Annotated in this window: 52 protein-coding genes, 1 tRNA gene and 1 pseudogene (1 of these 54 running past the window's edge); 24 read left to right on the top strand and 30 right to left on the bottom strand. The window is 71.9% G+C overall.

All coding sequences use genetic code 11. The features are described 5' to 3' along the window. On the bottom strand, positions 1–1,117 hold the 5' portion of the coding sequence (locus tag G6R25_RS25955) for an ANTAR domain-containing protein (RefSeq protein ID WP_419469293.1). Its footprint begins 305 nt before the window's first position; 1,117 of the gene's 1,422 nt are visible here — the first part of the coding sequence; its start codon is at positions 1,115–1,117; its stop codon lies off the left edge, out of view. Between the two features lie 188 nt (positions 1,118–1,305). Beyond that, entirely contained in the window at positions 1,306–1,545 is a 240-nt protein-coding gene (locus G6R25_RS02240; RefSeq protein ID WP_163551464.1) for a mycoredoxin, read from the bottom strand. 95 nt (positions 1,546–1,640) lie between these two features. Between G6R25_RS02240 and G6R25_RS02235 the strand changes: the two genes are divergently transcribed. The 3 genes from G6R25_RS02235 to G6R25_RS02225 all read left to right on the top strand — a co-directional run bounded on the left by G6R25_RS02235 (position 1,641) and on the right by G6R25_RS02225 (position 6,407). Then, entirely contained in the window at positions 1,641–3,863 is a 2,223-nt protein-coding gene (locus G6R25_RS02235) for an ATP-dependent DNA helicase UvrD2 (protein ID WP_163551463.1), read from the top strand. A gap of 608 nt (positions 3,864–4,471) precedes the next feature. Further along, positions 4,472–4,759 carry a WhiB family transcriptional regulator gene (locus G6R25_RS02230; protein ID WP_205446788.1) on the top strand — a complete coding sequence of 96 codons (288 nt, stop codon included), beginning with the start codon at positions 4,472–4,474 and terminating at the stop codon, positions 4,757–4,759. Between the two features lie 127 nt (positions 4,760–4,886). Then, positions 4,887–6,407 (top strand): alkaline phosphatase family protein, encoded by a 1,521-nt coding sequence (locus tag G6R25_RS02225; RefSeq protein ID WP_163551461.1) that lies wholly within the window; start codon positions 4,887–4,889, stop codon positions 6,405–6,407. A 175-nt stretch (positions 6,408–6,582) separates the two neighbouring features. On the opposite strand, the gene G6R25_RS02220 is transcribed toward G6R25_RS02225, so the two are convergent. The 3 genes from G6R25_RS02220 to G6R25_RS02210 all read right to left on the bottom strand — a co-directional run bounded on the left by G6R25_RS02220 (position 6,583) and on the right by G6R25_RS02210 (position 11,434). Continuing rightward, positions 6,583–8,472, bottom strand: a complete 1,890-nt coding sequence (locus G6R25_RS02220) for an ABC1 kinase family protein (protein ID WP_163551460.1) — start codon at positions 8,470–8,472, stop codon at positions 6,583–6,585. A gap of 118 nt (positions 8,473–8,590) precedes the next feature. Continuing rightward, complete coding sequence (locus tag G6R25_RS02215) at positions 8,591–9,829, bottom strand: ThiF family adenylyltransferase (RefSeq protein ID WP_163551459.1); 1,239 nt, start codon at positions 9,827–9,829, stop codon at positions 8,591–8,593. Positions 9,830–10,021: 192 nt separating this feature from the next. Then, positions 10,022–11,434 carry a zinc-dependent metalloprotease gene (locus tag G6R25_RS02210; RefSeq protein ID WP_163551458.1) on the bottom strand — a complete coding sequence of 471 codons (1,413 nt, stop codon included), beginning with the start codon at positions 11,432–11,434 and terminating at the stop codon, positions 10,022–10,024. A gap of 265 nt (positions 11,435–11,699) precedes the next feature. Between G6R25_RS02210 and G6R25_RS02205 the strand changes: the two genes are divergently transcribed. The 3 genes from G6R25_RS02205 to G6R25_RS02195 all read left to right on the top strand — a co-directional run bounded on the left by G6R25_RS02205 (position 11,700) and on the right by G6R25_RS02195 (position 13,755). After that, the gene (locus tag G6R25_RS02205; protein ID WP_235947165.1) at positions 11,700–12,155 is read left to right on the top strand and encodes a molybdenum cofactor biosynthesis protein MoaE; all 456 of its coding nucleotides are present in this window, start codon (positions 11,700–11,702) and stop codon (positions 12,153–12,155) included. 72 nt (positions 12,156–12,227) lie between these two features. Further along, complete coding sequence (locus G6R25_RS02200; RefSeq protein ID WP_235947155.1) at positions 12,228–12,605, top strand: hypothetical protein; 378 nt, start codon at positions 12,228–12,230, stop codon at positions 12,603–12,605. Positions 12,606–12,702: 97 nt separating this feature from the next. Next, positions 12,703–13,755 carry a YlbL family protein gene (locus tag G6R25_RS02195; RefSeq protein ID WP_163551456.1) on the top strand — a complete coding sequence of 351 codons (1,053 nt, stop codon included), beginning with the start codon at positions 12,703–12,705 and terminating at the stop codon, positions 13,753–13,755. An 89-nt stretch (positions 13,756–13,844) separates the two neighbouring features. Here the strand turns inward: G6R25_RS02195 and G6R25_RS02190 are convergent, their stop codons facing one another. Next, entirely contained in the window at positions 13,845–14,351 is a 507-nt protein-coding gene (locus tag G6R25_RS02190) for a PPA1309 family protein (protein ID WP_163551455.1), read from the bottom strand. A gap of 157 nt (positions 14,352–14,508) precedes the next feature. Here G6R25_RS02190 and G6R25_RS02185 point away from each other — a divergent pair, with 157 nt between their 5' ends. After that, positions 14,509–17,577 (top strand): UPF0182 family membrane protein, encoded by a 3,069-nt coding sequence (locus tag G6R25_RS02185; RefSeq protein WP_163551454.1) that lies wholly within the window; start codon positions 14,509–14,511, stop codon positions 17,575–17,577. Positions 17,578–17,695: 118 nt separating this feature from the next. Continuing rightward, a tRNA-Met gene (locus G6R25_RS02180) sits at positions 17,696–17,772 on the top strand. Between the two features lie 490 nt (positions 17,773–18,262). Here G6R25_RS02180 and G6R25_RS02175 read toward each other — a convergent pair. Both G6R25_RS02175 and G6R25_RS02170 read right to left on the bottom strand, forming a co-directional pair. Continuing rightward, entirely contained in the window at positions 18,263–18,526 is a 264-nt protein-coding gene (locus G6R25_RS02175) for a hypothetical protein (protein WP_163551467.1), read from the bottom strand. Positions 18,527–18,821: 295 nt separating this feature from the next. Continuing rightward, positions 18,822–19,310 (bottom strand): Lrp/AsnC family transcriptional regulator, encoded by a 489-nt coding sequence (locus G6R25_RS02170; protein ID WP_163551453.1) that lies wholly within the window; start codon positions 19,308–19,310, stop codon positions 18,822–18,824. A gap of 228 nt (positions 19,311–19,538) precedes the next feature. Here G6R25_RS02170 and G6R25_RS02165 point away from each other — a divergent pair, with 228 nt between their 5' ends. Then, positions 19,539–20,942: an aspartate aminotransferase family protein gene (locus tag G6R25_RS02165; protein WP_163551452.1), complete on the top strand. Its 1,404-nt coding sequence runs from the start codon at positions 19,539–19,541 to the stop codon at positions 20,940–20,942. A gap of 270 nt (positions 20,943–21,212) precedes the next feature. On the opposite strand, the pseudogene G6R25_RS02160 reads toward G6R25_RS02165, so the two are convergent. Further along, positions 21,213–22,542: pseudogene (locus tag G6R25_RS02160) on the bottom strand (NAD(P)/FAD-dependent oxidoreductase). 189 nt (positions 22,543–22,731) lie between these two features. On the opposite strand from G6R25_RS02160, the gene G6R25_RS02155 reads away from it, so the two are divergent. The 3 genes from G6R25_RS02155 (at position 22,732) to G6R25_RS02145 (ending at position 25,950) form a co-directional block, all read left to right on the top strand. Next, positions 22,732–24,162: a gamma-aminobutyraldehyde dehydrogenase gene (locus G6R25_RS02155; RefSeq protein ID WP_163551451.1), complete on the top strand. Its 1,431-nt coding sequence runs from the start codon at positions 22,732–22,734 to the stop codon at positions 24,160–24,162. A gap of 12 nt (positions 24,163–24,174) precedes the next feature. Beyond that, positions 24,175–25,227: an alpha/beta fold hydrolase gene (locus tag G6R25_RS02150; protein ID WP_163551450.1), complete on the top strand. Its 1,053-nt coding sequence runs from the start codon at positions 24,175–24,177 to the stop codon at positions 25,225–25,227. Between the two features lie 552 nt (positions 25,228–25,779). Further along, positions 25,780–25,950 carry a hypothetical protein gene (locus G6R25_RS02145; protein WP_235947153.1) on the top strand — a complete coding sequence of 57 codons (171 nt, stop codon included), beginning with the start codon at positions 25,780–25,782 and terminating at the stop codon, positions 25,948–25,950. A gap of 304 nt (positions 25,951–26,254) precedes the next feature. Here G6R25_RS02145 and G6R25_RS02140 read toward each other — a convergent pair whose 3' ends face one another. From G6R25_RS02140 to aroA, 4 genes are all read right to left on the bottom strand, one after another. Beyond that, positions 26,255–26,974: a glycerophosphodiester phosphodiesterase gene (locus G6R25_RS02140; RefSeq protein WP_163551448.1), complete on the bottom strand. Its 720-nt coding sequence runs from the start codon at positions 26,972–26,974 to the stop codon at positions 26,255–26,257. Positions 26,975–27,069: 95 nt separating this feature from the next. After that, positions 27,070–27,909 (bottom strand): histidinol-phosphatase, encoded by an 840-nt coding sequence (gene hisN, locus G6R25_RS02135; RefSeq protein WP_163551447.1) that lies wholly within the window; start codon positions 27,907–27,909, stop codon positions 27,070–27,072. 98 nt (positions 27,910–28,007) lie between these two features. After that, positions 28,008–28,994, bottom strand: a complete 987-nt coding sequence (rsgA, locus tag G6R25_RS02130) for a ribosome small subunit-dependent GTPase A (protein WP_163551446.1) — start codon at positions 28,992–28,994, stop codon at positions 28,008–28,010. Positions 28,995–29,088: 94 nt separating this feature from the next. Next, positions 29,089–30,408 (bottom strand): 3-phosphoshikimate 1-carboxyvinyltransferase, encoded by a 1,320-nt coding sequence (aroA, locus tag G6R25_RS02125; RefSeq protein ID WP_163551445.1) that lies wholly within the window; start codon positions 30,406–30,408, stop codon positions 29,089–29,091. Positions 30,409–30,461: 53 nt separating this feature from the next. Here aroA and G6R25_RS29250 point away from each other — a divergent pair, with 53 nt between their 5' ends. Both G6R25_RS29250 and G6R25_RS29245 read left to right on the top strand, forming a co-directional pair. Further along, complete coding sequence (locus tag G6R25_RS29250; RefSeq protein ID WP_272871439.1) at positions 30,462–31,082, top strand: amidase family protein; 621 nt, start codon at positions 30,462–30,464, stop codon at positions 31,080–31,082. Positions 31,083–31,172: 90 nt separating this feature from the next. Then, on the top strand, positions 31,173–31,868 hold the full coding sequence (locus tag G6R25_RS29245; protein ID WP_272871440.1) for an amidase family protein: 696 nt from the start codon (positions 31,173–31,175) through the stop codon (positions 31,866–31,868). Here the strand turns inward: G6R25_RS29245 and G6R25_RS02115 are convergent. Beyond that, positions 31,865–32,653: a class I SAM-dependent methyltransferase gene (locus G6R25_RS02115; protein WP_163551444.1), complete on the bottom strand. Its 789-nt coding sequence runs from the start codon at positions 32,651–32,653 to the stop codon at positions 31,865–31,867. The genes G6R25_RS29245 and G6R25_RS02115 overlap by 4 nt on opposite strands. 203 nt (positions 32,654–32,856) lie before the next feature. On the opposite strand from G6R25_RS02115, the gene G6R25_RS02110 reads away from it, so the two are divergent. From G6R25_RS02110 to G6R25_RS02095, 4 genes are all read left to right on the top strand, one after another. Next, a complete protein-coding gene (locus G6R25_RS02110; protein ID WP_419469291.1) occupies positions 32,857–33,516 on the top strand; it encodes an alpha/beta hydrolase family protein in 660 nt (219 codons plus the stop codon). 31 nt (positions 33,517–33,547) lie between these two features. After that, positions 33,548–34,357 carry a sigma-70 family RNA polymerase sigma factor gene (locus G6R25_RS02105; protein ID WP_235947151.1) on the top strand — a complete coding sequence of 270 codons (810 nt, stop codon included), beginning with the start codon at positions 33,548–33,550 and terminating at the stop codon, positions 34,355–34,357. After that, the gene (rsrA, locus tag G6R25_RS02100) at positions 34,354–34,638 is read left to right on the top strand and encodes a mycothiol system anti-sigma-R factor (protein WP_136447320.1); all 285 of its coding nucleotides are present in this window, start codon (positions 34,354–34,356) and stop codon (positions 34,636–34,638) included. The genes G6R25_RS02105 and rsrA overlap by 4 nt, the downstream gene beginning before the upstream one ends. A 119-nt stretch (positions 34,639–34,757) precedes the next feature. Beyond that, a complete protein-coding gene (locus G6R25_RS02095) occupies positions 34,758–35,711 on the top strand; it encodes an NAD-dependent epimerase/dehydratase family protein (protein ID WP_163551441.1) in 954 nt (317 codons plus the stop codon). A gap of 45 nt (positions 35,712–35,756) precedes the next feature. Here the strand turns inward: G6R25_RS02095 and G6R25_RS30050 are convergent, their stop codons facing one another. Both G6R25_RS30050 and G6R25_RS02090 read right to left on the bottom strand, forming a co-directional pair. Beyond that, on the bottom strand, positions 35,757–35,831 hold the full coding sequence (locus tag G6R25_RS30050) for a 50S ribosomal protein bL37 (protein WP_369299096.1): 75 nt from the start codon (positions 35,829–35,831) through the stop codon (positions 35,757–35,759). Between the two features lie 32 nt (positions 35,832–35,863). Continuing rightward, positions 35,864–36,751, bottom strand: a complete 888-nt coding sequence (locus G6R25_RS02090) for a DUF5317 domain-containing protein (RefSeq protein ID WP_235947149.1) — start codon at positions 36,749–36,751, stop codon at positions 35,864–35,866. 174 nt (positions 36,752–36,925) lie between these two features. On the opposite strand from G6R25_RS02090, the gene G6R25_RS02085 reads away from it, so the two are divergent. Both G6R25_RS02085 and bsaP read left to right on the top strand, forming a co-directional pair. After that, entirely contained in the window at positions 36,926–37,156 is a 231-nt protein-coding gene (locus G6R25_RS02085) for a biotin/lipoyl-binding carrier protein (RefSeq protein ID WP_163551439.1), read from the top strand. A gap of 78 nt (positions 37,157–37,234) precedes the next feature. Beyond that, complete coding sequence (bsaP, locus tag G6R25_RS30045) at positions 37,235–37,429, top strand: biotin synthase auxiliary protein BsaP (protein WP_368861336.1); 195 nt, start codon at positions 37,235–37,237, stop codon at positions 37,427–37,429. A gap of 67 nt (positions 37,430–37,496) precedes the next feature. Here bsaP and bioB read toward each other — a convergent pair whose 3' ends face one another. From bioB to G6R25_RS02070, 3 genes are all read right to left on the bottom strand, one after another. Beyond that, positions 37,497–38,543, bottom strand: coding sequence for a biotin synthase BioB (bioB, locus tag G6R25_RS02080; protein ID WP_163551438.1), 1,047 nt, complete (start codon positions 38,541–38,543; stop codon positions 37,497–37,499). A gap of 347 nt (positions 38,544–38,890) precedes the next feature. Then, complete coding sequence (gene bioD / locus G6R25_RS02075) at positions 38,891–39,607, bottom strand: dethiobiotin synthase (RefSeq protein WP_163551437.1); 717 nt, start codon at positions 39,605–39,607, stop codon at positions 38,891–38,893. Continuing rightward, entirely contained in the window at positions 39,604–40,878 is a 1,275-nt protein-coding gene (locus G6R25_RS02070) for an 8-amino-7-oxononanoate synthase (RefSeq protein ID WP_235947147.1), read from the bottom strand. The genes bioD and G6R25_RS02070 overlap by 4 nt, the downstream gene beginning before the upstream one ends. A gap of 100 nt (positions 40,879–40,978) precedes the next feature. Here G6R25_RS02070 and G6R25_RS02065 point away from each other — a divergent pair, with 100 nt between their 5' ends. Further along, positions 40,979–42,439: a sensor histidine kinase gene (locus G6R25_RS02065; RefSeq protein ID WP_205446790.1), complete on the top strand. Its 1,461-nt coding sequence runs from the start codon at positions 40,979–40,981 to the stop codon at positions 42,437–42,439. Between the two features lie 358 nt (positions 42,440–42,797). On the opposite strand, the gene G6R25_RS02060 is transcribed toward G6R25_RS02065, so the two are convergent. After that, entirely contained in the window at positions 42,798–43,046 is a 249-nt protein-coding gene (locus G6R25_RS02060) for a WhiB family transcriptional regulator (protein WP_163551435.1), read from the bottom strand. 536 nt (positions 43,047–43,582) lie between these two features. Between G6R25_RS02060 and G6R25_RS02055 the strand changes: the two genes are divergently transcribed. After that, positions 43,583–44,338 (top strand): glycerophosphodiester phosphodiesterase, encoded by a 756-nt coding sequence (locus G6R25_RS02055; RefSeq protein ID WP_163551434.1) that lies wholly within the window; start codon positions 43,583–43,585, stop codon positions 44,336–44,338. A 274-nt stretch (positions 44,339–44,612) separates the two neighbouring features. On the opposite strand, the gene G6R25_RS02050 is transcribed toward G6R25_RS02055, so the two are convergent. Then, the gene (locus G6R25_RS02050) at positions 44,613–45,626 is read right to left on the bottom strand and encodes a diacylglycerol/lipid kinase family protein (protein ID WP_163551433.1); all 1,014 of its coding nucleotides are present in this window, start codon (positions 45,624–45,626) and stop codon (positions 44,613–44,615) included. Positions 45,627–45,796: 170 nt separating this feature from the next. Between G6R25_RS02050 and G6R25_RS02045 the strand changes: the two genes are divergently transcribed. Beyond that, the gene (locus G6R25_RS02045; RefSeq protein WP_163551432.1) at positions 45,797–46,327 is read left to right on the top strand and encodes a hypothetical protein; all 531 of its coding nucleotides are present in this window, start codon (positions 45,797–45,799) and stop codon (positions 46,325–46,327) included. A gap of 71 nt (positions 46,328–46,398) precedes the next feature. On the opposite strand, the gene G6R25_RS02040 is transcribed toward G6R25_RS02045, so the two are convergent. From G6R25_RS02040 to G6R25_RS25950, 5 genes are all read right to left on the bottom strand, one after another. Continuing rightward, a complete protein-coding gene (locus tag G6R25_RS02040) occupies positions 46,399–47,421 on the bottom strand; it encodes an RNA polymerase sigma factor SigF (protein WP_163551431.1) in 1,023 nt (340 codons plus the stop codon). Then, positions 47,418–47,954, bottom strand: coding sequence for an ATP-binding protein (locus G6R25_RS02035; RefSeq protein ID WP_163551430.1), 537 nt, complete (start codon positions 47,952–47,954; stop codon positions 47,418–47,420). The genes G6R25_RS02040 and G6R25_RS02035 overlap by 4 nt, the downstream gene beginning before the upstream one ends. A gap of 367 nt (positions 47,955–48,321) precedes the next feature. Beyond that, positions 48,322–48,900: a GNAT family N-acetyltransferase gene (locus G6R25_RS02030; RefSeq protein WP_136446524.1), complete on the bottom strand. Its 579-nt coding sequence runs from the start codon at positions 48,898–48,900 to the stop codon at positions 48,322–48,324. Further along, a complete protein-coding gene (locus tag G6R25_RS02025; RefSeq protein ID WP_163551429.1) occupies positions 48,897–49,523 on the bottom strand; it encodes a dTDP-4-dehydrorhamnose 3,5-epimerase family protein in 627 nt (208 codons plus the stop codon). Before G6R25_RS02025 ends, G6R25_RS02030 begins: the two co-directional genes overlap by 4 nt. Before the next feature lie 100 nt (positions 49,524–49,623). Next, on the bottom strand, positions 49,624–50,238 hold the full coding sequence (locus G6R25_RS25950) for a transporter substrate-binding domain-containing protein (protein WP_235947164.1): 615 nt from the start codon (positions 50,236–50,238) through the stop codon (positions 49,624–49,626). Between the two features lie 472 nt (positions 50,239–50,710). Between G6R25_RS25950 and G6R25_RS02015 the strand changes: the two genes are divergently transcribed. Continuing rightward, positions 50,711–51,940, top strand: a complete 1,230-nt coding sequence (locus G6R25_RS02015; RefSeq protein ID WP_163551428.1) for an NAD(P)-dependent malic enzyme — start codon at positions 50,711–50,713, stop codon at positions 51,938–51,940. 70 nt (positions 51,941–52,010) lie between these two features. On the opposite strand, the gene G6R25_RS02010 is transcribed toward G6R25_RS02015, so the two are convergent. The 4 genes from G6R25_RS02010 to G6R25_RS01995 form a co-directional block, all read right to left on the bottom strand. Beyond that, a complete protein-coding gene (locus G6R25_RS02010; RefSeq protein WP_235947145.1) occupies positions 52,011–52,253 on the bottom strand; it encodes a hypothetical protein in 243 nt (80 codons plus the stop codon). 307 nt (positions 52,254–52,560) lie between these two features. Beyond that, on the bottom strand, positions 52,561–52,740 hold the full coding sequence (locus G6R25_RS02005) for a DUF6104 family protein (protein ID WP_009742177.1): 180 nt from the start codon (positions 52,738–52,740) through the stop codon (positions 52,561–52,563). Positions 52,741–52,796: 56 nt separating this feature from the next. Then, positions 52,797–56,570 (bottom strand): multifunctional oxoglutarate decarboxylase/oxoglutarate dehydrogenase thiamine pyrophosphate-binding subunit/dihydrolipoyllysine-residue succinyltransferase subunit, encoded by a 3,774-nt coding sequence (locus tag G6R25_RS02000; protein WP_163551426.1) that lies wholly within the window; start codon positions 56,568–56,570, stop codon positions 52,797–52,799. Between the two features lie 432 nt (positions 56,571–57,002). After that, positions 57,003–57,443: AIR synthase-related protein (locus tag G6R25_RS01995; RefSeq protein ID WP_235947144.1), on the bottom strand; the 441-nt coding region annotated here is incomplete at its 5' end.

The following is a 57,443-nucleotide window of genomic DNA, read 5'->3' as shown; positions in this document are numbered from 1 at the left end:
CCCGGGACGCCAGGGCGTGCTCGAGCTGGACGACCGACAGCCGTAGCTGCTCGATCTCGCCGAGATCACGCTCCGCCCGGCGCGGGCGACCGGGTGGGGCGAGGTCCTCGGCCAACAGGTCGGCGAGAACCATCGCGGAGATGAGATCGCCGACCGGGCGCACCTCCGGCCCCGGACCCTCCACGACCCAGCCGGCGGGCGTCCGCCGCAGCCGCATGTCCGCGGTGGAACGCCGGGGGACGGCGGGAGTCGGCTTGGCGCCGCCAGTCCCCACGGGTCCGGTGCCGCCGCCGGGAACAACGGGCGGCGGAGTCGGACGCGGCGGCCCGGCCCGGCCAGGCGGTCCGGGGCGGGCCGCCCGCGCAACGGCCTGCGGCGATGGCACCCGGCCAGGCGACCGCGGGGCGGCCGGGGTGGCTGAAGCGGCCGAAGTAGCTGAAGCGGCCGGGGCCGGTCTGTCCTCGGGCCCCGGCGTGGCACCCTCCGGCGCGCTGGGCACGCCGGACGGCGGTGGGGATGCGACGGCAGCCCCCTGTGCGGCTTCCCCGCCCGGTGACCCAGGCCCAGACCCAGACCCATCACCGTCGCGCGTCGCGTCCCCGCCCGCGGCGGACCCGTTGCCCGGCGGTCCGACCGAAGCATGGCCGCCGTTGTCGCCGTTGCCGGGGTCGACGGCCGCCTCCCGATGGTCTCCGGGGCGCGGTCCGTTGGGCGAGACCGCCGGCGCGGGCGGTGGGAGCGGCGGGAGCGGCGCTGGGATGTCACCCGTGGCCGCCAGGGCATCGGCGATTGCCCGGACCAGGGCCAGCGTGTCGACGGACACGGCCACCTCATCGCGGTCCAGGCCGACGAGAAAACCGAGCAATCGACCCTCTGGGGGGATCACCGGCATCGCGAGATAGCTGCGCACCCCCAGCAGGCGATGTTCGGCCGTGTCGGCCGCGGGATGCCCCGGGTCGACCCCGGCCGCCGCAGTGGGCGCACCGTCGAGCATCCGGGCGATGATGCTGTCCGCCCGGGGATAGTGGGTTCCCTCGCCGAGGTCGGCGAAGGCTCCGGTCACGCGGAGATAGCTCGCCGTCGTCGCAGATACCACGACGAAACAGGCTGTCTCCATCCGGTTCAGGGCACGGGCGGCCCGCAGCGCGGCATCGACGGTGCTCCACGCCTGTTCTGAAGGTACTGACGACACAAGCCGAACTCTCCCACAAACTTCACGGGCAGTGACGGACACCGTCCCACGAGCCGGCCGCGTGTGCGGTGGGAAGGTAAGAACTCCCGGGATGTTATTGCTCTACGTATCCGTTATGCGGCAGAAGTGACCTTCTCGGTGACCTGGCGGACGTTCGAGTTTGTCATCACAGTGCCATCGGGAAAGGGCACGGTCGGTACGGTCGCGTTCCCGTTGTTGGCATCGCGGACAAGTTGCTCTGCTGTCGGGTCGTTCTCGATATCAACGGTGGTGTACTCCAGCCCGGCCTGGTCGAGTTGGCGCTTCAGTCGAACGCAGTACCCGCACCAGGAAGTCGTGTAGATCGTGAGCACGAATGGGCCTACAAGCCACTGGGACGCAACGGTTGGTTCAACAGCGTCGCGCTTGCGGCGCTTCCCGGTGAGCGCGGGGACTACCGTGTCGAGGGATGTCCGGATCGCCTGCCCCCGCCGCGCGGGCCGCTGCCTCGCCCGCGGCCGGGCATCTGCTGGCCGAGCTCGATCCCGAGCAGCGGGCCGCGGCCGATGCCCCCCTCGGGCCGATCTGCATCCTCGCTGGTGCCGGTACGGGCAAGACGCGCACCATCACCCACAGAATCGCCCACATGGTCGTGGACCGGGGGGTTGGCTCCGGCCAGATCCTCGCCGTGAGCTTCACGACCAGGGCGGCGGGGGAACTGCGCGGCCGGTTGCGGGCCATGGGCGTGCCCGGCGTGCAGGCACGCACGTTTCATTCGGCGGCGTTGCGGCAGTTGCAGCACTTCTGGCCGGCCGTGGCCGGCGGGCCGCTGCCCCGCCCCGAGTCCAGCAAGATCCCCAACATGATGCGCGCCGCGGGGCGCCTGCGACTGCGGCCGGACCGCGCCGAACTGCGGGACCTGACCGCCGAGGTCGAGTGGGCCAAGGCCAGCCTCGTCGCGCCCGGCGACTACGCCCGGATGGCGGCGGCCAGCGGCCGGGAGACCGCCACGCCGGCGGAGGCCATCGCCCGGCTTTACGCCGCGTACGAGGAGGTCAAGTGGGAGGCCGGCGTCGTCGACATGGAGGATCTGCTGCTGCTCACCGCGGCGATGATCGAGGAGCACGGGTTCGTCGCTACCGAGATCCGCGCCCGGTACCGCCACCTCGTCGTCGACGAGTACCAGGACGTCAACGCGTTGCAGCAACGTGTGCTCGAGGCCTGGCTCGGCGAGCGCGACAGCCTCTGCGTCGTCGGCGACCCGCACCAGACCATCTACTCGTTCGCCGGCGCCACGCCTCGCTACCTGCTCGACTTCCCGCGCCGTTACCCCGACGCGGCGGTCATCCGGCTCGTGCGGGACTACCGGTCGACCCCGCAGGTCGTGGGGCTGGCGAACCGGCTCGTGCAGGCGGCGCCCGGCACCCGACTCGTCGCCGCGGCGCCGGACGGCCCGCCGCCGGTCTGGCTGGAGTGCGACAGCGAGGCGGACGAGGCCGCCGCCGTCGCCAGCCGCATCCGCGCGCTGATCGCCCGGGGAACGCCGGCCAGCCGCATCGCCGTGCTGTACCGGATCAACGCCCAGTCGGAGGCCTACGAGGCCGAGATCGGCGCGGCCGGCATCGCCTACCTCGTGCGCGGCGGTGAGAAGTTCTTCGCCCGCACCGAGGTGGTCGCGGCGTTGCGGCTGCTGCGGGCCGCCCTGCGCTCGGCCGACACCGATCGGCCCGACGGGCTCGCCGATACCGTCGCCGACATTCTCAGCGCGTTGAACTGGCGGGCGGACCGGCCATCGGCGGGGTCCGGCGCCGAGCGGGAGCAGTGGGAGAACCTCGCCGCCCTGCATCGGCTGGCCGCAGACCTCGCCGCCCGCTCCCCGCAGGCGGGCCTCGCCGAGTTCGTCGCCGAGCTCGGCGATCGCGTCACCCACGAACACCAGCCCACTGTGGAGGGGGTGACGCTGTCCACGCTGCATGCCGCGAAGGGCCTGGAATGGGACGCGGTGTTCCTCGTGGGGCTGGCCGACGGCACGCTGCCGCTCGTCCACGCGAAGACCGCCGAGCAGATCGCCGAGGAACGCCGCCTGCTCTACGTGGGCGTGACGCGGGCCCGTACCCACCTCATCCTGTCCTGGGCGTTGGCCCGCGCCGACGGCCGGCGCTCGCGGTGCCCGTCCCGGTTCCTCGACGACCTGCGGCCGGTGCGCCGTGGCCTCGGCCCCGCCGCCGGTGGGCGAGGCGGCGCTGGTTCCGCCGGCACAACTGGTTCCGCCGGCACGAAGGGGGCCGCCGGCACGAAGGGGCAGCGTGGGGCAGCGGGTGGGACCGGCGCCGGCGATGGGCCGAGCCGGGGGCGCTCGGCGGTGCGCTGCCGGGTCTGTGGGCGGGCCCTGACCGGCGCCCAGGCTCGGGTCGGGCGCTGCGACGGCTGCCCCGGCGACGTCGACGGCGCGCTGTACGAGCGGCTGCGGGCATGGCGGGCGTCGACCGCGCGCGAACTGCACATGCCCGTCTTTGTGATCTTGACTGACGCGAGCCTGCAGGCGATCGCCGAATGCCGGCCGCACTCGGTCGCGGAGCTCGTCCAGCTTCCCGGGATCGGCCAGGTCAAGCTCGACCGCTACGGGCAGGCGGTGCTCGATCTCGTCGCCGGGCGGACTCCGCCGGCGATGCCCGCACGCGGCCTTCCGTAACCACGGGTGTCCGAAGCGCGACACAGAAAATAAGTTGAGGTTCGCGTGGTGACCTTCTACCGTTACCCACGACGCTTGGCGCACGTCCGGAAGCGGTCGCGCTCAACGGCTCCCCGAGAAGGAGGTGATCTCGCAGTGCTCAGCATTTTGATGAACAAAGCCGGCACCGAGATCACCCGTCCGTGGGGTTATCTGCCCGGCTCGGCGGCCATGGGCGCAGGCAGCACGGTCAGCGCCGTCCTGACGGCGGATGTCCGTGCGCTGACGGCCTGCCATGGCAGCGGGGTCCGGGGCCAAGGGACGGGTGCGCCCGTCGCCCTCTCGGGTTCGACCCTTGGCCGGGGCGGGTTCACCACGATCGCCGTGCGTCCGGCCGGCGAGCCGATGCGTCGGCTCCCCATGTCCTGGAACCCGGCGTCCGCCGATCCCCAGGCGTCCGAGCACGCAGACCGTCACCTCATCTTGGGATCCACTCGCGATCCGCTCCCGGACTAGCTCCGCGGAGCCGACGCCGAGGCCGCGATCCCCATGGGGATCGCGGCCTTTGTCGTTTGTCGTTTCGCTTCTTCCAACCGCTCGAAGACCTACCCGTGTCGGAGGTGACACCGGTGTTCGATCACTCGATCGGCTCCCGGATCGAGCGGGATCGGCTCGTCCTGCCCTGCTGGGACGTCGATCCTGAGATGTTTTTCGCTGAGTCCTCGGCGGAGGTGGAGACCGCCAAGGCGGTCTGCCGTACCTGCCCGGTCCGGGTGGCCTGCCTGGCCGCGGCCCTCGGCCGGGCCGAGCCCTGGGGGGTGTGGGGCGGCGAGCTGGTGGTGACCGGCACTGTCGTGCCCCGCAAGCGGCCCCGGGGCCGGCCGCGCAAGGTGCGCCCGGAGGAGGTCGCGGCCTGACGGGCGCGGCGGGCGGGACACCGTTTCGTCGGCGTCCCGCCCGCCACCGTTGGCCGTTGATTTCTTCCAGTTCTCCCGTCGGCACCGGTACTGTTCCGACGTGCCCAGCAGCGAGCGTGTATATCCGATGTCGACCGGAGTGGGAACGGCGCCGGGCGTGGCGCCGGGATCGACCGGGGTCGACGACCTGTCTCTCGCCGTCGCCGCCTTCACCAGTCCCGAACTGGCCGAGATCGTGGATCTCGCCGCCTGGGTGGACGCCGACTGGCTTCATGTGGCCAACGCCGGCGGTTCGGCCCGCCTGCCGGTGACCGACCCGGACGGTCCCTGGGAGGTCAGCCACGGGCGGCACCCGCTGGCCTGCCAGGACCCGATGCACGGGGTTCCCCTGGCCGCGGCGCTGGCGGATCCGTCGCCGCCGAACGAACGCGACTCCTACCCCTACGCCGGCCGCCGGCTGCTGTCCGCCTTCGGGGACGCCACCCGGTCGCCTGACCTCATCGTCGTGCACACCCCGCGGCACTACTGGCCCGAACGCGGCGGGCACCTCGGCGAGCACGGCTCACTCAACGCCGGGCAGTCCCGCGCCCCGCTGGTGCTGTCCGGCCCCGGCGTGCGGACTCGGGGTCTGCAGCCCGGCGCGGCGCGGATCATCGATGTCGGGCCCACCCTCGCCGCGCTCGCCGGCGTGACGATGCCCGACGCCGAGGGCACGCCGCTGACCCGCCTCGCCGGTCCGGGCGCGCGCCACGTCGTCGGCCTGCTGTGGGACGGCGCCAACAGCAACGACCTGTTGCATCTCGCCCAGACCGGCGAACTGCCGAACGTCGCCCGCCTGCTGGCCGAGGGGACCGCGCTGACCGGCGGGGCGATCGCCGAGTTCCCCAGCGTGACGCTGACCAACCACACGTCCGCGTTGACCGGCGTCGGACCGGGCCGGCACGGCATCCTGCACAACGTCTACTTCGATCGGGCCACCGGTCGTCAGGTGATCGTCAATGACGTGAAGACCTGGCACGCCGCCTGCGAGCAGCTCCGCGACGGCGTCGAGACGTTCTTCGAGGCCGTCGCCCGCCAGCGCCCCGGCGCGGTGAGCGCCTGCGTGAACGAGCCCGTCGACCGGGGCGCGCACTACTCGACGTTCGGCCTGGTCCGGTCGGCCGGCAACACCGGCGGCGCCGGCGACATGGGCGACTACCTGCCGCCGGCCGAGGGCGACCCACACGCCAGCGTGCGCTGGGTCCGGGAGAACCTCGACTACGCCTGGTCCACCCGGGTCGACGCGCTGGGCCTCGCGCAGGTCGTTGCGCTGTGGGCGCCGGGGGAGACCCCGCCCGACGTCATGTGGTGGAACACCACGATCACCGATACCGGCCATCACGGCGGTGGTCCCTACTCGGAGCAGTCCCGCGCCGCGCTGCGGGACGCGGACGCCCGCCTGGGCAGCTTCCTCGACCTGCTCGCCGAACGCGGCCTGCTGGCCGAGACCGCGATCCTGCTGACCGCCGACCACGGCTCGGAGGCGGCGGACCCGGCCTGCCGCGGGGACTGGGGTGACGCCCTGCGCGCCGTCGGCGTCCGCTTCCGCGACGAGGGCTACGGCTTCCTGTATCTCGGCGAGTCCGCCGCCGGGATCGTCGCCCCCTAACGTGCGTACCAGGTAGTGATCCAGCCACCCGAAGACTGTAGGTAGATCGGTCGGTCGATGCCGCTCCTGCCCCCCGGCGGTCAGCAGTTGCAGGAGGTTATTCACGGTTCGCCTGCCCGCGACCGTCATCAGGCTCCAGCAATTCCCGGCGCCACCACCGGGGGCGGCGCGGGCGTCAATCCTCGGCGGTGATCGGGTCCGATGGTGCTTCACCCCGGGGGATCTGGCGAGGGGGAGCTGCCCGTACCCGGCCGGCGGCGCGTCGCGGGCCGGCCGTTGCGGGCGCGATCGGGGGATCGGCCGAGGGGGAGACGGCGGGCTTTGCGGCGCGCCGTGATGACCGCGGCGGCCGGCTCGTCTCGGCGGGTTCGGCCTGCGTGGGCACCGCGTCAGTCTCGGGCGTGGGCGTGGGCGCCGTGTCACCGGCAGGCTTCCTGATGCGCGGGGTCGCCGGAGCGCGTCGTGGCTCGCCGCCCCTCGTCGCCACCTCGGTCGGCTGGTCGATCCGTTGATCGGTCCGTGCCTTCGCGGCTCGCTCGGGCTTCGTGGCTCGCTCCGGCTTTGTGGCCCGTCTCGGCTTCGGGGTCTTCGCGGCCCTGGTGGTTCGCCGGATCCGGCCGCCGGCCGGGGCACCGGGCAGCACGACCGGACCGGGCATCGGCCGGATGACCCCGGCCTCGTCCCGGACCGCCAGGACGGGCAACGGCCGGTCCGGACGGTTGGCCTCCTCGGCGGCCAAGGCGGCCACGGACCCGGGCTCGGCGAATCCCGGCTGCCAGCGCTCCATCTCGGCGCGGAAGCGACCGGTGCTGCCGAGCTGGCAGAGGATCCCGATGGCGTCGAGCGTCACCCGGTGGATGAGCAGGTACGACGGCGGGAGGTTGAGCTGGCGGCCAAGCCGCGCCGCGGCGGAACGCCAGTCGCTCAGGCGTGCGGCTTCCTTGCGCAGCCACGCTCGCGAAAAGGTGAACTCCTCGTCGGCGATCGGCGCCAGCATCGGCGCGAGGTAGTCGAGCAGGTCGTCGGAATCTATCGCGGCCGAGGGCGGGATGAACCCCTCGTCGCGCAGGCCGGCGGCGACCGCGTCCGCGTCGCCGGCCAGGGTCTGGCGGGCCAGCCGGCCGATCGGCGCCGGCAGCCCCCCGGGCAGGCGGTTCACGGCGCCGAAGTCCAGCACGCCGAGCCGGCCGTCGGGCAACAGGCGGAAGTTGCCCGGGTGCGGGTCGGCGTGCAGCAGGCCGGTCCGCCCGGGGCACGAGTACAGGAACCGGACGAGCAGCAGACCGGCGGCGTCACGCTGCTCGGCGGATCCGTCGGCGATGATGGCGGACAGCGGGATCCCGTCGATCCACTCGCTGACGAGCACCCGGCCGGAGCCGGCGAGCGGGCGCGGGACGACGATGTGCGGGTCGTCGGCGTACGCCTGTGCGAAGGCCGACTGCCACGCCGCCTCCAGCCGGTAGTCGAGCTCCTCGGTGATCCGGGCCTTGAGCTCCTCGACCAGCGGTTTGATGTCCAGCCCCGGGGTCACCGCGCTGAACAGCCGGGCTGCCCGCCCGAGCTGGGTGAGGTCGGAGATCAGGGCCGGCCCGGCCCCCGGGTACTGCACCTTCACCGCGACCGCCCGGCCGTCCGACCACACCGCCCGGTGGACCTGGCCGATGCTCGCCGCCGCGGCCGGCGTGTCGTCGAACTCGACGAACAGCGATCGCCAGTCCGCCCCGAGCTCCTCGGCGAGGACGCGGTGCACCACGGGCGCCGGTAGCGCAGGCGCCGCCTCCTGGAGCTTGGTCAGCGCGGCCCGGTACGGCGCGGCGACCTCGTCGGGCAGGGCCGCCTCGAACACGGACAGCGTCTGACCGAGTTTCATCGCGCCGCCCTTGAGCTCCCCAAGCACGCGGAAGACCTGCGCGGCGGTGCGCTGCTGGAGTTCGGAGGCAACAGCCTCCGCGGGACGGCCTCCAAGACGTTTGCCGACGCCGAGCGTGGCTCGGCCGGCGATCCCGATCGGGAGCGTGGCTAGTTTGGCGGTGCGGACGACGGCCCGCCGAGGGATGTCGGACACCGCTCTATCGTGCCCTGTTCCGAGGCGTGGGGGGCTTGCCGTGGGTAACAGCCTCGGCGAGGTTGCCACGGCCGAGCCCGGGCGGCCGGCCGGTGGGCGGGCCTTGGGCGTCAGGATCTCAGGCATCGGTGTCGGCCTGTAGCGCCGCAGTTCGGGCGGTGCGGCAGGGACAGTTGGGGTGCACCGGCCAGCTGCGCCGGCGGATGTGCCAGTCCGGCAGGGGAAGCTCCAACGTCCCGCCCGCTGTTACTGGAAGGCCCTTCGGAGCGACGCTTGTTGTGTCGAACATCTCACCTTCGGTACTTGCGGTTGCGGGTGGCAAGTCCGAGTTGTCGGACTGGTGAGGTCCCTGGCGGGGGTTCGGGGCGGGCGGGACGGCGAGATCCAGGAAGGCCAGCGCCTGCATGGCGGCGAGCGCGGCGACGAGGCTGGCGAGGGTGATCTCGCACGGGTCGTGGCCAGCGGTGCGCGGGCGGACCAGCTGCATCGCCAGCATCGGCCAGACCGGGTCGCGCGCGTGCCGGTGCAGGTGCTGACAGTGCAGGCAGGCCGTCACGGCCGGCACAACGAGCGGGCCGACGATTCCCGTCGTCTCGCGCACTCCGGCCAGCAGGTGCGCGGTCCCGTCGCGTTCGAGGTCGAGGCAGGCACCGGGCGCGACGGTCGGCGGCCCGACCGGGGCCAGCACGATCAGGTCCGCGCCGAAGACGTCGATCCCCGGCCCGTCGCCGCGCACCGAGGGGGGCAAGCGCGCGCCTGCGGCCGCACCGGGACCGGGGCTCCGGTCCGCCTGGCGGCGCACCCGGGTCATCGCCGTTCCCGCGGCGAGAGCCCGGGGCCGGCCGACGTCATCCAGGCACAGCCCGCCGGGAGACACGTCGGCGGCCGTTGTCACCTCCGCGTCGTCGACCACGACCTGGCCGACTCCGGCCGCGGCGAGCAGGGTCGAGATCTGGGCGCCGACCCGGCCGGCGCCCCGCACGAGCACCCGCGCGGTGCGCCGCGCGGCGATCACTCGGCGGGGGCGGGCCGGATCGGTCGAGCGGACCGACAACGCCGCGAGGTCGGGCGAGAGTCGGTCGCGGTCGGCCGGGGGCAGTGGCGTCGTGACCGAGGGCGGCGCCGCGTCGTCGAGCAGGCCGGCCCCGCCGAGCAGGTCGAGCAGGTCCCACGCGGCGGCGCCGCCGTCGAGGCGGACCTGCTCGAGCGTGCGCCGGCCGTCGAGGGCGTCGAGCAGAGCCGCGTGGGACGGGCCGAGGCCGGCGACGAGGACGGCCCGAGCCGGGTCGAGGCCGAGTTGCAGGGTGGAGCCGTTGTGCCAGAGCCGACGAAGGCCCGGCTTGAGGATCGGGCGCATGGATCCTCCGCAGGTCCGCCGGCGGCCGGAGCCACCGGACACGGATCAGGATGAACCGGTCGATCGGCCGGTTGATCCCCACCGTGCCACGCGGGTCCGACGGGATGCGAGAGCGCGCCGTCGGCTGTGGAGAGGCTGTGGACGGTCCTGTGGATCGTGTCTGGTCCGCCTGCGCCTGCGCCTGCGTCAGGGTCAGCCGGCGGCGCCGGGGCCAGAATCGTCGGGGGTGTCTGGCTTGTCCGTGGGGCCGCCGAGGGACTTCCCCCTGCCCTCTGCGGGTGGCGTGTCGCGCAGCTTCTCGATCTCGCCGATCGGATCGTCGAGGTCGCTGGCCGACGCGCCGGTGACGAAGCCGTCCGGCGCGGCCAGGTCGGCCGCCGTGGGGAGCAGGTCCGGGTGCGCCCAGAGCGCGTCGCGCCCCTCCCGCCCACGGGCCTCGGCCAGCGCCGCCCACAGCGCGGCGGCCTCGCGCAGCTTGCGCGGGCGTAGGGAGAGCCCGACCAGCGTGGAGAAGGTCTGCTCACCGGGCCCACCCTCGGCGCGCCGACGCCGGACCATCTCGCGCAGCCGGCCGGCGGCCGGCAGGTGACCGGTGGCCGCGGCATCGGTCACGTGGTCCACCCAGCCCTCGATGAGGGCGAGGATCAGCTCGAGGCGGGCCAGCGCCGCCTTCTGCTCGGGCGTGGTCGCGTCGGCGAAGACGTCCTCCCCGAGTGCCTCGGACAGCCGCTCCGGGTTCATCAGGGCGGTCGGGTCGACCATCCGCATCACCCGGCCGACGGCCTCGGTGTCGACCGCGATGCCGCGGGCGTACTCCTCGACCGCGCCGAGCACGTGAGCGCGCAGCCAGAGCACGTGCGCGAACAGCCGGGTGGAGGCGCCCTCCCGCAACGCGAGGTAGATGCGCACCTCGTCCTCGGGAATCTCCAACCCGGCACCGAACGCGGCGACCCCCGCCGGGACCAGCGCGGCCGTCCCGGCCGGCCCGAGGGGCAGGCCCACCTCGGTCGACGAGACGACCTCCGCGGCAAGTGTGCCGATCGCCTGCCCCACCTGCGCGCCGAAGAGCATGCCGCCGACCTGGTTCATCATCTGCATGATCGGCCCGCCGGCCCCCATCAGGGCGCTGAGGTCGAGGCCGGGCGGCAGGGCATCGCGCAGCTCGCTGGGCAGTTCTACCCCGCCGCCGCCGAGCTGGCTCAGCCCGCTGGAGATGCCGGTGCGCATGGCCTCGACGACCTTGGCGGCGATCGGGTCGCACAGGGTCCGCCAGACCGGCAGCGTCTTCTCGATCCACTCGACTCGCGACCAGGCGGCGCCGGTCGTCGTGCCGGCAGGCAGGATCGTCACCGGGTCGAGCCAGACATCGGCGATCCGCAGCGCCTCGTCGGCCATGTGCTGCTGGCCCATGGGGACGCTCGACTCACCGTCTCCCAAGGAGCGCACCGCCACCTGCCGGGCCAGCTCCCAGTTGACCGGACCGCCCTGCCAGGACAGCAGCCGCTCCAGCTCGGCGAAGAACGGCGCGCCGCCGCCGAAGGGGGAGCGGGGCTCCTCGCCGCCGCCACCGGCGGACGCGAAGCCGAACGGGAAGTCGCCACTCATCGGACGTGGCCTGATCGGGGAGCGGTACGTCGCACGCGCGGTTGGGACATGAACCCACGGTAATGCGTTTTCTGCCCGCCGGGCGAAACGGAGCCCGCCGTGGCCGGTTACGGTCGTAGACGTGGACTCGACGCGTTTTCCCGCACCCGTCCCATCGGCCGGTGCCCTGGCGCGCGCGACCGCCCGGGCGGCTGGGCCCACCCCGGCGCAGGGGGAGTCGGCAACGAACGTCAGCCACGATCTCGGCCCCGACACCGAGCTCGACATCGACATCGAGCCCGAGCCCGGCGCCGTGGTCCCGGCCCGGGTCGTGCTCGCGGACATTCGTGACACCCCGTTGTCGGTGGACGAATGCATGGCCGCCGTCCTGCTCCCGGATGTGGGCGGGATTGCGCTGTTCGTGGGCACCGTGTGCGATCACGACTCCGGCCGCGGGGTGGCCGAGCTCGCTTACGAGGCGCATCCGCGGGCGGCCGCCGAGATCGAGCGCGTGGCCGCCGAGGTGGCGGCCGGCGCGTCGGTGCGGGCGATCGCGGTCGCCCACCGTACGGGGCACCTCCGGGTAGGCGAGACCGCGGTCGTCGTGGCGGTGGGTGCGGCCCACCGAGCAGAGGCATTTGCCGCCTGTCGTCGTCTGATCGATGACATCAAGGAGCAGGTTCCGATTTGGAAACACCAGATTTTCGAGGATGGCGCGGCTGAATGGGTAGGCGCCCGCTGAGCGGGGCACCTACGATAGAAATTAAGTCATCTTCTTACTCGTCTCGACGTCGAGGCTCCTATGTGGTTCCTGTTGATCCCCCCCGTAGCCCTGCTCCTGACGGCCGTGTGGGTCGCCCTGCGCGGCCGGCCGGACCGCACCTCCGAAGCCATGATCACCATCGCGGGCTACCGGCGCAGCATGGCCGCGCTCGCCCGCCCGATACCCGCCCAGTCCGCCACGTGGACCGGCGCCGACCTCGACGATTCCGGCTACCCCGAACCGTCCTTGGACGATGACCCGCTCACCCTGAACGACCCGTTCACCCCGCATGACCTGATGGCCCCGCGCGACTTGGGCGACCTGGGCGTCCCGACCGGTGCCCAGGTATCCCCCTTTGCCGACACCGTGCCGATGGACGTGACGTCGCTGCGGCGCCCGGCCGAGGGCCAGCCGCCAGAAACATCCTGACCGCGCGGACTGTGCGTCGGGGTCCGGCGTCCGGGGCAGGGCCACCTGCCGTGGACGCCGGACCGTCCGGGTGAAGGCCGGTACATAGACTGCGTTCATGGCCCGGCGCACCCAGTCCCTCGTGGTGGCGTCGGTACTGGCATTCGCGCTTCTCGTGGTGGGCCTGTGGATGCCGGTACCGTTCGTCACTCTGGCCCCCGGGCCGGTCACCGACACGCTCGGCGCCGTCGACGGCACCCAGCTGATCACCGTTGAGGGTCGCCGCACCTATCCGACCTCCGGTCGCCTCGACCTGACCACGGTCGAGGAGACACCCAAGCTCAACCTGGTCAGCGCCCTGAAGGACTGGGCCAACGGCGACCGGGCGGTCGTCCCCACCGAGCTCATCCGTCCCCCTGGCTCCAGCCAGGAGCAGGTCCAGCAGGAGAACGCCCAGGCCATGCTGGACTCGCAGGACCAGGCCACGGCGGCCGCACTCACTCAGCTCGGCGTCGCGGCCACGGGCCGATCGGTCGCCGTCTACACCATTCCGAGCGGTTCGCCCGCCGCCGGCAGGCTCGCGACCGGCGACGTGATCACCCAGATCGACGGTGTCGCCGTGTCGACCCAGGACCAGCTACGCGCCCAGGTCGGCAAGGTCCGCCCGGGAACGGCCGTCACCGTCGCCTACAAGCGGGGTGGCAAGCCGGCCACCGCCACCGCCACCGCCACCATCACCACGCGCCCGGCGCCCGACGACCCGTCCCGGGCCATGATCGGTATCACCGCGACCGAGAAGCGGATCTACCCGTTCACCGTCCGCATCCGGCTGTCGGACGTCGGCGGGCCGAGCGCCGGCCTGATGTTCGCCATGGGCATCGTGGATCTGCTCACCCCCGGGCCACTCACCGGGGGGAAGATCATCGCCGGCACCGGGACGATCACGGCCGCCGGCGAGGTGGGGCCGATCGGTGGCATCCAGCAGAAAATTCTCGGCGCGAAGGCGTCCGGGGCGTCGGTCTTCCTCGTGCCGGCCGCGAACTGCGCCGACGCCCGTTCGGTGGACTCCGCCGGCGCGCCCCGCCTGGTGAAGGTCGACACCCTGGCCGGCGCCGTGAAGGCGGTCGACGCGCTGCGGATCAGTCCGGCGGCGAGCGTGCCGTCCTGCTGAGCGGTCCGATCGTCGGGGCCGCCCGGGTGGGACGTGCGGACGGCCCCCGGGCCACGCGGGTCGCCGACCGCCCCACCGGGCGGTCGAGGTCACTGGAACGTCGCGAGCAGCCCGTCGACGAGGTTGTCGGCCAGGTCGGGATCGACGACGAGCTCGTCGTCTCCGCGTACCCGCAGGCAGGATGCGTGCAGCCCGCTGCGGGTCACCCCGACGGAGAGCCGGACGTCCTGGCGCTCCGGGTGGTTCGCGGCCCAGTACTCGATCTCGTGGTCGGAGTACGGCGCCTCCTCCTCCGCGCTCGGCGGGAGGACGACGAGCTCGGTCACCAGCACGCAGCCCAGCACCTCAGGGGGCCACCCGATCCCGGCGAGCACCTCGTCGAGCCGGCCCACCGGCAACGGCTCCTGCTCGACCGGGGTCAGTGAACCGGGCGGTGAATCCCCGATGTGGGGGGCCAGCGCGGGTTCCCGCGCCAGCAGGTCGGCGGTCTCGGCGAGGGCGTAGACCTGGCTGGGTTGGTCCCAGCCGGAGTCCGCCACGTGCCGCTCGACCTCAAGTACGACGGAGGTCAACTCCGTGATGTTCGGGTTGCTCACCAACCCATCCTCTCCGATCCGCCATGAGTGCCTGGCGTAGGTTGCCGTACTGGGGCGGTACAAGCCCTCACGTCGGCACCGCCCGGCTGGCAGGCCCGGCAACCCAGACCCACCCTTCCGATGAACACCTGACCGTCTCTGACCGCCCGGAGGAACTGTGGCAACGACCAGCCGCCGCCCGGTGCTGACCCGCGCCAAGGTGATCGTCCCGGTGCTGCTGGCCGTCGCCCTTGTGATCGCGTTCGTCGCCATCTTCACGCGGCTTTACACGGACCTGCTGTTTTACCGCTCGGTCGATTTCAGCAAGGTCTTCACGACCGTCATCTACACCCGGATCCTGTTGTTCCTCATCTTCGGCGTGGTGATGGCCGTCGTCATCGGGATCAACATCGTACTTGGTTATCGGTTTCGGCGGCAGTTGCGTCCGCTCTCCACCGAACAGCAGAACCTCGAACGCTACCGGTCGGCCATCGAGCCGTACATGAAGCTGATCCTTCTCGCCATCGCGGCGGTCTTCGGCCTGGCCGCGGGGCTGTCCGCGTCCGGCCGGTGGCGGACCTGGCTGCTGTGGGTGAACGGCGAGTCGTTCGGGACCAAGGACGCCCAGTTCCACCGGGACATCAGCTACTACGCCTTCACGTACCCGTTCCAGCGCTTCCTGCTCGGCTTCCTGCTGACGGCCGTACTGCTGTCGCTGCTGGTCACCGTGCTGACCCACTACCTGTTCGGCGGCATCCGGCTGCAGACGCCCGGCGAGCGGGTGACGCCCGCCGCCAAGGCGCACATCTCCGTGCTGCTCGGACTGCTCGCGCTGCTCAAGGCCTGGGCCTACTACCTGGACCGGTTCGGCTCGGTGTTCTCCTCGCGCGGGGTGGCCACCGGCGCGTCCTACACCGACGTCCACGCCGTGCTGCCCGCGAAGCTGATCCTGCTGTTCATCTCGCTGGCCTGCGCGGTGCTGTTCATCTACAACATCTTCCAGCGCGGCTGGACGCTGCCGCTGCTCGGTGCGGGGATCCTCGTGCTGTCGTCGGTGGTCATCGGCGGCATCTACCCGGCGTTCATCCAGCAGTTCCAGGTGCGGCCGAACGAGGCGACCCGCGAGCAGCCGTACATCGAACGCAACATCGCGGCGACCCGAACCGCCTACGGCATCCAGAACGTCAAGCCGCAGCCGTATGCCGCCCGCACCGACGTCAACGCCCAGCAGGTCGCCGCGGACACCGGCACGGTGCCCAACACCCGCCTGCTCGACCCGAGCAAGCTGTCGCGGACCTTCCAGCAGCTCCAGCAGATCCGCGGCTACTACATGTTCCCGAAGACCCTCGACGTCGACCGGTACACCGTGACCGGCGCCGACAAGAAGAAGACCACCCGCGACTACGTCGTCTCCGTGCGGGAGCTCAACCAGGCCGGGCTCGGCGCCGACCAGCGTAACTGGATCAACGAGCACCTCACCTACACCCACGGCAAGGGCTTCGTCGCCGCCCCGTCGAACACCGTCGATGAGGGCCAGCCCGCCTTCAAGCAGGGCGAGCGGAACCTCCCGCAGGAGGGTGACTTCGGCCTCAAGGAGGACCGGGTCTACTTCGGCGAGCTGTCGCCGAACTACTCCGTCGTCGGCACCCGTCAGTCGGAGATCGACGGACCCGGCCCCGAGGTCGACACCCAGGCCACGACGACCTACACCGGTGACGGGGGGGTCTCGATCGGCTCGGGTCTCCGACAGGCCCTGTTCGCGCTGCGCTTCGGCGAGAAGAACCTGCTGCTCTCCGGCGACATCACGAAGAACTCGCGGATCCTCTACGAACGCAACCCGGGGGACCGGGTCAGCAAGGCCGCGCCCTGGCTCACCCTCGACGGCGACCCGTACCCCGCGGTCGTCGGCGGCCGCATCACCTGGATTCTGGACGGCTACACCACGTCCGACGGCTACCCCTACTCCGCCCGGCGGACCCTGGGCGACATCACCGCCGACTCGGTGACCGCGCAGAGCGGCAACCGCGCCCGGCAGGCCTCGAACCAGGTCAACTACATCCGCAACTCGGTGAAGGCGACCGTCGACGCCTACAACGGCACCGTCACCCTCTACGCCTGGGACGAGTCCGACCCGGTCCTGCGGACGTGGATGAAGGCCTTCCCGGACACGGTGAAGCCGAAGAAGGACATCTCGCCGTCGCTCCTGGAGCACCTGCGCTACCCCGAGGATCTGTTCAAGGTCCAGCGTGACCTGATCGGCCAGTACCACGTGTCCGACCCGCGGGACTTCTACTCGCAGGAGGACTTCTGGCAGGTGTCGGACTCCCCCGACGGTAGCGGGCAGCCGCAGCCGCCGTTCTACGTCTACAGCCAGCTGCCCGGCCGCTCCGGCCCGTCGTACAACCTGACGTCGCCACTGATCTCGGCCCGCTCGTCGAAGCTCGCGGCCTACATGGCGGTCTCCAGCGACCCGCCGAACTACGGGCAGTTCACCCTGCTCAAACTTCCACCCGGGGGCACGATCAACGGCCCCGTCCAGGTGCAGAACGCGATCGAGGCGAACGGTGACGTCGCGAACAAACTGACCCTGTGGCGCGGCGCCGGCTCGCAGACCATCGAGGGCAACCTGCTGACTCTGCCGGTCGCGGGCGGGCTACTCTACGTCGAGCCGTACTACGTCCAGGCCCGCGGGGGCACGGGCTATCCGATCCTGCAGGGCATTGCCACCGCCTTCGGGGAACGCATCGGCTTCGGCACCTCTCTGGGGGAGGCGCTCGACAAGGTCTTCGGCTCCGGGGCCGGGGCCTCCGCTGCCGGCGCCGGCAGCGGAGCCACCACGGCCACCGGCGGCGGCAGTGCGGGCACCACCCAGGGCGGCGGCGCGGGCGCCGCCGCGGGCAGGACGTCCGTGTCCGGACTGCAGGACGCCGTCAACGACGCGGACAGCGCCTACAAGGCCGGTCAGGACGCCCTACGCAAGAACCCGCCGGACTTCAACGCCTACGGTCAGGCGCAGACCGACCTGGCCGATGCGCTGAGTCGACTGCGGACGCTCGCCAGTCCACCCACGACCCCCCCGGCCGCGAGTCCGACACCGAGGGGTTCGGCGACACCGAGCGGTTCGGTGGCGCCGACGCCCCGCGGTACCGCAGCCGGCTCCGCGCCGCCGACGCCGACCACCTCGCCGAGGGTCGCGGGCAGCACGACCGCTCCGCCGCAGCCACGGGCGGCGCCCGCACCCGGCTGATACGGGCGGAATGTACCTACTTACCGTTTTGCGATCTTCGCCCCGAACTTCCCAAAATTAGGGCCGCCATCGGTTTGACATCTGCCGGTGGCGGCCCTGTATAGTAAAGACACACCGACGCGGGGTGGAGCAGCTCGGTAGCTCGCTGGGCTCATAACCCAGAGGTCACAGGTTCAAATCCTGTCCCCGCTACCAAAGCGAAGGGGCTCCCGGAGATTCTCCGGGAGCCCCTTCGTCATTCACTGGCTCCTCCGCCGCACACCTCCGAAGAGACCTGCGCGCCCGCGCCGCTGGGTCAGGCATCCGGCTCGCGCGCTGGTCTCGCGCATCCAACTGAGTGTCCGTGCTCATACTGCGGCAGCTGTCCTGCCCTGCCGCCCGCCTGGCACCCCCGACTAGCCCGCTCCACCTGTTATCCCGGCCAGATCGTGCCGAGGCTTAAGCACGGTTCCAAGGCTGAAAACCGTGACTAGACCTCGGCACAGCTACGTGATCGATCGATTACGCGGCTTGTCTGGACCGCCCCCTGCTTATCCAGAGGGTTCTGCGCCCGATTTATCCCCCCGGATAGGCAGGGAGAGTGCCCGGCTGGGACCTGGGCCGGGAGGGTCTGCCGCAGGCGGCCAACCGGTTCGCCCGGCGCCTACGGGTCGGCCCCGGTCGCGGCCGGCTGATTGCTGCTGCGTCAGCGGTGGGGTCGGGGGGTGCGCCAGGGGCTGGCCGGGCGGGCCGCCTCGGCGGCGCGGAGTAGAGCCTGGGCCAGGTGCCGAGCCTCGTCGGGGTCGAGGTAGGCGGCGGCGAGCGTATCGAGCATCGGGGCGTCCAGCCGGAGAAGAATCACCGGCGCCTTGCCTGCGCTCGCCGGAGGCTCGGGCCGCACGGTGATCTCAGCCTGGCCAATGCGAGTAGTCAGTATGCCGTCCTGCGGGTCATGGTGGACCAGCGCCATGCTCATCCCATCATGTCTGGGCCGAGTTGTTTGACAGTCGTTGCACATGTTGGACTCTTGTTGGTACTGCTTGGTTGTTCGAGGGATGGTGTCGGTGGTGTGACTGCGCGGTCCGTTCCCCGCTGTTGGCGCCTCACCCGTGACGATGGGTGCACATCCACCAGGTCCGGCCCGGAGATGCCTGCGGCCACGGCATATCGCCGTCGTCGTCGCGACTGGCCACTGCCGGTCGCCGTCCCGTTCGTGCCCCCCGAACCCCGTTCCACCGCTCGTCGGCCCGTCCCGCGGCGGCCCGTCAGCGTGCTCCCCAGGTGTAGGTCTGCTTGACCAGTCGGAGGTAGACGAAGGTCTCCGTGGCGAGCACCTGCGGCAGGGCGCGGATCCGGGAGTTGATCAGATCCAGCAGGTGCTCGTCGTCCTCGGCGACGATCTCGACGATGAGGTCGAACGAGCCGGCCGTGAGCACGACGTAGTCGACCTCGGCGAGCTCGGCGATGGTGTCGGCGACCACCCGGGTGTCGCCGGTGACCCGCACGCCGATCATGGCCTCCCGGCGGAAGCCGACCCGTAGCGGATCGGTGACGGCGACGATCTGCATGACCCCGGCGTCGAGCAGCCGCTGGACCCGTTGGCGCACCGCCGCCTCGGACAGCCCGACGGCCGCCGCCATCGCAGCGTAGGAGCGCCGGCCGTCCTGCTGGAGCTGCTCGATGATCGCCTTGTTGATGTCGTCCAGCAGCCCGTCCGAGGCGGATCGATGGCCGGGTGTCCGTCGAGACTGCACCCGGCAACCTCCTCGTCTCGCCCGGCGACGCGCCGGTCTGATCCCCGGCCGAAGCGTCGGGCCTCGCCGGCCCGGACCGCGCGGAGGGCGTCCCGCCGTCATCGTATGGCTACGAGCGGACGAACGGGGAAGCGATACTCGAATCGGTTCTTGTCTACGGATTCCATCGCTCAATGGCCAGTCAGGCTACGCTTTCGTGAGGCTCTTGGCTGAAGGGGTGCGTGGACGGTGTCGAATCTGATCGTTTCTGAGGCAAGTGTGATCCAGGCCGCGCTGCATGCCAGGACGGCGGAGCTCACCGAGCGGGAGGAGGTCCGGCTGCAGGCCCGAACCCACGGTTCCGAACAGATGCACGCGCGGGCGGTGCGGTCGATGACGTCGGGAGTGCCGTCGTCGTACCAGATCCGTGACCCATGGCCGATTTACCTCACCCGTGGCCGGGGCTCCCTGGTCTGGGACGTCGACGGCAACGAGTACGCCGACTTCCACAACGGCTTCGGGTCGATGGTCCAGGGCCACGCCCACCCCGCGATCGTGCGGGCGGTGACGGAGCGGGTCGCCCTCGGCAGCCACTTCGCGATGCCGACCGAGGACTCGATCGTCGTCAGCGAGGAACTCGCCCGCCGGTTCGGGCTGCCGCGGTGGCGTTACGTCAATTCCGGCTCCGAGGCGACGATGGACGCCATCCGCATCGCCCGCGGAGTCACCGGCCGTGACACGATCATCAAGATCTTCGGCTCGTACCACGGCCACCACGACTACGTGATGGTGTCGATCGGCGCGCCGTACGACGACATCGGCCCGGCCGACAACATGAACTCCCTCGGCTACGGCGCCGGCATCCCGCAGGCCGTCATCGACCTCACCGTGCCCGTGCCATTCAACGACGCCCCCGCGATGGAACGCCGGATCGAGGCCCTCGCCGCCGAAGGACGCCTCCCCGCCTGCGTGATCATGGAGGCGGCCATGATGAACCTGGGCGTCGTCCTGCCCGAACCCGGCTACCTGGAGGCGGTCCGGGAGATCACCGCCCGGCACGGCATCATCCTGATCTTCGACGAGGTCAAGACCGGCCTGTGCGTCGCGGCCGGCGGCGCCACCGAGCGCTTCGGCGTCCGACCCGACATGATCACGCTGGCCAAGGCGCTCGGCGGCGGTCTGCCCTCCGGCGCGATCGGCGCGAGCGTGGAGATCATGGAGATCGTCGCCTCCGACCGGGTGAAGCAGGTCGGCACGTTCAACGGCAACCCGCTGACCATGGCCGCCGCCCGCGCGAGCCTGCTGGAGGTGCTCACCCCCGAGGCCTACGCCCACCTCGACCACCTCAACGACCGCCTGATCGCCGGCTGCGACGAGATCCTCACCCGCCACGGCATCCTCGGCTACACCGTCGGGATCAGCTCCAAGGGATGCGTGCACTTCACCGATGCGCCCATCCGCGACTACACGTCCTTCATGGCGCACCAGAACGCCGCCCTTCCCGAGCTCGCCTGGCTCTACAACGCCAACCGCGGCGTGCTGATGGCCCCCGGCCGCGAGGAAGAATGGACTCTCTCGGTCCAGCACACCGACGCCGACGTAGACCGCTACCTCGACAGCCTCGACCACCTCGCCCGAGACCTCACCGCCTGACCGGCCCGCCTGCACCTGACCGGCCCACTCGCGCGGTCCTTCCCGCCGCCGTTCCGACGATCAAGCCTGCGTGCTCGCTTCGGACGTCGAGTTCCGGTCCCGGCTACCCGGCCGCACCGCGACCGGGTGGATCCCGTCTTGGAGGAGATCGCCGCTGAGTCGTGTGCCCGTGGGCTGAGTGCCCACCCGTTGCTGATGATCCGCGGGGCGATCGGAGATGGCGTCGGCCGGCGTGCTGATCGCCTGGCTGGCCCGCGATCGAGGAGGGGGTCAGTGGCCGGTGAGGTGGTCGAGGGCGGGGCCGAGGCGGCCGGTGCGGTTCTCGCGGGTGTCGGCGGCGAGCAGGTGACCGGCGTTGATGCCGAGCCAGCGGGCCGGTTCGGGTTCCCAGGGGCGGCGGTGGTCGACGACCCAGGGAAGGGCCGTGCGCGGGGTGCGCTGGCCGCGGATCAGGTCGGCGAGGGTTCGTCCGGCCAGGGCGGCGGCGGCCACGCCGTCGCCGACGTAGCCGCCGGCCCAGGCCAGGCCGGTGTCGGGGGCGAAGCAGACGCCGGGAGTCCAGTCGCGGGGGACGCCGAGGGGGCCGCCCCAGCGGTGGGTGATCCGGGCGGTCGCGGCGGCGGGGAACAGGGTGGCCAGGGTGCGGCGGAGGTGCGCGAAGACGGCGGGGGAGGAGTCGAAGGCCGGGATGGTGCGCGAGCCGAAGTGGTACGGCGCGCCGCGACCGCCGAGGACGATCCGGCCGTCCGCGCTGCGCTGGGCGTAGATCAGCAGCCGGCGCGCGTCGGACAGGGTGACCCGGCGGTCCCAGCCGATCTCCGCCCAGACCGACTCCGGCAGCGGCTGCGTGGCGATGATGAGCGAGTAGACGGGGGCGAGCTCGCGGCGCAGGCCGGGCAGGGCGGGGGTGTAGCCCTCGGTGGCCCGCACGACGACGCCCGCCTGGATCTCGCCGTCGGCCAGCACGACCCCGGCCGGGTTCGATGCGCTCGGCGGGAGAACGTTCGAACAGCTCGACGCCGTGGCGCTGCGCCGCCGCCGCGAGGCCCCGGACCAGCTTGAGCGGGTGCAGCGCGGCGCACTGCGGGTCGAGAATCCCGCCGAGCGCGCCGGGTACCCGGACGAGTCGCGCGGCCTGGTCGGCGTCCAGCCAGGACGGGGAGGACGCGACGGCGGGCAGGGTCGCGCGCAGGCGGGTGAGCTGGGCGGGAGTGGTGGCGAGCTCGAGGGAGCCGTCCTTGACGAGGTCGCAGTCGATGCCCTCGGTGCGGCAGACGGCGTCGATGTCGTCGATGGTGGCCGCGAGCGGGTCGCGCATCGCCGGCGCCATCGACTGGACGGGGAACAGCGCCGAGCACCAGCCGCCGTTGCGCCCGGACGCGCCGAACCCGGCGGTCTCCCGCTCGACGACGGCCACCCGCAGGGTCGGGTCGTCGCGGCGCAGGTGGTAGGCGGTCCACAGGCCGGTGAAGCCGGCGCCGACGATGGCGACGTCGGCGGTGAGCCGGCCCAGCCGGCGCGGCCGCGGTGCCGGGGCGGGGCCGGCGGTGTCGTGCCACAGGGAGGGGACGGCGGCTGCGGGATGTCGTCGGCCCGGCATCGTTGCGAGCTGCCTTTCTCCGGGGCCGTGCGCCCTCCGCTGGACCGGGCACGGGTAGCGTGTTTCCGTGGCGTCACGGTCCTTTATTTACGCTATCCGTGGCCTGAAGTTCGTGGAACCATCGTAATCGTTGTGTTGACATGTCGGGCGGCCGGACGGTCGGGGGACCACCAGCGCTAGGAGCAACGTATGGACGCGATTCTCGCCAACTTCGTCGGCGGTGTCTCCAGTCAGACCGTCGACAGTGAGACGATGTCGATTCTGAACCCGTCGACCGGTGAGCTGTTCGCCGAGGCCCCGCGGTCCGGTCCCGTCGACGTCGACGCCGCCGTTCGCGCCGCGTCCACAGCGTTCGAGACCTGGCGCGACACCACCCCGGCCCAGCGTTCCCGGGCGCTGCTGCGCCTCGCGGACGCGCTGGAGGAGCGTGCCGATGAGGTCGCCGCGGTGGAGAGCGCCAACACCGGCAAGCCGCTGCAGCTCACCGTCGACGAGGAGGTCGGGCCGTCCGCCGACCAGATCCGCTTCTTCGCCGGGGCCGCGCGCCTGCTGGAGGGCCGGGCCGCCGGGGAGTACCTCGCCGGGCACACCAGCTACGTCCGCCGGGAGCCCGTCGGGGTCTGCGCGCAGGTCACGCCGTGGAACTACCCGCTGATGATGGCGGTGTGGAAGATCGCCCCGGCGATTGCGGCCGGCAACACGGTCATCCTCAAGCCGTCGGACACGACCCCGGCGTCCAGCCTGCTGCTCGCCGAGATCGCCGCCGAGTTCCTCCCGCCCGGCGTGCTCAACGTCGTCTGCGGGGACCGGGACACCGGGCGGGCGCTGGTCGCGCACCCGGGGCCGGCGATGGTGTCGGTGACCGGCAGCGTGCGGGCCGGCATGGAGGTGGCGCGGGCGGCGGCGGACTCGCTCAAGCGGGTTCATCTCGAGCTCGGCGGCAAGGCACCGGTCATCGTCTTCGACGACGTGGACCCGGCCGCCGTCGCCGCGGAGATCGCCGGCGCCGCCTACTTCAACGCCGGCCAGGACTGCACCGCGGCGACCCGGGTGCTGGCCGCGCCGGGGATCCACGACGATCTCGCCGCGGCGCTGGCCGAGGCGGCCCGGGGCACCGCGACGGGCTCACCGGACGAGACCGACGTCGACTACGGCCCGTTGAACAGCGCCGGTCAGCTCGACCGGGTCGGCGGGTTCGTCCGGCGGGCGCCGGAGCACGCCGCGGTGCTCGCCGGTGGCGCGGTCCTCGACCGGCCCGGCTACTTCTACCCCGCCACGGTCGTCGCCGGCCTGCGCCAGGACGACGAACTCATCCAGTCGGAGATCTTCGGCCCGGTCATCACGGTGCAGCGGTTCGACTCGGAGGACACAGCGGTGGAGTGGGCCAACGGCGTGGAGTACGGCCTGGCCTCCAGCGTCTGGACGCGCGACCACGGCCGAGCCATGCGGGTCGCGCGCCGGCTGGACTTCGGCTGCGTATGGATCAACACTCACATCCCGATCGTCGCGGAGATGCCGCACGGCGGATTCAAGAAGAGCGGTTATGGCAAGGATCTGTCCGTGTACGGCTTGGAGGACTACACCAGGATCAAGCATGTGATGAGCAACATCGAGTTCTGACCTGGGGTGGCGATGACCGACGATGCGCCGAGCGCGGGAGCCGCGCGGCTGACCCCGCGGTTCGTCACGGTCCACGGGTATCGGCGCTGCTACCTGCGCGCGGGCCGTGGACCGGTGCTGCTGCTGATCCACGGCATCGGGGACAACGCCCGGACCTGGGCGCCGATCATTCCCCAGCTCGCACGGCGCCATACGGTGATAGCCCCCGACCTGCTCGGGCACGGGGAGTCGGAAAAGCCTCGCGGCGATTACTCGGTGGCCGGCTACGCCTGCGGTATGCGTGATCTACTCACGGTGCTCGGCATCGAGCGGGCGACGGCCGTCGGGCATTCGCTCGGTGGCGGGGTCGCCATGCAGTTCGCCTACCAGTTCCCGGAACGCTGCGAGCGGCTGGTCCTCGTGGCTACCGGCGGGGTGGGGCCGGATCTGCACCCGGCGCTTCGGGCTGCGGCGTTGCCCGGTGCAGGGGCGGCGCTGTCCCTGATCGGCGTCCCGCCAGTGCGTCTCGGGCGCTGGGCCGGGCTGCGGGTGCTGCGGCTGCTGAACACCGATCTGGGCCGGGACGCCGAAGATATCCTGCATGTCTGCGACTCCCTCGGGGTGCCGACGGCGCGGGCCGCCTTCCTCCGGACGCTGCGTTCCGTGGTCGACGCGCACGGGCAGGCCATCACGATGCTCGACGGCTGCTATCTGGCCGCCGGCATGCCGTCGCTGATCGTCTGGGGCGATCGGGACGCAGTGATTCCGGTCGAACACGCGCGCGTCGCGCATGCGGCGATGCCCGGAAGCCGCCTTGAGATCTTTCTCGGTGCGGGGCATTTCCCTCATCACAGCGATCCTGTGCGCTTCCGGCGGGTTCTCGAGGATTTCCTGGCCACGACCAGGCCGGCAAGCCACTCGCCGCAGCAGTGGCGGATGATGCTGCGCGAGCATGGACGGGAGGCGCGAACCACCCGGCCGGTGGAACAGCCCGACATACCGCCTCCGCCAACGATGGCTACCCCAGCCGCCACCGAGAAAGCAGTGACCACCGCGCTCCCCCGTTCGGGGGCACTCCAGGGCTGAGGCACTCCGCGCTGGGATGTTGAGCGCGGGGGCGTTGCAGGCGGGGAGCGGCAGGTGCCCGGCGCGCCCGTCGGTCGCGACTCGCGCAGGGGGCGGTATGCGGCCATTGCGGGTCCGGCCTGGCCGGGGGCCGCGCGCTGCGGCGAAGTTCGGGTCTATGCTCGCGTGGCCTCGGATGGACGGCTAAGCGGCGGGTCGACGGGAAGCCCTCGGGCAGATGCGGTCTGCACTTCTCGGCTGAACTGTTCTCCTTGATGCGTCTTCGACGCTCTTCGGCCGTGGGAAGTTCCCAGGGGCGACCGAGATCCTGCCCACTCGTACCTTGTGCATGACCGCCTGTTCGGGCTAGCCGGCGTTCGGATGATGCACAGTCTTCGGCGCGGGTCTGCATTAACAGGTCGCCACCCGCTATCGTGGAGTTCAACGGGCAGGCCGGCGTCAATATGGCCTATCCTTGGTGGCGTAACACCAAAGTCCTCAAATCTCGGAGGTCGACCCTTGGCACGCCGTGCACGACTCAGCTGGCCGCAGGAACGGCGCCAGGCGAGTGAAGTGATTGTCAGCCGGGTTGACCCCGGGCGGGGCTGGACGCTGGAGCAGGCTCGTGACCTGGTACGACAGGGTTACTCCGTCGAGCACGTGGCGGGACGGACCGGGTTTCCGGAGCAGATGCTGAAAGTCGCCGAGGAGACTGACGAGAGCGAGGAGGCGGAGGAGGACTGAGCGGAGTCACCCACCATCCCGGTGTCAGGAAAGTGCCACGGTGAGCCATCGTCGCCACGGACGCTGGTCGCGCAGTAATCACTTCTGCCGGTCAATCCGTTGGACCGGCCGGCGGATCTTTCGTGGCCACTCTCCGTCGATGGTTGCTATAGCTACCTGAAGCTAACCTAACTGTCGACGATATGACAGTACGCCGGAGCCAGGTCACGCTGCGCACAACGCAATGGGCGACTTCGTTCGCTTCGACAACCAATTTGCCTGGTGCGCCGCCCGTGCTGCTTCCGGCTCACCCGCCGGTCCAGGGCTATGCCGCGGCGGAACCGCTGATCCGCACCAGCCGCGCCAGATGGTCGCTGTAGACCGCGTCAAGCCCGTATCCCGCCAGACGGGTCAGCGTGCTTGTGCGCTGCGCATCCCACCCGAACGCGGCGATACCCAGATCGTGCAGAACGGCGACGATTCGTGCCTGCGGTGGCGTCCATTCCCGGGTCCGTAGGTTCAGCGCGGCCACCCCGGCGGCGTGCAGCCGCCCGCCGTAGGCGCTGACCCCGCCACCATCCATCACGGTCCGCATCGACGTGGAGTTCACCAGGCGCGCATCGGGGTCCCGCTCCCGGAAGGCGGCGAGCTCCGGCAGGTACCCGCACAGCCACAGCCGCCGGGCCGCTGTGCTGCCGCCCGCCTGCCTGGTGACGGCGACCACGGCGGCCGCCGTGGACGCCCAGCCACCGGGCGGACCCTTCAGATCCAGGCTGAACTCGAACGACGTGCCCAGTTCCGCGTAGAACGAGGCCAGCGTCGGCACCCAGCCGGGCAGCCGGTCGGCGGTCAGATCACCGATCCGTCGCCGCCGGCCGGGCGGTCCGAGCACCCCGTCGTGGTGCAGCACCGGCACCCCGTCCGCGGTCAGCCAGGCGTCCGACTCCAACCCGTTCGCCCCGCCGGCCAACGCGCGCCGGAACGCGGGCAGCGCGTTCTCCCGTTGGTGCGGGGCCGGCGCCCCGCGGTGCGCGAAGCCGATCACCGGCCGCCACTCGTTTCCGTCATCCGAATATCAGGACTGTCCGGTGAAACTCCGCGGATACCGCGTGGGGGACCTCAGAAGTTTCGTGGGGGACCTCAGGAGGTGAAGGAGCGCAGCGCCACCTCGTGCAGGTGGCCGTTTGTCGTCAGTACGGTGCCGTGCCCCGGGCCCCGCCGGCCGGTCAGGTCGGTGAACCGGCCGCCGGCCTCCTCGACGATGACCTGCAGCGCCGCCATGTCCCACAGGGACACCTCGGGCTCGCAGGCCAGGTCCACGGCGCCTTCGGCGACCATCATGTGCGACCAGAAGTCGCCGTAGCCCCGGGTCCGCCAGACCTGGTCGGCCAGGTGCAGGAACTGGTCGAGCCGGTCCGCGGTCCGCCAGCCCTCCACCGAGGCGAAGGACAGGAACGCGTCGCCCAGCCGGCCGACCGAGGAGACCTTGAGCGCCCGGGTGTCGCCGGTGGCGTCCCGGGTGAACGCCCCGGTGTCCCGGGCCCCCCACCAGCGTCGGCCCATCGCGGGCGCGCTGGCCACCCCGACGACCATCTCGCCGTCCACCTCAAGGCCGAGCAGAGTGCCCCAGACCGGCACGCCCCGCACGAAGTTCTTCGTCCCGTCGACGGGGTCGAGGATCCAGCGTCGCCGGGCGCCCGCACCGACGAGTCCCTCCTCTTCACCGAGGACTGCGTCCTCCGACCGGGCGACGGCGAGCCGCTCGCGGATCATGGATTCGACGGCGGTGTCGGCGTCGGAGACCGGCGTGTTGTCCGGCTTGGATTCGACGTGCAGATCAACGGCTTGGAAGCGGGAAAGGGTAATCCGATCGGCGGCGTCCGCGAGACTCAGCGCGAGTGCGAGATCGTCGGCGACGGGGACGGCGTCGATGTCGTCGGTCGATTCGATGCCCACGGAGGTGGGGTTAGGCGGGGTCACGCTTGCGAGACTACGAGCCGAGCCCACTCACGCGCCGGTCACGCGGACGGTGGGTCTCACGTGGCGGGAAGAGTGTGACTAATCTCCCGGTCACATTCTCAAAGTGGGGTTCTACGCGCGGCCAACAATCGGCGAAGGCTCGCGAGCCGTGCGGCGTCAGCGTCACCGGTGCGTACCGCGGAATCCAGGGCGCAGTCGGGCGACGGCGCGAGATGCTCGCAGCCGGGCTGGCAGCGTTCGGCCGCGGCGGCGATGTCGGAGAAGGCGCGCAGCACCCGGTTCGGCGTCACCGCGCCGAGGCCGAACGACCGCACCCCCGGTGTGTCGATCACGGTCCCGCCATGGGGGAGCAGCAGCGCCACGGCTGCGGACGACGTGTGCCGCCCGCGGCCCGTCACGGCGTTGACCTCGCCGATCGCCCGGTCCGCGGCCGGCACCAGCCGGTTGACCAGGCTGGACTTCCCGACCCCGCTATGGCCGAAGAACACACTGACCCGGTCGGTCAGCAGCGCCAGCAGCAGGTCGAGGTCGCTGTCCGGACGGGTCGTCAGCACCGGGAATCCCAGCGGCCGGTACAACTCGATCAGCGATGCGGGGTCGGCCAGATCGGTCTTGGTCAGACACAGCAGCGGGGACAGCCCGCCGTCGTAGGCGGCGACCAGGCAGCGGTCGATCAGGCCCGGCCGCGGCGCCGGATCGGTCACCGAACAGACGATCACCAGAATGTTGGCGTTCGCGACGATCGGCCGCTCCGCGGGGTCGCTGTCGTCGGGGGTGCGCCGTAGGACGCTCGTGCGCTCCTCGCGGCGTACCAGCCGGGCCAGCGCCCCGGACGTCCCCGAGACGTCGCCGACCAGCGCGACCCGGTCCCCGACGACCACCGACGTGCGGCGCATCGACCCGCCGCGTACGGCGGCGACCAGCCGCTGCGGCGTCGGGTCCGGCCGGCAGGTGTAGCGGCCACGGTCGACCCCGACCACCACCGCCGGCACCGCCTCGGCATGATCGGGCCGGTCCCGGGTCCGGGGGTGCGAGCTGCGCCCCGGTCGCACCCGGATGTCGTCCTCGTCCAGTTCGCGGGCCATCGGCTAGCCCACGACCCGCGACGCCGCGTCGTTCATCCGGCCACCTGGCCGCTCGCCCGGCCACCCGTGCGGTTCGCCCGGCCACCTGTGCCACTCATCCGGCCAGCATCGCCGTCCACATGCGGGGGAAGTCCGGCACCGTCTTGCCGGTCGTCGCGATGTCATCGATGACGATCCCCGGCACGACCAGGCCCACCACTGCGTACGCCATGGCCAGGCGGTGGTCGGCGCGCGGGTCGAGCCGGGCGCCGCGCAGGGGCGCCGGCTCGATTGCCAGCCCGTCGTCGGTCACCGTGATCCGCGCACCGAGGCGGCCGAGCTCCTGAGCGAGGGCGACGAGCCGGTCGGTCTCCTGCAGGCGCAGGTGCCCGATGCCGCGCAGGCGGGAAGGCGAGTCGGCGAGGGCGGCGAGGGCGGTCAGGACAGGCGCGACCTCGCCGAAGTCGCCGAGGTCGACGTCGATTCCGTGGATCCCGCCGCCGCTGACCGCCAGGCCCGCTGCGGTGCGCTCGGTGATGGCGCCCATCGCCGCCAGCAGCGTGGGGAGCATCCGACCGGGCTGCTCGGTTGCCTCGGGCCAGTCCGGCACCACCACCCGCCCCCCGGTGGCGAGCGCCGCCGCGAGGAAGGCCGCAGCGCTGTTCATGTCCGGCTCGATGGCCCGGTCGGCGGCGGCGAGCTCGCCGGGCTCGACCCGCCAGTACCGGCTGCCGTCGGTGCCGGGCGGCGCGACCTCGACCACCGCGCCGGCCGCGCGCAGGTCGGCGACCGTCATGTCCAGGTAGGGGCCCGACGGCAGGCGCGTTCCGCGGTGGATCACAGTGACCCCGGCGTCGTAGCGGGGGGCGGCCAGCAGCAGCCCGGAGACGAGCTGGCTGGAGTCGGAGGCGTCGACGATGACCTCGCCACCGGGCAACCGGCCGCGGCCGCGCACGGTGAAGGGCATCCGGTCGCCGTCGATGTCGGCGCCGAGCCGGCGCAGCGCGCCGAGCAGCGGGGTGAGCGGCCGGTCGCGCATGCGGGCGTCGCCGTCGAACTCGACGTCGCCCTCGCGCAGGGTGGCCAGGGCCGGGGTGAACCGGGCGACCGTGCCCGCGTTGCCGCACTCGGCCCGCGCGCCAGCGGCGGCCCGCGCGGCCGGCGCGGGCCGCACCACCCAGTCCGGGCCGTCGGTACTGATCTTGGCACCCAGCGTGCGCAGCACGCCGGCCATCAGCAGGGTGTCCCGCGAGCGCAGGGCGCCGCGCAGCCGGGACGTCCCGTTCGCCAGGGCGGCGAGAACAAGCGCCCGGTTCGTGCCGGACTTCGCGCCCGGTACCGGGACGACGGCCGTCACGGGGCGCTGCGCGGTTGGGGCCGGCCACGGGTCGGACTGCGTGCCCGTGGCCTCGACGCCGGTCAGGATGCTCACCATGACAGCATGCCGGATGGGTGGCCGCCCTCGGCGCGTACGGATCGGTGAAACGAGTGCGCCATGACTACCCGGCGCTCGGCGCCACCGAGCTGGCCGGGCTGGTCGGCGCTGGGCTGATCGCCCCGTCGGCCCCGGTCGAGGCGGCCCTGGCCCGGCTGCGGCAGACCGATGGCGCGTTGCGGGCCTTCACCGACTGCTGGCCGGCCTGGGCCGTGCACCGGGCCGGTGTGGTCGGCCGGGCGCTCGCCCGCGGCGCACAGCTGCCGCTGGCCGGCGTGCCGATCGCGGTCAAGGCGGGCAGCGGCGTCACGGCACCCACGACCCGCCGGCTGCTCGCCGCGGGGGCCATCGTGATCGGGACGACGGCGGTGCCGGTCGCTGCGGCGCATCCCTGGCAGACCTGGGGTCACACCGCCCATGGCCCGAGGGTGAACCCGTGGCGACCCGATCGGGTGCCCGGTGGCTCGCCGGCCGGCTCGGCGGTCGCCGTCGCCAGCGGGGTCGTGCCCCTCGCGACCGCCGGCGATGGCGCCGGCTCCACCCGCATCCCCGCGGCCTGGTGCGGAGTGGTCGGTCTCAAGCCGACCAGTGGCCGCTTCCCCGGTCCCGACCGCGCCGGCCTGACCGTCCCCGGACCGATCGTCCGCCGCGCCGCCGACGCCGCCGCCTGGTAGGCGGTCGTCACCGGCGCCCGCGCGTTACCGTCGGCGCCGCCCGCCGCGGGCAGCGGGCCGGACAGCGGGCCGGTCGGTGGAGAGCCGGTGATGGGCGGCGTGCCGTCGGCCCCGGATGGCGAGCCGATTTCCGGGCTGTATCCGCCGTTCGGTGTCGGTCCGTTCGGTGTCGGTCCGTTCGATCTGAACGATCCGTTCGGCAGCCGGGAGCGGGACGGAGGGAGGCGCGCAACCGCCGTCTGGTCGGCGACGCTCGGCTTCGCCAGCCCCGAGCCGGAGGTGGTCGCCGTGAGCCGGGCCGCCGCCGACCGGCTTGCCGCCGCGGGCGTGCTGGCCTGGACGGACGTGCCCGTCGAGCTGCTCGACCCGGAGGCGGCGTGGACCGCGCTGCGAGCGGCGTCGGCGGACCCGGGGACATGGGCCGCGGGGACGGCGGACCCGGGCACGTCGGCCGCGTCGAACGCCGCTGCGGTGCGCGCGCACAACGACCGGCGCCTCGCGGCCGTGCTGGCTCGAGCGGACGTGCTGCTGACCCCGACCACGCCCAACCGGCCGCATCCGTATGCGGGCCCCGGAGAGGTCCGTAGCGTGAGCCTGACCTGGGCGTTCAACCTCAGTGGGTACCCGGCGGTGAGCGTGCCCGCGGGTTTCACCGCCGACGGCTGCCCAGTCGGGCTCCAGATCGTCGGCCGGCACGGCGAGGAGGGCCGCCTGCTGCGCCTCGTCGCCGCGCTCGAATCGCTCGCCCGCTGGCCGTCGCCGGGACCGGACCGGTGGACCGGTTAGGCGGGCCGGCGAGCCGAGGCGATCAGGTGGATGCCGATGGACTCGCCCTCGCGCTCGGTGGAGAGCTCCACCTCGGTGCGCACGAGGGTGGGGAAGCAGGAGACATCCTCGGCCACGGCCCGCTTGACCGCCTCGGCGGACAGCACCGTGCGCGGTCGGATCCAGTCGACGTCGAAGCCGGCGCTGGTCAGCAGCGCCTTCAGCTCCTCCGGCCAGAAGCAGCGGGTGATCGTGCCGTCCTCGGCGGGAACGAGCACGACGTCGGCGCGCGGCACGTCGGACAGCTCCGCCCAGCGGTGCTGCTCGGCGAGGCGGGCGAGGCCGAGCAGAAGCGAGTCGACGCAGAGCAGCAGCCGTCCGCCTGGACGGAGCATGCTGTGGATCTCGTCCAGGGTCGTCTCCGTGGCCAGACAGAACGACAGTGCCCGTGCCTCGGCGAGCACCGCGTCGAACGAACCGGGGGAGAACCAGTCCAGCGAGCGGGCGTCGCCGACGACCGGCAGCAGCGTGCCCGGACCGACGGCAGGGTCGGTCGGCTCGGCCTGGGCCACCACCCGCACGACCTGATGACCCGCGGTCACCATCTGGCGGGCGAAGCGGGCCCGCGGGCCGGAAACGTCGAGCACCTGGGCCGGCTGCGCCGGCAGCCACTCTCGGAGCTGTGCCGACGCGACCTCCTCATAGAAGGCCCAGTACGGATCGTCACTGTCTGCTGGTGCCTCGCAGACCAGGGTGTTTGCTCGTCCACGAGGCGGGCCCGGGTCGGCGTCGGGGCCAGGAAGCATGAAGCTTTCCTACCCTTCGGGAGGCGATGATGCGAGGCAAGTCACAAACTCAAGGTGGAAGTCTGACAGATTCCACGCTCGACCACGCCGTGTCCTTCCCTGCTGTGTCGGATAGATGCCTGTCGGCTGCACCGTTCCCCGGGGCCGCCCCCGAGCCCGGTGCCCACCCTGATGGTGCCTGCCTGAGTTGTGCCCACATAGCTGTGGACGGCGGCCGGCTGCGGGTGGTTCCCGGGACCGGCGCGTCGACCGTCCTTTTTTTGCACGGCGCCGGCAGCGGCGTCGATACGCCCCTGTTCGACGCGCTGGCCGCCCCGCTGGGCGTCGCCGGGGTGCGGGTCGCCCGGCTGGAGATGCCCTACCGGGTGGCCGGGCGCCGGGCGCCGGACCGGCCGGCTCGCCTCGACGCGGTGGCCACGGCCGCGATCGAGGCGCTCGGGGCGCCGCGCCCGCTTGCCCTCGCCGGGGTGTCGATGGGCTCGCGGGTGGCCATGCGGGTTGCCGCGCGGACGGGCGTGCGCGCAGTGCTTGCCCTGGGCTTTCCGCTGCAGCCGCCGGGCACCACCGCGGCGGGCCAGCCGAAGCCGTCGCGGCAGGGGGAGCTCGATGGTGCCGGGGTACCCGTCCTCGTCGTCCAGGGGGACCGGGACTCCTTCGGTCGGCCGGCGCCGGATCCGGTGCTCGACCGGCAGGTGCACCTCGTCGTGGGCGGCGACCACTCCTTCCGCACCCGGGTGCGCGACGGCCGGCCGGCCGTCGACGCCGTCGCGCAGGCCGCCCGGGTGGGCGCGGCATTCCTGCTCGAACGGTTGGGGTCACCGGCCCCGACGCGGGAATCAGCCGCGGGGCGATCGGCGTTGTGACCGGTGTCAGACGAGGGGTCACGGAGGTCTCATGACTCGTGCGAACGCCATGCACCGGCACCCGCCGGTGCAGCCGCGATTTGTCCCACAACGGTCCCCTGCGGCCGCCGTGCCGATACGCGCCGAGGCCGTGGTCGGGGTATCGTCCGCTCCGGAGAGATGGTTCGGTTCCGTCCAGTCTGGCATCCTGAGCGCGCAGCAGGCCGTCGGAAGGCATGACGGTGAGGGAGTGATCCTGGTCGACGAGACCACCGAGGAGCGGGGCGCGCGGTTCGAGCGCGACGCCCTCCCGTACCTCGACCAGCTGTATGCGGCCGCGCTGCGGATGACCCGCAATCCGGCCGACGCGGAGGACCTCGTCCAGGAGACCTTCGTCAAGGCCTTCGCGGCCTTCCACCAGTTCCAGGAGGGCACGAACCTCAAGGCCTGGCTCTACCGGATCCTGACCAACACCTTCATCAACACCTACCGCAAGCGGCAGCGGCAGCCGTTGCAGAGCCCGACCGAGCAGGTCGAGGACTGGCAGCTCGCCGAGGCGGAGTCGCACACGTCCAGCGGCCTGAAGAGTGCCGAGACCGAGGCGCTGGAGCACCTGCCCGACAGCGACATCAAGGACGCGTTGCAGGCGTTGCCGGAGGACTTTCGGATGGCGGTGTACCTCGCCGACGTCGAAGGCTTCGCCTACAAGGAGATCGCGGAGATCATGGGAACGCCGATCGGGACCGTGATGTCTCGGCTGCACCGTGGCCGTCGCGGTCTGCGCAAGTCCCTGGACAAGTACGCGGCGGGTCGGGGGCTGGTGGGCGCTGGGTCTGCCGACGGCGAGGGTGGTGCGTCGTGAGCTGCGGCGGTGAGCACGCGATCGACTGCCGGAAGGTGCTCGACGCGGTCTTCCTGTACCTCGACGGCGAGTGCGACGGCGGGCAGCACGACCTCATCCGGTCCCATCTCGACGAGTGCTCTCCGTGCCTGCGCGAGTTCGGCGTGGAACACGAGGTGAAGATGCTCGTCGCCCGCAAGTGCGGCGGGGAGCGGGCACCGGACTCGCTGCGGACCAGCGTCCTGGCCCGGCTCCGGTCGGCCCGGGTGGAGGCGGACACCACCGAGTTCCAGCCCGATTAGCGCGCGGTCGCGGGCCCCGGCATGGGGCTCGCGCCAGCCGGCGATCACTGCGCCGCAGTCACGCTGAGTACAGGCTATGGACAGGTAGCGCACAGGCATGCGGGCTAGTGTCCTGCGTCGTGCGCATCCTCATCACCGGCGCGGCCGGCTTCATCGGTTCCACCGTCGCCGATCGGCTGCTGGCCGACGGTCACAGCGTTGTCGGCGTTGACGGCCTGTCCACCGGTCGGCTGGCCAACCTCACCGCCGCGGCGGCGGACCCTCGTTTCTCCTTCGAGCAGGTCGACGTCACCTCGCCCGAGCTACCCGCCCTCGTCGGCCGGGTGCGACCCGAGGTGGTGGCGCACCTGGCCGCCCAGATCGACGTCCGGGTCAGCGTCGCCGACCCGCTGCGCGACGCCCGGCAGAACGTGCTCGGCACGATCAACGTCCTCGAGGCCAGCCGCCTCGCCGGCGTGGCCAAGGTCATCCACACCTCGTCCGGCGGGTCGATCTACGGCTCGCCCACGCGGCTGCCGGTGGACGAGACAACCCCGGTGGCGCCCGAGTCGCCATACGCGGCGGGTAAGGCCGCCGGCGAGCTGTACCTCAACGTCTACCGGGCGACCCACGGCCTGGCCTCGACCGCCTTGGCGCTGGCCAACGTCTACGGGCCGCGGCAGGACCCGCACGGCGAGGCGGGCGTCGTCGCCATCTTCGGGACGGCGCTGCTGGCCGGTCGGCCGACGAAGATCTTCGGTGACGGCACCGCGAGCCGGGACTACGTGTTCGTCGGCGACGTGGCCGAGGCGTTCGCCCGGGTGCTGCCGGTGGATGCCGCCGACGGCGTCCGGCTCAACATCGGCACCGGCGTCGCGACCACCGTGCGGGAGCTGCACAGCCGGATCGCCGCGATCGTCGGCGCGCCTGACATCCCGCTGCCGGCTCCGGCACGCCCCGGCGAGCTGGCCCGCATCGCCCTGGCCGTGAACCTGGCGGCGCGACTGGTGGGCTGGCGACCCACGGTCGATCTCGAGGAGGGCCTGGCGCGTACCGTCGCCTGGCTGCGCGAGCAGGCCGTCGCAGTGGCCTGAGTGACGCCTGGCGGCGGGCCGCGTTCGCACGGCCCGCCGGGCTGCTCAGGTGTTCGGGCGCTTGCCGTGGTTGGCCTTGCTCTTGGCCCGCGCGCGCCGCTTGCGCTTCTTCTTCGCCATGGGGTCCTCCCCTCCATCAATCGAATGTGGAGTCATCGTGCCAGCCCGGGCCGCCGGGTGGTGACCGACCTGCCCGCGTGGCCGCCCCCACCCTCGCCTGGCTCATCGCCGTCCACGTCGTGCTCGTCGCTCGTGCGGCGGCGCTCGCCCCCGTCGTCGCGGACCTTCCCGACGAGCCGGACGTTGCCAGCGGGCCGGTCCGCGGGGTCCACCGCGCCGCCGTCCTCCGCGCCGCCGTCCCGGGAGCGACCGTCGAACGAGTCGTCGGCGTGGCGGTGGTCGTCGGGCTCGTGCTCGTAGTCGTCGAGGTCGAGGTCGTCGTGGTCGTCGTCGTCGGAGCCGATCAGGCCGTCCGCGTCGCCGTATCCCGCCAGCGATGCGCCGGTCAGCGCCGCCTGGCGCCGGGCTCGCAGCGTGCGCCAGGCCCGCACCGGGGTCACGGCACCGAACAGCCCGAGCGCCGCGGCCATCGCCACGTCGCCGACGCTCACCACCGCCGGCGCCCCCGGAAAGGGCAGCGGGATGATGTCGCTGAGCAGCCGCAGGCTCGTGCCGTCCCCGGCGGGGGAGTGAAAGGCCGAGGTGAGGATGTCGCCGATCGGGACGCCGGCCTTGCCTGCGCCCCACAACGACACCGGCATCTGCCCGCCGTTCACCGTGATGACGGCGGCGTTGGCGATGATGCCGGTCACCAGCAGCCCGAGCCCGGGTAGCCGGTTGTTCATTCCGGCGAACAACGCGGCGAGCACCGCCGCGACGATCCAGGCGGGGCTGTGCAGCGCCGGGACGAGCCCGCCCACTGCCAGCACGAGGATCACTGCAACGAACAACCACGGGCGCAGGACGTGGACACGGGCGAGGGCGCCCAGGGTTCCGCCGCGGGCCAGGCCGACGCCCAGCCCACATACCAGGGTCAGCACGAAAAGTACGAGCACATGCGTAGTTTGCGGGTTTACGGCGAACAGTCCCAACACCGAGCGGTCGAGTCGCCCCTGTGGGTGGTGCGAACACACCTGTGGGCGAAGGACGTTGGCCAGAGTGACCGGTGGCACTTAGGCTCTTGGCACGTTCGAATCGCCGCTGGAGGGAGTCCGATGGTCGAGGAAGTCCGCGCGGAGATGGTGGCCAACGTCTGGAAGGTCGTCGTCGGTGTAGGTGACTCGGTGGCCGCCGGTGACGCCCTCGTCATCCTCGACTCCATGAAGATGGAGATCCCGGTGATCAGTGAGGACGGCGGCACGGTGGCGCGGATCGCGGTCCAGGAGGGCGATGTCGTCCAGGACGGTGACCTGATCGCCTTGGTCGAGCAGGTCACCGCCGGCTGAGGCACCGCCGCGAGCGGCCTGAGGCCCGGCTTCGCCGTCGGCCGCGGGCTGCGTCGAGTCATGCCCTAAACTGACTTCGTGGACGCTTCGTTCTGTGACCGTTGCGGTCAGTTGGCCAGTGTGGGCCGTCATGAGGCGTGCGCGCGGGCCCGTGAGCTCGAGCCGCCTCGTTACTGCCGGATCTGCCGGCGGCGGATGGTGGTGCAGGTGACCCCCGCGGGCTGGTCGGCGCGCTGCACCGAGCACGGCCTCATGACGGCCACCAACGCCTGAGCCCGGGCAGCACGGCCCTGGGCCGGGCCCCGCGGCGCGCGCGGGGCCCGGCCGGCCTGGCGGCGTTCTACAGCGTGGCCTGCAGCGACTTGATTGGCATGCTCAGGTCGGCGAGCATCTTCAGGTCGGACTCGGCCTGCCGGCCAAGCGTCGTCAGGTAGTTGCCGACGATCACCGCGTTGATGCCGCCGAGCATCCCCTGCACCTCCAGGTCGCCCAGGGTGATCTCCCGGCCGCCCGAGTAGCGCAGGATCGTCCGGGGCAGGGCCAGCCGGAACGCGGCGATGGCGCGCAGTGCGTCGCGCGGTTGCACCGGCGGGTAGTCCCCGAAGGGGGTACCCGGCCTCGGGTTGAGGAAGTTCAGCGGGACCTCGTCGGGCTCCAGGACGGCGAGCTGGGCGGCGAGCTCGGCCCGTTGCTCCAGCGACTCCCCGACTCCCAGGATGGCGCCGCAGCACAGCTCCATGCCGGCGGCGCGCACCATCTCGCAGGTCTCCCAGCGCTCCTCCCAGCTGTGGGTGGTGACGACCTTGGGGAAGTGCGAGCGGGACGTCTCGAGGTTGTGGTTGTAGCGGTGCACCCCGATCTCGGTGAGCTCGTCGACCTGCTCCTGAGTCAGCATGCCCAGCGAGCAGGCGATGTTGATCTCGACGGCCGCGCGGATGGCCGCGACCCCCTCGCGGACCTGGGACATGAGCCGGGCGTCGGGCCCACGAACGGCCGCGACGATGCAGAACTCGGTGGCGCCGGTCGCCGCGGTCTGACGGGCCGCCTCGACCAGCGAGGGCACGTCGAGCCACGCCGAGCGCACCGGCGAGTCGAACTTGCCCGACTGCGAGCAGAAGTGGCAGTCCTCCGGGCAGCCGCCCGTCTTCAGGCTGATGATGCCCTCGACCTCGACCTCCGGGCCGCACCAGCGCAACCGGACCTCGTGCGCGAGCGCCAGCGCGTCGCCCAGGTACTCGTCGGGCAGTCGCAGGACGGCGAGCACACCCGCCTGGTCGAGCCCCCGCCCGCCCTCGAGAACCTCGCGCCGGGCGTAGGCGAGCAGGGCGGCCGGCGCGTGCGGGGGCACCGTCGCCGAAGCGGTGTGCGTGGTCACGGGTGCGGTCACTGGGGTCCTCCAGGCGGGACGTCGGCAGGAATTGCGCTCGGCGATGGGACTGGCTCGTCGTCGGGGTGGGCTGGTCGAACAACCGTCTTCTCGGGTCGGCTTGTCGGGGCTTCTCGGGTCGGCCTGTCAGCAGATCGATCGCAGTGCCCGTCCATTGTCGAGCCCGCGCCCGCTGCGTCGCCCGGTTTTCCCGCGCGACATCGGGCACGTTCGTCATCCGGCCGGCTTCGGGCGCGCTGAGCAGGCCGTTCCCGCCGCCTTCGGCCGCCGGGCGTCGCCCGGGCCTTCCCGCCTATCAATTTGGACAATTCTGGCATTCGGTACTGTGGGCGGGCCAGGAAACGGCCCTACACCGGGTGGCGTTCACGGAACCGCTGTGCACGGAAGGTACCGCCGAGGGCGGGTTCGAGTGTCTGCCGGGCCGTCGCGAGGAACTCGGGCCGGCCCAGCAGGGCGGCGCCCGCGGGCAGGGCCCCGGCCAGCGGCCGACCGGCCAGGTCGGCCAGGTCGGCCAGGTTGCTGCGGCAGGCCAGGTCCGGCTCGCGCGGCCAGGATCCGATCACCACGCCGGCGAGGTCGAGGCCGTGGTGGGCCAGGGCCTCCAGGGTCAGCGCGGTCGCGTTCAGCGCGCCGAGACCCGCCGTCGTCACGACGAGCACCGGCGCCGCGAGCAGCCGGGCGAGATCGGCCAGGGTGGCGCCGTTGTCGTCGTAACGCACCAGCAGCCCGCCGGCCCCCTCGACGAGGACGAGGTCCCGGTCGGTGGCGAGCTTGCCGATCCGGGCCGCCAGCTCGTCGAGGTCGACGGCCGGCCGCCCGGCCCGGCGGGCGGCGGCCGCCGGCGCCAGCGGGTCGGGGTAACGGGCCAGCTCATGGACGTCGCGGATGCCCGCGAGGTCGGCAACCAGGTCGACGTCTCCCAGCTCGTCGGGCCGGACACCGGTCTGCGCCGGCTTGACCACCGCGACGGCGTGGCCCCGGTCGTGGGCGAGGGCGGCCAGCGCCGAGGTCACCACCGTCTTGCCGACCTCGGTGCCGGTGCCGGTGACCACCAGCAGCGTCATCGGGCGAGCACCCCGGCGGCGGCGAACGCCTCGGCCGCGAGCGCCAGGTCGGCGTCGCTGAGGTCGGCGCGGGCGGCCAGCCGCAGCCGGCTCGTGTCCGCGGGCACCGTCGGCGGCCGGAAGCAGCCGACCGCCACCCCGTGCGCGCGGCAGATCGCCGCCGCGGCCACCGCCGGCTCCGGCTCGCCGACGACGACCGAGACGACCGCGCCGGCCGGGCGCGGCGCTCCGGTGAGCGCGGCGAGCTCGTCGGCGCGGTGCCGGACCGCGGCGGGCAGCTCCGGATGGGCCCGCAGGTGCGCCAGCGCCGCCAGTGCCCCGCCGGCGCTCGCCGGGGCGAGGCCGGTGTCGAAGATGAACGTGCGGGCCGTGTCGATGAGGTGCTCGCGGACGGCCGTCGTGCCGAGGACCGCGCCGCCCTGGCCGCCGAGCGCCTTCGACAGGGTGACCGTGGCCACCACGTCCGGCTGCCCGGCGAGCCCGGCGGCGGCCAGCACGCCGCGGCCGGTCGGGCTGACCACGCCGAGTCCGTGCGCCTCGTCGACGACGAGGACCGCCCCGTGTGCGCGGGCCGTGCTGTGCAGCTCGGTCAGGGGGGCGGCGTCGCCGTCGGCGGAGAACACCGACTCGGTCACCACGAGCGCGCGCCGCCAGCCGCCGGCGGCGAGGGCGGCGGCCACGGCGGCGACGTCGCCGTGCGGGGTGATGGCCACCCGTGCCCGGGACAGCCGGCAGGCGTCGACGATCGAGGCGTGATTGAGCGCGTCGGAGACGATCAGGTCGCCGGGGCCGGCCAGCCCGGTCAGGCAGCCCAGGTTCGCCGTGTACCCGGAGGAGAAGACCAGCGCTGCGGCGAAGCCCACGTGGTCGGCGAGCGCCGCCTCCAGCTCGCCGTGCAGGGCGGTCGTCCCGGTTACCAGCCGGCTGCCGGTGGATCCCGTGCCCCATGCCCGCAGGGCGCGCGCCGCCCCCTCGACGACCGTGGGATGGCCGCCGAGGCCGAGGTAGTCGTTGCTGGCGAGATCGACGCGCACCCCGGCGCCGTCCGCGGTCGGTGCCAGGGCGCGGGGGTGTAGGCGGCGGCGCAGGCCGGCCGCCTCCCGAGCCCGCGCATGATCGGCGAGCCAGGCCAGTGGATCGGCCGCGGGCGGGCCGCCGGTGGGCTCAGCGGTGCTCTTCGCTACGGTGGTGCTCTTCGCTACGCTCGTGGCGGTTTGCGGCGCTATGTCCGTGCCGGGAACCATTGCCGCGGCGGCGTTGTCGACGGTCACGTCGGCGAGCGTACGGGTCCTGACAATGGCGCGGGGGTGCCCGCCAGCTCGCGGCACCGGTCCGTCTGGCAGTCTGCGATCCGTGGGAACCCTCGCCGACATGCTGCGCGCGAGCACGGATCTCAGCGACGACGACATCGACCACCTGCACGCGCTCGTCGCAGACTGGGCTCTGCTCGCCGACCTCTCCTTCGCTGACCTGCTGCTCCTCGTGCCCGTCCGTTCCGGTTCGGGCTCGGGCCGGGGCCATACCAGCGGGACCGAGTTCCTCGTCGTGGCCCAGGTCCGACCCACGACCGGCCCGACCGCATACCACAACGACGAGGTCGGCAGCGTCGTCATCAACCGGTGGGTGGTCCAGAACGCCTGGCGGGAACACCGCATCGCGCGGGAGGGCGAACCCGAGTGGGACGGCGGGGTGCCGGTGCGGACGGAGGCGATTCCCGTCCGCCACGGCGACGAGGTGATCGCCGTGCTCGCCCGCGACACCAACCTGGTCAATCCCCGCACCCCAAGCGACCTGGAGTCCTCCTACCTGCAGGGCGCCAACAACCTGGCCCTGATGATCGCCGAGGGTGCCTTCCCGTTCCGCGGGAGTTCCGCCGAGCTGCCTGAGTCACCCCGGGTCGGCGACGGGATGATGCGGCTCGACGGCGCCGGCAAGGTCATCTTCGCCAGCCCGAACGCGCTGTCGGCGTACCGCCGCCTCGGCTACACCGGCAACGTCACCGGCGAGGACCTGCGCACGGTGCACCGGGCGCTGAACCTGCCCGCGACCACGCCCGCCGTCTGGCATGCGATCGGCCGGCGCCGGCCGGTGGAGGTCGAGGCCGCCGTCGGCAGCACGGTGGTGATGCTGCGGGCGATCCCGCTGTTCCCCGGCGCCGCCCGGGAGGTGCTGGTCCTCGTCCGGGACGTCTCGGATCTGCGCCGGCGGGAGGCGCTGCTGCTGAGCAAGGATGCCACCATCCGTGAGATACATCACAGGGTCAAGAACAATCTCCAGACCGTGGCCGCCCTGCTGCGGCTGCAGATGCGCCGCACCAAGGCCGACGAGGCGCGATCGGCCCTGCGGGAGTCGGTGCGCAGGGTGACCTCGATCGCGGTTGTGCACGAGACGCTGTCGCAGAGCCTGGGAGAGAGCGTGCCGTTCGACGAGATCGCCGACCAGATCACGTCGGTGACCGTCGACCTGGCGTCCACCGGTGCGCGGGCGAACACTCGCCGGTCGGGGTCGTTCGGGCGGCTGCCCGGCGAACTCGCCACCCCGCTGGCTCTTGTGCTTTCGGAACTTCTACAGAATGCTGTAGAACATGCGTTCGATGGTTCGGCGGGTTCGATCGAGATTCGCGTGCAGCGCCTGGTGGACCGGCTGGACGTTGTCGTCGCCGACGACGGGGCCGGCCTGCCGGAGGACTTCCAGCTCGAGCACTCGCCCCGGCTGGGGCTGCAGATCGTCCGTCAGCTCGTGCTCGGTGAGATGCACGGCACCATCCGGCTGCAGGCCGGCACGGAGCGAGGCACCGAGGCGCTGCTGTCCATCCCACTTTCTGAAAGTTGAGTGTTTAGGGTCTGCGCGCGGGGGTATCCCCCGGGATGTGTTCCTCGTTCGCGGTCAGCGTGACGGTGCGCTGCGCCCGCGCGCAGGCCGCGGTAGAGGCCGAAAACATTTCGGCCGCTCCGTCCGCGTCGCGCCGCATCGCTGCGGCGGACGCGCGGACAGAACGGCCGATGCTGACGCCCGCCGCCTCCGTGCTCTGGCACGGATCATGGCGTGGCATCGTGCGGGGACCACTGTGGTCCGCCGATTGTGCGAAGCTCGGCGGGCATGATCTACCGCGGGCGGTTGTGGTGATGCGGACGTGGCACGTCCTTGCTGCACCCCGGTCTTCGGCGCTGGGCCACCGGGGGTCGTGCACTCAGGCGGTTCGCACCCGCAGCCGGACCTGGCGCTTAAGCGCCCGGCGTTCGTCCTCGCTCAACGCGCCCCAGACGCCGGAATCCTGCCCGGTGTCTAGTGCCCAGCTGAGGCAGTCACTAGTGACTGCGCACCGCGCGCAAACGGCCTTTGCCTCTTCGACCTGGCGTTCCGCCGGACCGGTAGTACCGATCGGGAAGAAGAGCTCGGGATCCTCGTCACGGCAGAGCGCTCTGTGGCGCCAGTCCATGCGTCCAACTCCCTCTCTCGTCTCGGGCCACACTGCACATGAGACGCTTTGCGAGCCGCTACGGTTGTGTCGCGGATGAAAATTGAATGAGCAGGGTGTCTCTCGGCCCTGACAGCGGGCCGTGGAGCGGGTTTCTGACTGTCGGCGTGCCCAGGTGCACGTGCATCCACCTCGGACATTCGCCACCCTCCCACCGGAACGGGCAGGGGCGCAAGAACCTGCAACCGTCTTCACACCCTGCCTGGCCTGCACTTGTCCGGCAGGGACACAGATGGGCCACAGGGTGCGACCGTCTCCGACGGTTGCTGAAGCGCCACAGAAGTCCTGGTTGACAGGGCCTGTGGCAGCATGAGCCGAGCGCCGCGGGGGCCGTCCCCACGCCGTACGGCCGGCCCTTCCCGATCAAAGGGCCGGCATCATGCCATCTGGGCATCAGCATACGTCTGCACGCATCCGGGTTACTCCGACCACGCTGGGCGGCGTCCACCCCGCCTGCCATGACACGCTCGGCCCGCCGGAGATGGCAGGGTTGGGCCATGGAGGTTCTCGGTCATCGCGGTAGCAGGGTCCCCGGCCCGGAGAACACGGTCGAGGCGGTGGACGCGGCGCTGCGGGCCGGTGCGGACGGCGTCGAGATCGACGTCCGTCGCAGTGCGGACGGGGATCTGGTGTGCGTGCACGACGCCCGGCTTTCCCGGCCTGCCGGGCGGGCGGTCGTCCGCCAACCCACCGAGGCCCTGCGCGCCCGCGGCATCCCGCTTTTCGACGAGATCCTCGACGTCTGGGCCGGTCGCGGCCGGCTGATCTGTGAGATCAAGAACCAGCCCGGCCAGCCCGACTTCGACGCCCCGCGGGAGCGCACCGCGCGGGCCCTCGCCGCGCGGCTACGCGCCCGGGGCTGGACAGGACCGCGGCCCACCGTGGCCGACCTCGACGCCGGCGGCGGCGGCATCACCGTGTCGTCGTTCGACTGGTTCGCCATCGAGGCCGTGCGCGACGCGGAGCTGGCGGTCACGACGGCGTTTCTGACGATGCCGCGGATGTCCGTCAGCGGCGGCCTGGCCTACGCACGGTCCGCGGGCCATGCCGAGCTCCATGCCCACACCAGCGCCGTGCTCGGCTCGCCGGACGCAGGCGCCCGCGCCCGCCACGCCGGCCTACGCCTGGTGACGTGGACGGTCACCGGTGTCGGCGCCGCGCGCCAGGTGCGGGACGCCGGGGTCGCCGGGGCGATCTGCGACGACCCGGTCGAGATCCGTCAAGCTCTCGACACCCCGCGCCCGCCATTCTGATCATCTCGCGAGGGATCGCGGCCAGAATGCGGTCAGATCGTGCCGAATGTCGAGGCATAAAAAGCATAAAAACAATATTCCGGGCACAAATCGTGCCCAACCCTCGGCGCCCATCCGTACACAACTGATCACAGAAGCCCGCGACGCAGTCGGCAGCGCCGTAATCCGGACCGCTGCCGTGCGCTGCCGCGAGAGCGGTGGAGTTTCGGACGCGTAGCCCTGGTGGATCGCAACACCTTCTGGGCCTGCGGGAGGCCCGGCGAGGCAGTGTGCGTCAGGCGATGACGCGCAGGGCCTGCGGATGGTGGGTGAGCGCGACGTCGGCATACTCGCCGAGGTACTCGCCGTCCATCTGCAGCGGCAGCGGGTGATCCGCGAGGAACCGCATCGTGGCCGCGTCGTGGCGGCGCACGACGTTGCGCCCGCGTGGGCCGCGCCCGTCGGCAAGGATCTGCGAGGCCGTGCGCAGCACGCTGGACAGCCGCACCCGTCGCAGCGCCAGCAGGTCCAGCCCGGTGTCGAACGACGCCTCCGGGCAGGCCAGCACGGGGCGGGAGTTCAGGTAGGTCCACGGGCGGGTGTTGCAGACGATCCCGAGGGCGATGTGCTCCTCGACGCTCCCAGCGGCCTCGCCGGCGGCAGCGACCCGGGCATCGGCTTCCTCGATGGGGAGACCGACCCCGGTGGGGAAGCTGTGGGCGTCGGTCGTCTCCAGGGCTATGGAGGGGGCGCCTCGGTCCGCGCCGCGGGTCACCTGGCCCGCCGCCGTCCGGAGGAACAGACCGGCGCTGTTGCGGCGGCCCTTGCGCCGCCTCTCCTCGGCCCGCGCGACCACCCGCGCGTCCAGGCCGATCCCGAAGCAGAACGTGAACCAGCGACCCTCGCCGCCGTACTCGGCTCGACCGAGGCTGATCCGGCTGCTGCGCCCCTCGCGCAGGGCGGCCAGCAGCTCGCCGGTCGCCTCGACCGGCGAGGCCGAATAGCCCAGGGCGCGAGCGAACACGTTCGTGCTCCCACCCGGCACCACCGCGAGCGCCGGCCCGTCCTGCAGCGGGCCATTCTGAAGCAGCCCATTGGTGATCTCGTTCACGGTGCCGTCTCCACCGAGAGTGATTACGACGTCGACGCCGAGCTCCACGGCGCGCGCTCCGAGCTCGACCCCATGGCCCGGCCCCTTGGTGAGCACGGTCTCCATGGTGACGTCGGCCGCGAGCGCGGTGGCGAGGACGTCCCGAACACGTTCGGTTGTGGTGGTGGCTACGGGGTTGACGACCAGCAGCCCTCGCATGCTTCTACCGTAGTCCGCCACTCCATCTCGGGCGGCGGCTGGGAAAACTCTCACATCGGTGAAACCGGGGGTCAGGGGGCCGGCGCGATCGCCGGGTCCCGAGCCCGCTTGTCGACCGGTGTGGCCTTGTGCGGGACCGGTGTGGCCTTTCAGGGACGTAGTGTCGGACCATGGGATCCACGAGCCGTCCCGACCGACCGGCTGGCGGCCGGTTCGAGGAGCTGCGCGAGGCCGCACGCACGGCGTCCGTGCCGGCCTGGGTGGCGAGCATCCTGCTTGCTGCCGAGGCGCTCGTCCTGCTGGCGCTGGGCGTCCTGCAGGTGCTGCGCGGCTTCGGTTCCGACATCGACGACGTCGGGCGCGCCGAGACCGGCGGGGTGCTCGCGATTGTCGGAGCCGCGGGCGTGGCCCTGCTGGCCGCGGGAGTGCTGCGGCGCGGGGCCTCCTACCGTTCGCCCACACTTCTCGTGCAGATTCTGTGCCTGCCGGTGGCCTGGGGGTTGTTGCAGGCCGGCGACTACGGCTACGGAATCCCGCTACTCGTCGCCCCCCTTGTGATCGTCGTGGCCCTGCTGGCCGCGGGTGGGTTCGGTCCGTCGGCGTCCGACACCGGCGGCCCCGCCACCCGAGCGGGTCAGGACGAGCACGAGGGCGCCGACCGCGGCGATGGCCGTGTTCCCCGCGGGCCGCGGCGTCCCTGAGGGCGGCACGAAGCCGTCCGGCGGGGTTTAGAACAAGCCCGGGCGAGGTTTGGACGGCGGGCAGGTGAGGGTCAGGCGGTGCGGTGCGGTGCAGTGCGGTGCGGTGCCGGCCGGACGGGGTCAGCGTCCTCGAGTAGGCCGCGGCGGAGCTGGGCCAGGGTGCGGGCCAGCAGCCGGGACACGTGCATCTGCGAGATGCCGAGCTCGGTGGCGATCTGTGACTGGGTCATGTTGCCGAAGAAGCGTAGGAGCAGAATGCGCTTCTCTCGCGGCGGGAGCTTCTCCAGAAGCGGCTTGAGCGACTCGCGGTACTCCACGCCCTCCAGGGACTCGTCCTGGACGCCCAGGGTGTCCGCGACGGCGGGAGCCTCGTCGTCACCGGAGTCCGGCGCGTCGAGAGAGACCGCCGAGTAGGCGTTGGCCGACTCCAGTCCCTCGAGGACGTCCTCCTCGCTCATTTGCAGATGCCGGGCGATCTCGCTCACGGTGGGGGAGCGGCCGAGTGTCTGGGACAGCTCGGAGGTCGCCTTCGTCAGCGAGAGCTTGAGCTCCTGCAACCGGCGGGGCACCCGGATCGCCCAGCCCTTGTCGCGGAAGTGGCGCTTGATCTCACCGACGATCGTCGGGGTGGCGTAGGTGGAGAATTCCACCCCGCGCTCCGGGTCGAACCGGTCCACCGACTTGATCAGGCCGATCGTGGCGACCTGGACGAGGTCGTCGAGCGGCTCGCCACGGTTGCGGAAGCGCCGGGCGAGGTATTCCACCAGTGGCAGGTGCATCCGGACGAGCTGGTCGCGGATGGCGGCGCGCTCCGTATCGCCTTCGGGTAGTTCGGCGAGGCGCACGAACAGCGCACGGGCCCTGGCCCGGTCGGGGGAGTGGGCACGGTCGGTGGTCTCGCGCTCGACCTCGACGCTCGGCAGCGGCTGGGCCGCAACCTCGGCGCCGACATCCGGGTCGCCCGCAGTGAGCTCGGCGGGATGTTCGCCCAGGGCGGCCCCCCGCTGACTCAGCGCGGCCACCGGGTCGACCGCGGGCGCGTCCTGGCCGGCGGCCGTCCGGGGCGGCGTCGGGGTCCTGCCGGTCGATGTCACGGTGTACCTACCGTGTCACCCAGTGGTGTTTCGTTGGCCGCGCCTGATCCGCGGACGTGCCCCGCCGGCGGCTCGCCGAGATCCGCCCGCACGCCCCGGCGCTTCTGCAGCGTGATGCTCACCTTGTTGCCCGGGCCGGTGGAGGTGTCCACGCCGCCCGCGAGGGCCTTGAGCACCGTCCAGGCGAAGGTGTCCTCGGAGGGCGGCTCGCCGTCGAGGCTCTCGACCGTCACCAGCACATGCATCACTCCGGGCGAGAGCGTGAACGTGCAGTCGAGCGACGACCCGGGCACCGCCGAGACGAGCAGCAGCGCGCACCCCTCGTCGACAGCGATCCGCAGGTCCTCGATGTCGTCGAGGGTGAAGTCGAGCCGGGCTGCCAGGGAGGCCGTCGCGGTGCGCAGGACGGTCAGGTACGCGCTGGCCGCGGGCAGGGTGAGCGCGACGACGTCGCGCAGTCCGCCGGAGTGGGCGGTTTGGCTGTCGATGGTGTCGGAGTTCTCCGCGCCGCCGGTCGAAGGCGTCGGATCCACGTTCCTACCCCCAAAGAGCCTGCGTAGTGCGAGGGGGGACCCTCGCGGGTGGTTCGCCGGCCAGAGCCGGTCGAACGATGATGTTGTGGATGGATGCCTTCCCGCCCGCCGACGGCATCAAGCATTTCCATTTCGGCCGTGACGTCCCTCGTGGCCTGAATGGGATCCGCTCCGTCGGCGGCTGGCGACAGCCACCGCCTCCACCGTACCCAGCCGCCGGCGGGTCCCGCAGGTCGGGTGATCGTAAGCGCCCGTAGGCGGCTTCATTCGCGCGATGCTGGCGCCGACGAGACCAAGCGGACGCAAGCCCCGCAACCGGGACGAGCTGCCCGGACAGGCGGTCCGATCCGGGCCGGAGCAACCGGTTTCAAGCCGGATCGGCGATGGCCCCGGGACGCGGGCGGGCCAGGGCGGCGAGATCGGTGAGGGCGTCGCCGTCGACCCGCCAGGTCGACCATCCGGTCAGCGGCTGCGCCGCGAGCGAGCGGTAGAACGCCTGGGCCGGTGTGTTCCAGTCGAGCACGGCCCAGTCGAGCCGCAGGTACCCGCGTTCGACGCAGGTCGCGGCGAGGGCGGCGAGAAGGGCCCGGCCGTGCCCCCCACGGCGGTGCTCCGGCCGCACGAACAGGTCGATCAGGTACATCCCGGATTGCCCGGTCCAGGTGGAGAAGGTCGGATGCCAGATCGCGAAGCCCACGACCGGGGGAGGATGCGGGGACGGATGCACCACTCCGATCGGGGGTGGGCCCCCGATCGGGGTAACACCGCCGGAAGGCTGATCGGCCGTGGCCACGAGGCAGTAGGCGGCCGGGACCGGGCCGAACAGGGCGGCCTGCAGATCGACCGGGGTCATGGCGACCCGGTCCGCCTCTTGCTCATAGGCGGCGAGCTCCCGGACCAGCTCTCCGACGACCTCGACGTCCCCGGGGCCGGCCACCCGGATCATCGCGATCCGCCCGCCGCGGCGCCGGGGGCGCGTAGCTGGTCGTAGAGGGCCCGGCAGTCGCGATAGGTCGGCAACAGGCCCGCCGACTCCGCCTCCTTCAGCGAGGGGGCCGCGGCGTCCTTCTCCGACAGCAGCGGCGTGAGGTCGTCGGGCCAGGGCAGCGCCAGATCGGGGTCGAGAGGGTCGACGCCGTGTTCGCGGCCGGGGGTGTAGGACGTCGAGCACAGGTAGGAGATCGCGGCGTCGTCGGTCAGCGCCATGAAGGCGTGCCCCAGGCCCTCCGAGACGTACAGGCCCCGCCGGTCGACGTCGTCGAGCAGAACCATGGCGAAGGTGCCGAACGTCGGCGATCCGGTGCGGATGTCGACGACGCAGTCGAGCACCCGCCCGCGGACGCACGTCACGTACTTCGCCTGGCTGGGTGGCACCTGAGCGTAGTGAACGCCACGGAGTGTCCCGGCCCGGCTGACGCTGTGATTGGCCTGTGACAAGGTCAGCGGATGGCCCACGACCTCGGCAAGCGCGTCGGAGCGGAACCACTCCAGGAAGGTCCCGCGGCTGTCGGAGTGCTGACGCGGGGTGAACACCCAGGCGTTCGGAACCGATAGTTCGCTGATCTCCACGACAGTGAAGGTACCGGTTGGACGGGTTGTCTCCCCGCAGGCTGGACCGCCGGTCCGGCGCGCGTTGGTGCACAGGTGTGGCTTTGCGTAGCGCCGCCGGCTACGGTGGTGCGGCCGGTGTCGAGGGCCAAGGTCGACATCTCCAGCACCTCGCCGACCAGCTCGGGGTCGAGCGTGAGAGCTCGGCGGGGTGGGCATCCGCCCGGTCGGCCAGGCCCACCCGGGCCAGCAGCGCCCGGCCCCGCTGCGTCGCATCGGACCGCCGCTCGGCGCGCATCCGGACCGGGGCCTCGATGATGTTCTCCAGGGCGGTCGGGTGCGGGAAGAGGTTGAACCGCTGGAACACCATCCCGATCTCCCGGCGTTTGCGGGCGATGTCGACCTGCTTCTCCCGCTCTTTGGTGTCGGTGAAGGACGATATGCCGATGTCATACCGGCCGGCGGCGAGACCGGGCAGGATCGAGTCGAAGACCACTTGGGTGGGCTGGACCTTGAGACCGCGGACACCGCCGCGTGTGCGGGCCAGGTCGATATCCATTCCGGTGATGGTTTTTCCGTCCGTGTCGAAGAACTCGTTCGGCGCGTAGGACGGGTCGGTGGCTACCGTGAGCGTCCCTTGTCGCGGCTGCTTTGGGGTAGTTGACCTGCGATGACGCCGTCGGAGGCCGAAGTCGCCGCCGCTGTGGTGGTGGAGTCGGAGTCGCCATCGCCACAGCCCGCCACGATCGTCAGCAGCGCGAGGCTCATGACCAGGGCGGATATCCTCGAACCATGACGGAAAACGCCGCTGTGTACTGACGACCTCCAGGATCGGGTGATGCGTTTATGTGACGTGGGTGGTGCCCGAGTGCACCCAGCCCTGATCATGTGACGTCTCCGCTACGCTCGCGCGCCCGCTCCGTGTCGACATGTTTCGATCGCGTTGCGGTCAGGTTTGTCCGAGGTTCACCGTGGGCGAAGCTTCCGCGCGAGCCCGAGCGGGTCGGCGTGCGATATTGGATGTAACCCCGGGCAATCCCCGGGCGCTCGCCCTGCCCCATGATCACCAAATATCCTGGGGCGAGACCGCTCAGGCCCGCCCTCCTGCGGACACGGCACGCACGGAGGGTGGGCGTCTTGTAGCGCCGCCCAGGTGGTACCACGATTGCTCAAGGGACCACCGGCGGCATGTCCGAGGAGCAATCTCCGTGACCGCAATCACTGACCACTCGACCCTCGACTCCACCGCCGCGTCGGAACTGGCCGGGGTCAGCCCGCGCCCGTCCGACGACGACCCCGCCTTCGCCCTGCACCGCGGCGGGAAGATCGGCATCGCGCTGACCGTTCCGCTGGAGACCCGCGAGGACCTCTCGCTGGCCTACACTCCCGGGGTCGCGCGGGTGTGCATGGCGATCGCCGAGACGCCGGCCCTCGCCGACGACTACACCTGGCGGGCGAACACGGTCGCCGTCATCACCGACGGGACCGCCGTGCTCGGCCTCGGTGACATCGGCCCAGCGGGCTCCCTGCCGGTCATGGAGGGCAAGGCGGCGCTGTTCAAGCACTTCGGCGGCGTCGACGCCGTCCCGCTCGCGCTCGCCTGCACCGACGTCGAGGAGATCGTCGAGACCGTCGTCCGGCTCGCCCCGAGCTTCGGCGGGATCAACCTCGAGGACATCTCGGCGCCGCGGTGCTTCGCGATCGAGCGCCTGCTGCAGGACCGTCTCGATATCCCGGTCTTCCACGACGACCAGCACGGCACCGCGATCGTCGCCTTGGCCGCGCTGGAGAACGCCGCCAAGCTGACCGGGCGCACCCTCGGTGACCTGCGTGCCGTGGTGTCCGGCGCGGGTGCGGCCGGAGTCGCGGTGACCCGCATCCTGCTCGCCGCCGGCATCGGCGACATCGCGGTCGGTGACAGCCGCGGCATCATCTACCCCGGCCGCGACGCCCTCACCACGGTCAAGGCCGCGCTCGCCGCCGAGACCAACTCCGCCGGCCTGACCGGCTCGATCACCGACGCGCTGCGCGGCGCCGACGTCTTCCTCGGCCTGTCCTCCGGGCAGGTGCCGGAGGAGGCGGTCGCCACCATGGCCCCCGAGGCGATCATCTTCGCGATGGCGAACCCGGACCCCGAGGTGGATCCCGCGATCGCCCACAAGTACGCCCGGATCGTGGCCACCGGGCGCAGCGACTACCCGAACCAGATCAACAACGTGTTGGCGTTCCCCGGCGTGTTCCGCGGTGCGCTCGACGTGCGGGCCAGCCGGGTGACGGAGGGCATGAAGCTCGCCGCCGCCAGGGCGCTGGCCGGCGTGATCGCCGACGAGTTCACCGAGGACCTCATCATCCCGAGCGCGTTCGACGCCCGGGTGGCCCCGGCCGTCTCCGCGGCGGTCGCCACGGCCGCCCGGGCCGACGGGGTTGCCCGGCGCTGAGCGGGTCCGTGACGACGGGGACCCCGCAGGCAGCTGCCTGCGGGGTCCCCGAGCGCCCGGCCGCGGACCGTCAGACCCGGCCGCACCCGCGGCAGGGCCGGTTCTCGACGGCGTCGCCGAGCGGGCGCAGCGTGCCGCAGCCCTTGTAGGAGCAGCAGACGAAGTCCGCCGACATGACGGTGATGACCGGCGTGCCGTCGATGATGACCGTGGCGGGGGCCTCCGGGATCGGGGCGATCCGCTGACGGCGCCAGCTGAGCCGCCGATGCGCCCCGCGCCGCCTAGGCGTCTCCGGCGAGTCATCCCTGGTCACCACGGTCTGTCCACCGCACCGTCCACGCTTGGCGTACCCACGGCGATGAGTTCAGCACAACGGACCCGAGGATGCGCGCGCCGGGGCGGATGATCCCTTTTCGTCGGGATCGGCCTCGGCATCCGCATCGCGAACGACTCGGGTTGCTCGTACCCAGGACTGGGCGGCTTTAGGTTCGTAGACTGCTCGCAGTCGCCGCGGTCTCCCTGCATCCCGATGCCCCTCTCGACGGTCTGTTCAGATGTCTTCGGCAAACTCGTGCTCACGCCCTGAGCGGGCTTGCCGGGGACACCGGGACTGACCGAGGTCAGAGGTCGGCGTCGTCGTCGGGGCGGGCGAGCCAGGTGGCGAGGCGTTCGACGGCCTCTTCGAACTCCGGGTGGACGTCGACGAACGCCCGCAGCGAGTCGGCGAGCCCCTCGTAGGTCACCGTCTCCGCGCCGCGACGGTCGGCGAGTTCCTCGATGCCTCGGTCGGTGAAGTACATCCCCGCTCCCGTCGTACCCGGCGGCTACCCGGTGACGGGAGCCACCGGGTAGTGGTTCAGTCCTCGAACGCGGCCTCGACGAGGGCCTGCTGCTCGCGCTCGTGCACCCGCGACGAACCCGATGCCGGTGCCGCCGCGGCTCGCCGGGAGATCCGGCGCAGGCGGATCCCACCGGGCAGGGACTCGCCGAGGTTGACCGCCATGTGCGGGTAGGCGCCCTGGTTCGCCGGCTCCTCCTGCACCCAGACGACGTCGGTCAGGTTCGGGTAGCGCTCGAGCACCTTCGCCAGCTCCGGTCCCGGAGTCGGGTAGAGCTGCTCGACCCGCAGCAGCGCGAACCGCTCGGCGTCGTCGTGCTTGCCCCGGGCGGCGGCAAGGTCGTAGTAGACCTTGCCGGCCGAGAGCAGCACCCGGCGGACCGTCGACGGGTCGGTGACGAAGTCGTCGTCGATCACCGGCCGCCAGCTGCCCTCGGTCAGCTCCGCCACCGTCGAGGTGGCGGCCTTGAGCCGCAGCATCGACTTGGGCGTGAACACGACCAGCGGGCGCCGTACCGGCGAGAGGGCCTGTCGGCGCAGCAGGTGGAAGTAGCTGGCGGGGGAGGACGGCGCCGAGACCGTCATGTTGTTGTCCGCGCACAGCGACAGGAACCGCTCGATGCGGGCGGAGGAGTGGTCCGGCCCCTGGCCCTCGTAGCCGTGCGGGAGCAGCAGGGCGAGCGCCGAGCGCTGCCCCCACTTCGCCTCGCCGGCGCTGATGAACTCGTCGATGATCGACTGGGCGCCGTTGGCGAAGTCGCCGAACTGCGCCTCCCAGAGCACCAGCATGTCCGGTCGGGCGACCGCGTAGCCGTACTCGAAACCCATCGCCGCGAACTCGCTGAGCAGCGAGTCGTAGACGTAGAAGGTGCCGACGCCGTCATTGGTCTCGGTCCCGTCGACGCCGTAGCGCAGCGTCCGCAGCGGGGTGTGATCCTCGGCGGTGTGCCGGTCGACCAGCACGGCGTGCCGCTGGCCGAAGGTGCCGCGGCGGCTGTCCTGCCCGGTCAGGCGGATCGACCGGCCATCGAGCAGGAGGGTGCCGAACGCCAGGGTCTCGGCGAGCGCCCAGTCGATCGCGTCGGTCTCGGCCATCTGGGCGCGCCGCTCGACCTGCGGGCGCAGCCGCGGGTGGACGGTGAAGCCGCCGGGCAGGGTGACCTGGGTGTTGGCGACCTTCTTGACGGCCTCGGCGGAGACCGCGGTGCTGACCGCGGCGGCCGCGGCCGCCTCCTCCGGCGTGGTGATGATGCGCGGCTGCGGCGCGGCGCCGGACGGGGTGGTGTCCCGGGTCTGCGCGAACGCCTTCTCCAGCTCGGCGCGGTAGGACTTCATCGCCTGCTCGGCCTCGTCGCGGGTGATGTCCCCGCGGCCGATCAGCGCCTCGGTGTAGAGCTTGCGCACCGAGCGCTTGCTGGCGATGGTGTCGTACATCAGCGGCTGGGTGAACGACGGCTCGTCCATCTCGTTGTGGCCGCGCCGCCGGTAGCAGAGCAGGTCGATGACGACGTCCTTGTTGAACGCCTGGCGGTACTGGAAGGCCAGCGCCGCCACCCGCACGCACGCCTCGGGGTCGTCCCCGTTGACGTGGAAGATCGGGGCCTGGACCATCCGGGCGACGTCGGTGGCGTACACCGAGGACCGGCTCGACTCCGGCGAGGTGGTGAACCCGACCTGGTTGTTGATGACCAGGTGGATGGTGCCGCCGGTGCGGTAGCCGCGCAGCTGGGAGAGGTTCAGCGTCTCGGCGACGACCCCCTGCCCGGCGAATGCGGCGTCACCGTGGACGAGGACCGGCAGGACGGTGAAACCGGCCGTGCCCTTGTCCAGGATGTCCTGCTTGGCCCGGACGACGCCCTCGGTGACCGGGTCGACGGCCTCCAGGTGCGACGGGTTCGCCACGACCGAGACGGGCACCTTGCGCCCCTCGCGGCCGGTGTACACGCCTTCCGCGCCCAGGTGATACTTCACGTCGCCGGAGCCGTGCGCCGTCTGCGGGTTGAGGTGACCCTCGAACTCGGCGAAGATCTGCCGGTAGGACTTGCCGACGATGTTCGCCAGCACGTTCAGCCGGCCGCGGTGGGCCATGCCGATGACGACCTCGTCGATGCCGGCGTCGGCGGAGCGCTCCAACACCTCGTCGAGCGTCGGGATCGCCGACTCGGCGCCCTCGAGGGAGAACCGGCGCTGGCCGACGTACTTCGTCTGCAGGAAGGACTCGAACGCCTCCGCGGCGCCGAGGCGCTCCAGCACGTGCAGCTGCTCGGCCGGGTCCGGACGTTCCGCGGCCCGCTCGACCCGGGCCTGGATCCAGGCCCGCTCGTCGGGCTCCTGGATGTGCATGTACTCGATGCCGACCCGCCGGCAGTACGAGTCGCGCAGGACGCCGAGCACGTCGCGCAGCGACATCGTGCGCTGGCTCGCGAACCCGCCGACGGCGAACTCCCGGTCGAGGTCCCACAGCGTCAGCCCGTGGCTGATGATGTCCAGGTCGGGGTGGCTGCGGATGGCGAACTCGAGCGGGTTGGTGTCGGCCATCAGATGGCCGCGCACCCGGTAGGCGTGGATCAGTTCCAGTACCCGGGCGTTGTGGTCGAGGTCGCCCTCGTGCACCACGGGCATGTCCGCGACCCAGCGGATGGGCTCGTACGGCACCCGCAGCGCCTGGAAGATCTCGTCGTAGAACCCGTCCTCGCCCAGCAGGAGCTGGTGCATCCGGCGCAGGTACTCACCGGACTGGGCGCCCTGGATGATGCGGTGGTCGTACGTACTGGTCAGCGTGATCGTCTTGGAGATCGCGAGCCTGGCCAGCGTGTTGGCCGCCGCGCCGGAGAACTCGGCCGGGTACTCCATGGCGCCGACGCCGATGATCGTGCCCTGGCCCTCCATCAGCCGGGGCACCGAGTGCACCGTGCCGATGCCGCCGGGGTTGGTCAGGCTGATGGTGACGCCGGTGAAGTCGTCGGTGGTCAGCTTGTTCGACCGAGCGCGGCGGACCAGGTCCTCGTAGGCGCCCCAGAACTGGTTGAAGTCCAGCGTGTCGGCCTTCTTCACCGCGGCGACGACGAGCTGGCGGCCCTTGGGGGTCACCAGGTCGATGGCCAGCCCGAGGTTGACATGTTCCGGCTGGACGAGCGCCGGCTTGCCGCCGACCTCGGCGAAGGAGGCGTTCATGGCCGGGTGGTTGGCCAGCGCCTTTACCATCGCGTAGCCGATGATGTGGGTGAACGACACCTTGCCGCCGCTTGAGCGGGCCAGGTGGCGGTTGATGACGATGCGGTTGTCCGCGAGCAGCTTCGCCGGGAACGCCCGGACCGACGTGGCGGTCGGGACGTGCAGCGAGGTCTCCATGTTGCTGACCACGCGGGCGGCCGCGCCACGCAGCGGCGTGGTGGCCGAACCTGCCGCGCCGACGGGGGCGGGTGCCGGCTGCTTGGTCGCCGCGGAGGGTGCGGGCGTGGCGGGCTGCGCGGGTGCCGCCGTGGCGGGCTGCGCAGGCGGAGCCGGAGTGGGCACGGACGCCGGGGCCGCAGGCGGGGTAGGCTTCGCCGTGGGCGGCGCCGTGTGAGAGGCCTCACCGGCGGTCGAGGCACCGCTCGGTGCCACCACCTCAGCGCGCGCGTCCGCGCCGGGGCTGACCGGCGGCGCGGTGGGCTGGTAATCGGAGAGGAACTCCTGCCACTCCGGCGACACACTTTGTGGATCTTCGAGGAACTGCTGGTAGATCTCGAAGACCAGCCATTCATTAGGTCCGAAGTCAGGTCCTGACGCAGGAACCGTCGGTGCTGTCACGGGGCCATTCGCCTCTATCCACGGTCTCACTTCACGGCCTCCGAAAGGCCCTTCTGCCACCGTCTGTTCAGGCTACCCGCTCTGGACACCGAGGGCGGGGGCGGCCCTGCCCGGTCTGGTCACAGGCACGGAGGGTGGTCCACCGGCGCCTCGGTGATCGCTCCAACCGATCCGAGCCGTTCGTCCGCTCCCGCGGCGGGGAACCCCCGAAGCCGTCCATCCGTTAAACTGAGTGTCGCCGGCCCGCATCATGGCCCCCGGACCCAATAAAAGTCGCTTCGAGCGACCTACGCCCGTGAGGCGACCTGGCGGCCCGGCGTCTACTTCGTTCGTTCGTTCGCATCATGCAGCTTGCCCCGGTCGGCCCGCCGGGGCGATTCTGCTGTTCGGACGTGTTTGCCCGGCCAGGCTGTTGCGCCGTCGCGCCCGCGGTCAGGCGAAGTGGCTCCATCCCCCGCGCCCGACGGCCGGCCGCCCGGCCAGGGTCACCCCGGCGCCGGGCAGCACCTGGCCGATCTGTTCGCAGCCCGCGGGGATGACCGCCGACGGCGGCAGGCAGGCGACGAGCGCGTGGTCCTCGCCGCCGGTGAGCACCCAGTCCAGCGGATCCGCCCCCAGTTCGGCCGCGGCCGACCGCAGCGGCCCGTCGGCGGCCAGGGCGGCCAGGTCGAGATCGATCCGCACCTGCGAGGCGGCGGCGATGTGGCCGAGATCCTGGACCAGGCCATCCGAGACGTCGCACATGGCGTGCGCGCCGGCCGCGGCGAACGCCGGGCCCAGCGGATAGGGCGGTCGGGGGCGGCGGTGTGCCGCGACCAACCCAGCCCAGCCGGCGTCCACACCGGCGTCCACACCGGCGTCCACACCGGCGTC

The organism is Candidatus Frankia alpina, assembly GCF_902806485.1.
Taxonomy (GTDB): domain Bacteria; phylum Actinomycetota; class Actinomycetes; order Frankiales; family Frankiaceae; genus Frankia; species Frankia alpina.
The sequence above is the reverse complement of the archived record's forward strand: the minus strand, read 5'-3'. Positions and strand labels throughout refer to the sequence as shown.

Coding starts and splice junctions, on each gene's coding strand:
- G6R25_RS02235 (WP_163551463.1), top strand. CDS start 1,641: ATGTCCGGATCGCCTGCCCCCGCCGCGCGGGCCGCTGCCTCGCCCGCG.
- G6R25_RS02225 (WP_163551461.1), top strand. CDS start 4,887: ATGTCGACCGGAGTGGGAACGGCGCCGGGCGTGGCGCCGGGATCGACC.
- G6R25_RS02215 (WP_163551459.1), bottom strand. CDS start 9,829: ATGCGCCCGATCCTCAAGCCGGGCCTTCGTCGGCTCTGGCACAACGGC.
- G6R25_RS02210 (WP_163551458.1), bottom strand. CDS start 11,434: ATGAGTGGCGACTTCCCGTTCGGCTTCGCGTCCGCCGGTGGCGGCGGC.
- G6R25_RS02195 (WP_163551456.1), top strand. CDS start 12,703: ATGGCCCGGCGCACCCAGTCCCTCGTGGTGGCGTCGGTACTGGCATTC.
- G6R25_RS02175 (WP_163551467.1), bottom strand. CDS start 18,526: ATGGCGCTGGTCCACCATGACCCGCAGGACGGCATACTGACTACTCGC.
- G6R25_RS02155 (WP_163551451.1), top strand. CDS start 22,732: ATGGACGCGATTCTCGCCAACTTCGTCGGCGGTGTCTCCAGTCAGACC.
- G6R25_RS02150 (WP_163551450.1), top strand. CDS start 24,175: ATGACCGACGATGCGCCGAGCGCGGGAGCCGCGCGGCTGACCCCGCGG.
- rsgA (WP_163551446.1), bottom strand. CDS start 28,994: ATGGCCCGCGAACTGGACGAGGACGACATCCGGGTGCGACCGGGGCGC.
- aroA (WP_163551445.1), bottom strand. CDS start 30,408: ATGGTGAGCATCCTGACCGGCGTCGAGGCCACGGGCACGCAGTCCGAC.
- G6R25_RS29245 (WP_272871440.1), top strand. CDS start 31,173: ATGGGCGGCGTGCCGTCGGCCCCGGATGGCGAGCCGATTTCCGGGCTG.
- G6R25_RS02115 (WP_163551444.1), bottom strand. CDS start 32,653: ATGCTTCCTGGCCCCGACGCCGACCCGGGCCCGCCTCGTGGACGAGCA.
- G6R25_RS02105 (WP_235947151.1), top strand. CDS start 33,548: ATGACTCGTGCGAACGCCATGCACCGGCACCCGCCGGTGCAGCCGCGA.
- G6R25_RS02085 (WP_163551439.1), top strand. CDS start 36,926: ATGGTCGAGGAAGTCCGCGCGGAGATGGTGGCCAACGTCTGGAAGGTC.
- bioD (WP_163551437.1), bottom strand. CDS start 39,607: ATGACGCTGCTGGTGGTCACCGGCACCGGCACCGAGGTCGGCAAGACG.
- G6R25_RS02065 (WP_205446790.1), top strand. CDS start 40,979: ATGCTGCGCGCGAGCACGGATCTCAGCGACGACGACATCGACCACCTG.
- G6R25_RS02060 (WP_163551435.1), bottom strand. CDS start 43,046: ATGGACTGGCGCCACAGAGCGCTCTGCCGTGACGAGGATCCCGAGCTC.
- G6R25_RS02055 (WP_163551434.1), top strand. CDS start 43,583: ATGGAGGTTCTCGGTCATCGCGGTAGCAGGGTCCCCGGCCCGGAGAAC.
- G6R25_RS02050 (WP_163551433.1), bottom strand. CDS start 45,626: ATGCGAGGGCTGCTGGTCGTCAACCCCGTAGCCACCACCACAACCGAA.
- G6R25_RS02045 (WP_163551432.1), top strand. CDS start 45,797: ATGGGATCCACGAGCCGTCCCGACCGACCGGCTGGCGGCCGGTTCGAG.
- G6R25_RS02030 (WP_136446524.1), bottom strand. CDS start 48,900: ATGATCCGGGTGGCCGGCCCCGGGGACGTCGAGGTCGTCGGAGAGCTG.
- G6R25_RS02005 (WP_009742177.1), bottom strand. CDS start 52,740: ATGTACTTCACCGACCGAGGCATCGAGGAACTCGCCGACCGTCGCGGC.